The sequence below is a fragment of the Phycisphaerae bacterium genome (assembly GCA_035384605.1).
GTDB lineage: Bacteria > Planctomycetota > Phycisphaerae > UBA1845 > PWPN01 > JAUCQB01.
Genome location: DAOOIV010000019.1, coordinates 1 through 57,671 on the forward strand (window position 1 = coordinate 1; position 57,671 = coordinate 57,671).

At 61.4% G+C, this 57,671-nt stretch carries 45 protein-coding genes (1 of these 45 running past the window's edge); 22 read left to right on the plus strand and 23 right to left on the minus strand.

What is annotated here, in order from left to right; all coding sequences use genetic code 11:
• Nucleotides 1–128: 128 nt before the first annotated feature.
• The 4 genes from PLL20_06750 to rpsG form a co-directional block, all read right to left on the minus strand.
• The gene (locus PLL20_06750; GenBank protein ID HPD29675.1) at nt 129–1,139 is read right to left on the minus strand and encodes a metallophosphoesterase; all 1,011 of its coding nucleotides are present in this window, start codon (nt 1,137–1,139) and stop codon (nt 129–131) included.
• Nucleotides 1,140–1,180: 41 nt separating this feature from the next.
• Nucleotides 1,181–3,241 carry a metallophosphoesterase gene (locus PLL20_06755; protein HPD29676.1) on the minus strand — a complete coding sequence of 687 codons (2,061 nt, stop codon included), beginning with the start codon at nt 3,239–3,241 and terminating at the stop codon, nt 1,181–1,183.
• 221 nt (nt 3,242–3,462) lie between these two features.
• A complete protein-coding gene (locus PLL20_06760; protein ID HPD29677.1) occupies nt 3,463–6,288 on the minus strand; it encodes an FAD-linked oxidase C-terminal domain-containing protein in 2,826 nt (941 codons plus the stop codon).
• Nucleotides 6,289–6,399: 111 nt separating this feature from the next.
• A complete protein-coding gene (gene rpsG / locus PLL20_06765) occupies nt 6,400–6,876 on the minus strand; it encodes a 30S ribosomal protein S7 (GenBank protein ID HPD29678.1) in 477 nt (158 codons plus the stop codon).
• 699 nt (nt 6,877–7,575) lie between these two features.
• Here rpsG and aspS point away from each other — a divergent pair.
• On the plus strand, nt 7,576–9,390 hold the full coding sequence (gene aspS / locus PLL20_06770; GenBank protein ID HPD29679.1) for an aspartate--tRNA ligase: 1,815 nt from the start codon (nt 7,576–7,578) through the stop codon (nt 9,388–9,390).
• Between the two features lie 192 nt (nt 9,391–9,582).
• Nucleotides 9,583–10,413 carry an endonuclease/exonuclease/phosphatase family protein gene (locus PLL20_06775; protein HPD29680.1) on the plus strand — a complete coding sequence of 277 codons (831 nt, stop codon included), beginning with the start codon at nt 9,583–9,585 and terminating at the stop codon, nt 10,411–10,413.
• A gap of 28 nt (nt 10,414–10,441) precedes the next feature.
• On the opposite strand, the gene PLL20_06780 is transcribed toward PLL20_06775, so the two are convergent.
• Nucleotides 10,442–11,617 (minus strand): L-rhamnose/proton symporter RhaT, encoded by a 1,176-nt coding sequence (locus PLL20_06780; GenBank protein HPD29681.1) that lies wholly within the window; start codon nt 11,615–11,617, stop codon nt 10,442–10,444.
• Nucleotides 11,618–11,730: 113 nt separating this feature from the next.
• Nucleotides 11,731–12,993: an L-rhamnose isomerase gene (locus PLL20_06785; protein ID HPD29682.1), complete on the minus strand. Its 1,263-nt coding sequence runs from the start codon at nt 12,991–12,993 to the stop codon at nt 11,731–11,733.
• A 278-nt stretch (nt 12,994–13,271) separates the two neighbouring features.
• Here PLL20_06785 and PLL20_06790 point away from each other — a divergent pair, with 278 nt between their 5' ends.
• Nucleotides 13,272–13,562 (plus strand): hypothetical protein, encoded by a 291-nt coding sequence (locus PLL20_06790; protein HPD29683.1) that lies wholly within the window; start codon nt 13,272–13,274, stop codon nt 13,560–13,562.
• Here the strand turns inward: PLL20_06790 and PLL20_06795 are convergent.
• The 10 genes from PLL20_06795 to PLL20_06840 form a co-directional block, all read right to left on the minus strand.
• Nucleotides 13,529–14,374, minus strand: a complete 846-nt coding sequence (locus PLL20_06795) for an endonuclease/exonuclease/phosphatase family protein (protein HPD29684.1) — start codon at nt 14,372–14,374, stop codon at nt 13,529–13,531. The genes PLL20_06790 and PLL20_06795 overlap by 34 nt on opposite strands.
• Before the next feature lie 113 nt (nt 14,375–14,487).
• Nucleotides 14,488–14,679, minus strand: a complete 192-nt coding sequence (locus tag PLL20_06800; GenBank protein HPD29685.1) for a hypothetical protein — start codon at nt 14,677–14,679, stop codon at nt 14,488–14,490.
• On the minus strand, nt 14,672–15,151 hold the full coding sequence (locus PLL20_06805) for a type II toxin-antitoxin system VapC family toxin (GenBank protein HPD29686.1): 480 nt from the start codon (nt 15,149–15,151) through the stop codon (nt 14,672–14,674). The genes PLL20_06800 and PLL20_06805 overlap by 8 nt, the downstream gene beginning before the upstream one ends.
• Before the next feature lie 306 nt (nt 15,152–15,457).
• A complete protein-coding gene (locus PLL20_06810) occupies nt 15,458–17,188 on the minus strand; it encodes a hypothetical protein (GenBank protein HPD29687.1) in 1,731 nt (576 codons plus the stop codon).
• A gap of 256 nt (nt 17,189–17,444) precedes the next feature.
• Nucleotides 17,445–18,266, minus strand: coding sequence for a metal ABC transporter permease (locus tag PLL20_06815; GenBank protein ID HPD29688.1), 822 nt, complete (start codon nt 18,264–18,266; stop codon nt 17,445–17,447).
• Nucleotides 18,259–19,062, minus strand: coding sequence for an ABC transporter ATP-binding protein (locus PLL20_06820; GenBank protein ID HPD29689.1), 804 nt, complete (start codon nt 19,060–19,062; stop codon nt 18,259–18,261). Before PLL20_06820 ends, PLL20_06815 begins: the two co-directional genes overlap by 8 nt.
• Nucleotides 19,059–19,922, minus strand: a complete 864-nt coding sequence (locus tag PLL20_06825; protein ID HPD29690.1) for a zinc ABC transporter substrate-binding protein — start codon at nt 19,920–19,922, stop codon at nt 19,059–19,061. Before PLL20_06825 ends, PLL20_06820 begins: the two co-directional genes overlap by 4 nt.
• Nucleotides 19,919–20,458 carry a formylmethanofuran dehydrogenase subunit E family protein gene (locus PLL20_06830; GenBank protein HPD29691.1) on the minus strand — a complete coding sequence of 180 codons (540 nt, stop codon included), beginning with the start codon at nt 20,456–20,458 and terminating at the stop codon, nt 19,919–19,921. The genes PLL20_06825 and PLL20_06830 overlap by 4 nt, the downstream gene beginning before the upstream one ends.
• A gap of 124 nt (nt 20,459–20,582) precedes the next feature.
• Nucleotides 20,583–21,329 carry a prepilin-type N-terminal cleavage/methylation domain-containing protein gene (locus tag PLL20_06835; protein ID HPD29692.1) on the minus strand — a complete coding sequence of 249 codons (747 nt, stop codon included), beginning with the start codon at nt 21,327–21,329 and terminating at the stop codon, nt 20,583–20,585.
• 10 nt (nt 21,330–21,339) lie between these two features.
• The gene (locus tag PLL20_06840) at nt 21,340–22,485 is read right to left on the minus strand and encodes a hypothetical protein (GenBank protein ID HPD29693.1); all 1,146 of its coding nucleotides are present in this window, start codon (nt 22,483–22,485) and stop codon (nt 21,340–21,342) included.
• Between the two features lie 843 nt (nt 22,486–23,328).
• Between PLL20_06840 and PLL20_06845 the strand changes: the two genes are divergently transcribed.
• From PLL20_06845 to PLL20_06855, 3 genes are all read left to right on the plus strand, one after another.
• Nucleotides 23,329–24,144, plus strand: coding sequence for a type II secretion system protein (locus tag PLL20_06845; GenBank protein ID HPD29694.1), 816 nt, complete (start codon nt 23,329–23,331; stop codon nt 24,142–24,144).
• A gap of 59 nt (nt 24,145–24,203) precedes the next feature.
• The gene (locus PLL20_06850; protein ID HPD29695.1) at nt 24,204–24,929 is read left to right on the plus strand and encodes a hypothetical protein; all 726 of its coding nucleotides are present in this window, start codon (nt 24,204–24,206) and stop codon (nt 24,927–24,929) included.
• A 104-nt stretch (nt 24,930–25,033) separates the two neighbouring features.
• Entirely contained in the window at nt 25,034–25,984 is a 951-nt protein-coding gene (locus PLL20_06855) for a hypothetical protein (GenBank protein HPD29696.1), read from the plus strand.
• Between the two features lie 51 nt (nt 25,985–26,035).
• Here PLL20_06855 and PLL20_06860 read toward each other — a convergent pair whose 3' ends face one another.
• Nucleotides 26,036–27,250 carry a DUF362 domain-containing protein gene (locus PLL20_06860; GenBank protein HPD29697.1) on the minus strand — a complete coding sequence of 405 codons (1,215 nt, stop codon included), beginning with the start codon at nt 27,248–27,250 and terminating at the stop codon, nt 26,036–26,038.
• Between the two features lie 241 nt (nt 27,251–27,491).
• On the opposite strand from PLL20_06860, the gene tnpA reads away from it, so the two are divergent.
• From tnpA to PLL20_06895, 7 genes are all read left to right on the plus strand, one after another.
• Entirely contained in the window at nt 27,492–27,944 is a 453-nt protein-coding gene (gene tnpA, locus PLL20_06865; protein ID HPD29698.1) for an IS200/IS605 family transposase, read from the plus strand.
• Between the two features lie 740 nt (nt 27,945–28,684).
• The gene (locus PLL20_06870; GenBank protein ID HPD29699.1) at nt 28,685–29,269 is read left to right on the plus strand and encodes a hypothetical protein; all 585 of its coding nucleotides are present in this window, start codon (nt 28,685–28,687) and stop codon (nt 29,267–29,269) included.
• Nucleotides 29,253–30,272 (plus strand): 4Fe-4S dicluster domain-containing protein, encoded by a 1,020-nt coding sequence (locus PLL20_06875; protein HPD29700.1) that lies wholly within the window; start codon nt 29,253–29,255, stop codon nt 30,270–30,272. The genes PLL20_06870 and PLL20_06875 overlap by 17 nt, the downstream gene beginning before the upstream one ends.
• Nucleotides 30,269–31,519: a polysulfide reductase NrfD gene (gene nrfD / locus PLL20_06880; protein HPD29701.1), complete on the plus strand. Its 1,251-nt coding sequence runs from the start codon at nt 30,269–30,271 to the stop codon at nt 31,517–31,519. The genes PLL20_06875 and nrfD overlap by 4 nt, the downstream gene beginning before the upstream one ends.
• Nucleotides 31,520–31,536: 17 nt before the next feature.
• The gene (locus PLL20_06885) at nt 31,537–32,985 is read left to right on the plus strand and encodes a multiheme c-type cytochrome (protein ID HPD29702.1); all 1,449 of its coding nucleotides are present in this window, start codon (nt 31,537–31,539) and stop codon (nt 32,983–32,985) included.
• 16 nt (nt 32,986–33,001) lie between these two features.
• Nucleotides 33,002–34,054: an aldo/keto reductase gene (locus PLL20_06890; protein HPD29703.1), complete on the plus strand. Its 1,053-nt coding sequence runs from the start codon at nt 33,002–33,004 to the stop codon at nt 34,052–34,054.
• 203 nt (nt 34,055–34,257) lie between these two features.
• Nucleotides 34,258–34,926: a hypothetical protein gene (locus tag PLL20_06895; GenBank protein HPD29704.1), complete on the plus strand. Its 669-nt coding sequence runs from the start codon at nt 34,258–34,260 to the stop codon at nt 34,924–34,926.
• A gap of 499 nt (nt 34,927–35,425) precedes the next feature.
• Here the strand turns inward: PLL20_06895 and PLL20_06900 are convergent, their stop codons facing one another.
• The 3 genes from PLL20_06900 to PLL20_06910 form a co-directional block, all read right to left on the minus strand.
• Entirely contained in the window at nt 35,426–35,635 is a 210-nt protein-coding gene (locus PLL20_06900; protein HPD29705.1) for a hypothetical protein, read from the minus strand.
• 150 nt (nt 35,636–35,785) lie between these two features.
• On the minus strand, nt 35,786–36,367 hold the full coding sequence (locus PLL20_06905; protein HPD29706.1) for a DJ-1/PfpI family protein: 582 nt from the start codon (nt 36,365–36,367) through the stop codon (nt 35,786–35,788).
• 13 nt (nt 36,368–36,380) lie between these two features.
• Complete coding sequence (locus PLL20_06910; protein HPD29707.1) at nt 36,381–37,460, minus strand: trypsin-like peptidase domain-containing protein; 1,080 nt, start codon at nt 37,458–37,460, stop codon at nt 36,381–36,383.
• A 247-nt stretch (nt 37,461–37,707) separates the two neighbouring features.
• Between PLL20_06910 and PLL20_06915 the strand changes: the two genes are divergently transcribed.
• Nucleotides 37,708–39,720 (plus strand): hypothetical protein, encoded by a 2,013-nt coding sequence (locus PLL20_06915; protein ID HPD29708.1) that lies wholly within the window; start codon nt 37,708–37,710, stop codon nt 39,718–39,720.
• A complete protein-coding gene (locus PLL20_06920; protein ID HPD29709.1) occupies nt 39,717–40,676 on the plus strand; it encodes a carbohydrate kinase family protein in 960 nt (319 codons plus the stop codon). The genes PLL20_06915 and PLL20_06920 overlap by 4 nt, the downstream gene beginning before the upstream one ends.
• Nucleotides 40,677–40,738: 62 nt before the next feature.
• Here the strand turns inward: PLL20_06920 and PLL20_06925 are convergent, their stop codons facing one another.
• Complete coding sequence (locus tag PLL20_06925; GenBank protein HPD29710.1) at nt 40,739–44,473, minus strand: hypothetical protein; 3,735 nt, start codon at nt 44,471–44,473, stop codon at nt 40,739–40,741.
• Nucleotides 44,474–44,708: 235 nt separating this feature from the next.
• On the minus strand, nt 44,709–48,194 hold the full coding sequence (locus PLL20_06930) for an Ig-like domain-containing protein (GenBank protein HPD29711.1): 3,486 nt from the start codon (nt 48,192–48,194) through the stop codon (nt 44,709–44,711).
• Nucleotides 48,195–48,486: 292 nt separating this feature from the next.
• On the opposite strand from PLL20_06930, the gene PLL20_06935 reads away from it, so the two are divergent.
• Complete coding sequence (locus PLL20_06935) at nt 48,487–49,149, plus strand: alpha/beta hydrolase (protein ID HPD29712.1); 663 nt, start codon at nt 48,487–48,489, stop codon at nt 49,147–49,149.
• 37 nt (nt 49,150–49,186) lie between these two features.
• Here the strand turns inward: PLL20_06935 and PLL20_06940 are convergent, their stop codons facing one another.
• Entirely contained in the window at nt 49,187–50,497 is a 1,311-nt protein-coding gene (locus PLL20_06940; GenBank protein HPD29713.1) for a Gfo/Idh/MocA family oxidoreductase, read from the minus strand.
• A gap of 312 nt (nt 50,498–50,809) precedes the next feature.
• Here PLL20_06940 and PLL20_06945 point away from each other — a divergent pair, with 312 nt between their 5' ends.
• From PLL20_06945 to PLL20_06970, 6 genes are all read left to right on the plus strand, one after another.
• Nucleotides 50,810–52,402 (plus strand): sugar isomerase, encoded by a 1,593-nt coding sequence (locus PLL20_06945; protein HPD29714.1) that lies wholly within the window; start codon nt 50,810–50,812, stop codon nt 52,400–52,402.
• Between the two features lie 227 nt (nt 52,403–52,629).
• On the plus strand, nt 52,630–53,646 hold the full coding sequence (gene rtcA, locus PLL20_06950) for an RNA 3'-terminal phosphate cyclase (GenBank protein ID HPD29715.1): 1,017 nt from the start codon (nt 52,630–52,632) through the stop codon (nt 53,644–53,646).
• Nucleotides 53,647–53,955: 309 nt separating this feature from the next.
• Complete coding sequence (locus tag PLL20_06955) at nt 53,956–54,549, plus strand: hypothetical protein (GenBank protein HPD29716.1); 594 nt, start codon at nt 53,956–53,958, stop codon at nt 54,547–54,549.
• 427 nt (nt 54,550–54,976) lie between these two features.
• Nucleotides 54,977–56,026 (plus strand): Gfo/Idh/MocA family oxidoreductase, encoded by a 1,050-nt coding sequence (locus tag PLL20_06960; protein ID HPD29717.1) that lies wholly within the window; start codon nt 54,977–54,979, stop codon nt 56,024–56,026.
• Between the two features lie 130 nt (nt 56,027–56,156).
• Nucleotides 56,157–57,203: a uroporphyrinogen decarboxylase gene (hemE, locus tag PLL20_06965; protein HPD29718.1), complete on the plus strand. Its 1,047-nt coding sequence runs from the start codon at nt 56,157–56,159 to the stop codon at nt 57,201–57,203.
• 225 nt (nt 57,204–57,428) lie between these two features.
• A protein-coding gene (locus tag PLL20_06970) for a prepilin-type N-terminal cleavage/methylation domain-containing protein (protein ID HPD29719.1) crosses the window boundary here: on the plus strand, nt 57,429–57,671 show its 5' portion. The gene runs 651 nt beyond the window's last position; 243 of the gene's 894 nt are visible here — the first part of the coding sequence; its start codon is at nt 57,429–57,431; its stop codon lies beyond the right edge, outside the window.

A 57,671-nucleotide genomic window follows, 5' to 3' on the forward strand; every position in this document is an offset into this window, starting at 1 on the left:
CTGAACACGAACCAACAGCATACCTCTCGGAGGCTTGCTAGATGATTATCAGCTTCGAGCTTGGATGAGTCTTTGTCTGGCGAACCCTATGCCCTCACCCGTCCCTTTCACTGAACCCCGAACCCTTATCATCGCCTCAAATCTGTGAACCGTCCGGCGATCGGATAGTACTTCACCGGCCCGGTGCCCGGTTGGCCGGTAACCGAGTCGCGAGGTTCCAGCGTCAGGCCGTGGGCGGTGACCTCGGCCACGATGAACTCCACCGGCCGGGTCGCGGGGTGAACCGAGGCCTGAGTGGCGTAGACGTGCAGGTTGGGTTTCCACTTCGGAGCCAGGTTGGCGCCGCCGTGCCAGTGACCTCCGAACGCTGCCATGACAGTCTGTTCGTCGCGACACTCCTCGAGCACGCGGCCCAGCGGCCGAGAATCCATCCCACGATCGCCGGTCAGGTACTCGGGGTGATGGAGGAATACGAGGGTCGGCAGGCGCCGTGGATTGTTGACGTGTCGGCAGAAGTCGTCCTTCATCCATTGCAGATGGGCTTCCCATTGCGGCCGTTCTCGGGCCAGGCGCTCGGCGGGCCAGTCGGGTCTGGGCGGGGAGATGTTCGAGTCCACGACCGCGAAATGGATTCCGCCGCGATTGAATGAGTAGTTGTAGGGGCCGCGGGCCTGGAAGGCTTGATAAGCCGGCGTTTGGGCCGATTGGTTGAACAGGTGGTTGAGCGGCCGCGGCGTCTGGGCCAGGAACCAGTTAACTTTGATGTCCTGCACGCGATGGTGGACGTCGTGGTTGCCCATCACGGGATAGATTTCAATGCCGGCTGCTGTCATACGGTTGAAGGACTTGCGGATGGTCTCGATCTCCTCTTCGCTGACGCCCGGCACCTCGTCGTTGCCGATGTCGCCCAGCACCACCGCGAACGCCGGTCGAAGTCGGATCACGTGGTCGGTCATCGCCTCAAGCTGATCGAACGCGCCCGGGGCCGGGTGGAGGTCTGAGATAACGACGAACCGCGTCGCCGGCGTGTTGCAGCCGACGGTTACCGCCAAGACACATGCGATAACAAGTGCCAGTACGATCGGCCCGGCCGGATGCCGGTCAAGGCATGCTTTCAAAGATGCGGGAAATGATTTCATACGCATGTGCTCCAGCAGTTCGCTTGAAAACCCGGAACATCTCACCGCAGCTTGAACCTTGCCAGCGGCGAGCACAACGTGCGACATTCTCCGTTGATGACCGCCCGCGAGAGGGCGACGGCCTGCAGTTCCTCGGCTTCATCGGGTATCGTCAACGGACCGATTTCCATCCCATGGCACTTTTCCGACCGCTCGTAGGCGACCGGTGTCTCAAAGGGGAATTGGTCGACGCGGATTCTTTTCGGAGACCCGCCGTCCGGCAGATGATTGACAGCCTCAGAATCCAGAAACCGATACAGCACTTGCGATGCACCGCACGGCACGGGGGTGTCCCAGGTTAACTGGGCGGTGCCCAGTTTCCGCTGGATGGTAAGGATCATGTTCTTGATGCTTTGCTCGACGGGTATGTCGGCGTTCTCCGGCGCGAGCCGCCGGGTGGGCCATGGTATTTCCCTTAGCGCCACCGTATCCCAGTTCATCTCGTAGATGGGCTCGTTGGCCGTTCGCTGACGGGGGTCGCAATAGAGGATGGCGGTGACGACGTCGGACCTCGCCTCAGCCATGACCTCGAAGAAGCCCCACTTGTCGTAATCGTGGTAGTCGGACCAAACGGTGCTTTCGGGTATGTCCGGCCAGTCGGGACCGGCCGTCTTGGGATCGTCTCCGACGCACTCGTTATACGCCGGTGCGGGATGGCTGGTCACGTTGACACCGTACTGTTCTCGGAGCTTGCCGAGCGGGTCCAAGCCGATGCGTGCCTTGGGATCAGGATTCTCGACCGTTTTGGCGAACCAGCCATAGGCGGTGAGGCGATACCAGTGGCACGGCTCGACCCCGCGGACATTCTGGAGCACGCCGCCGCGCCAGGCATGCGCCCACATGTGAATGCGGACGTATTCCTTGCCTGAGTGTGGAATATCGTTGCCCACTGCGTGCTCGGGGGCATGTCCGCCGCAGGTGAACCACTGATACCAGCCGCTCGGCGACCAGCCCCGGTAGCGCTCGTACCAGATGTGGTTGTCGAAGTTGCCGTTGAACAGCAGGTTCGGGGCCAGTGTGGGCGTCGGCACCGCCGCCTCGCTGGCGGCTGGCGCGGGTTGGGAGGCGACAATCGCCACGGGGTACTCCGGCCGGCGATACTCCGAGAAACGGCCCTCGCATTCCCACACCGTTGTCGGGCCTTCGATCGCCGTGACCGGTTTGCCCTTGGGCAGCAAATACCGGTCGAGTTTGAGGCGATCCTTGTATACCCGCAGCGTGAACGCATCGGAGTCTCTATTCGCCCCTTCGGCCATGCCTGCAGAGGTGATGAAGGTCACGCCGTGGCGCTGCTCGTAGCAGTAGTTGTGGTGGTCGCCGGAAAGCATGAGCTTGACGTTATGCTTGCCGTCGAGGCCTTCCACGTATTTGGCCAACTGGTCCACCTCATGTTTGTGCTGAAGGATGATGGTGACCGAGCTGTCGTCCGGTTGCGTGATGAGGTCACGGACCCAATCTCGCTGCTCATCGGTGTAGTAGCAGTCGCAGACGATGAAGCGGATGCCGCCGCGTTTGAAGACGTAGCGATAAGGGGCTTGGGGGGCGTCCGGCTGCCAAGCCGGGTGAACGGCCACCTCCGGGTTCCAGATCGGCCACGACGGACCGGAGATCTCGGTCGTGAACCGGCTGTGGTAGTAGCCCTGTCCCTCGGCCGTCGCGCCGGTGTCCAGCAGATAGATTCCGCGCGTAGCAGCTCGTCGAAGATGATTCTTGAGGACCTCGTTGGTCAGATCGTGATTGCCGGGGGCGAGATGAAACTCGATGGGCGGCGAGGAGATGCGCAGCAGGTTGAGTACATCCTTCCATGCGCACTGGTTGGCCCACTCGAACCGAACGTCGCCGGTATGAATGACCATGCTCGGACGATCGGCCTTGACCTTCTCGCACAGAGCTGTGACCCACTCGCATGCCGGCGTCTGCGTGTCGCTGATCCAGGCGATGCTCCACAGCGGGGTTTCGTTGGCCGCCGTTGTCGGAGAAACCAGGATTCCCAGCAGCAGGCAGCCTGCGATCGTCAGGGACAGGCGATAGAGAGGGCAGCGCGACTCAGGCGAACGAAGCATCGGTGATCTCCTTCAACTCGGATGACTTGGTGGTATTGTTGCAGTGTGAAGACCCGGATGCAACGCCCAAAAACGCGTGCGAAGCAGGAGCACAATAAGTTTTATTAAACTAATCTGCGTGATCGAATCTCGGCCGACTCGGTATGGCCGCGTGATCGGCAGTGCGAACACGGGCAAAGCGCATGCTGTGGAGGGCGAGTACTCCTGCGTCAGCATGGAGGTCAGATGGCGCTTGCCAGCACCTCGGCCATGTGCAACGGGTGACGGTCGGTGAAGTGGTTGATCTGATGGCGGCAACTGGTGCCCGAGGCTACGAGCGTCGTGCCGGGTTCCGTGGCGTTGATCTTTTCCAGCAGGTCTTGGGCGACCTTGCGGGAGAGTTCCTGTTTGTTCTTGAGCATTCCGAAGGCCCCGGCCATGCCGCAGCAGCCGGTGTCGAGCAAGCGGGCGCTGGCGCCGGGGATTTTTTCCGCGAGCTTCGGCATGATGGTCACGTCGGTCAGGGCCTTGGCGTGGCAGTGACCGTGAATGGCGATCTTGAGCCCCGCGTCCTTGAACGGAATGGCGTCGGGCCGGCGTTGCAGCAGCTCGAACACGAACTGCTCGAAGAGCACGCAGCGTGCGGCCACTTGGTCGGCGCCGGGGATCCTCAACTGGCGGTACTCGTCGATCAACATGGTGTAGCACGAGGGTTCTAAAAAGATGATCGGTTCGGTGCCGCCGCGTGTCCTGAACAGATCGATGTTGTGGTGAGCCAGGTCCTTGACCATGTTGAGCACGCCCCGGCTGCACGCCGGGCGTCCGCAGCACTTGCGGCCGTCGGGCAAAACGACGTCGAACCCGGCCGTTTCGAGCACCTTGACGGCGGCCCGGCCGATGTTGGGTTCGTTATAGCGCACCCAGCAGTCGTCCCACAAGACGACCTTGCCTCGAACGCCCTTGCGCTTGTTGGGGCGTCGGGCGAACCACTTGTCGAACCGATGTCGCGTGTACGGCGGCATGGTGCGGTCGGCAGCGAAGCCGAGAGTCTTTTCCATCAGCCATCGGACGAGCCGCATTCGCAGGATCGTATTGGTAACCGGGGCAAGCAGCCCGGCGTTGATACGCCCCAGGAGTTCGGCGTTGGAGATCAGGCGATCGACCAGAGGAATGCCGTCTCGCTGCTGGCGGGCGTGATTCATCTCCGCCTTGAGCAGAGCAAGGTCCACGTTGGCCGGGCACTCGGTCTTGCAGGCCTTGCACGAGAGGCAATTGCTCAGTGCCGCCTCCAGCTCCGGCGAGTCCAGCGGATCGCGGTTTTGGGTGCGATGTTCGAGAGCCGCCCGGATGATATTTGCCCTGCCGCGGGTGACCATCAACTCGTCGCCGGTGGCCAGAAACGTCGGGCACATCGTCGGAGCATCCTTGCGACAGAGCCCGCAGCCGTTGCACTGTTCGAGGTTTCCGATGAAGGACTCATCCCGTTCGATGAAACCGAACGCCGTCTCAAACGGCAGTTCGATCCGATGTCCGGCCCCGTATCGCAGGTGCGTATCGATCCTGTGAAGGCCGTCCGGGATGATCTTGCCGGGGTTCAGGAGGTTTTGCGGGTCGAACAGTTTTTTGATGTCCTGCGTGGCCTGCATGAGGTCCGGCCCAAGCTGGTCGGGCATGAACTCGGCCCTGGCAAAGCCGACCCCGTGCTCGGCCGCCAGCGAGCCGCCAAACTCGCGAACCAGATCTGAGACCTCCTCGGCCATCTTTCGATACTTGGCGATATCCTCGGCCTTATGCAGGTCAATCCTGGCGCGAATGTGCAGCAGGCCGGATGCCGCATGGCCATAGAACGATCCGCGGAGGCCGAGTCCGTCGAAGATCTTTCGCATTCCCTGGACGTAATCCGGCAGCCTGGCCGGTACCACGCATGCGTCTTCGATTCCGGGGATCGTTTTGGCGGGGCCCTTGGAGGCGCTCAGCAGCGAGAGTCCCTGTTTGCGGATCGAAACGACCAGCTCCTGCTCAACCGCGTCCTTGCAGATCAGCGTGCGCCGGCCGAGCCTGCGTCTTTCCAGTTCGTAGAGCTTGTCGCCGTCCTCGCCGAAGAATTCGACGTATAGAATCGCCTCGCAGGGGTCTTCATCCAGCCGCATGAGTGCGCGGGCGGTCTTAAAGGCCAATTGCCCTTTGGTCTGGTCGAACAGGAGACGGTCGATGTGCTCGATGGCTGCCGGTTTCAGGTCGACCAGTTCCACTGTCGCGGCCAGGGCCTCTTCCACCGAGTCGAAGAAAACCAAGCCCATCCGCTTGCGGCCGGGGATCGGCACGACCTTGAGCACCGCGGAGGTGATCAGGGCGAGCGTGCCTTCGCTGGCACTGATCAGATGTGTCAGGTTGCCCTTGTCGCGCAGGTAGCGGTCGAGACCGTAGCCCGGCCATCGCTTGCACAACACCGGCGGGAAGCGTTCCTCGATTTGCCTGGCGCAGCGATTGATGATTTGATCGACTGCCTCGCGGTGCTCGGGGAGGCCGTCGCCGGCGACGCCGATTGTCGCCAGGGTTCCGTCGGCCAGGACGATTTCAAGACCGAGCACGTGATCGTCGGTCGTTCCATAGACCGGGGCGTGGGCGCCGGAGGAGTTGTTGGCGATCATCCCGCCGAGCGTCGCGCGAGCGCTGGTCGCGACGTCGGGTCCGAACCAGAGTCCGTGCGGCTTGAGGAACGCATTGAGTTGATCGAGTACCACGCCGGGTTGGACTCGGACGACGCACTTGTCGCGGTCGAATTCGGTAATGCGCCGGTTGTAGCGGGAGAAATCGATGATCAGCCCCTCGCCGACGGTTGCACCAGCCAAGCCCGTACCGGCTCCGCGAGGAATGACGGAGACGCCCGCGTCAGCGGCGGCCCGCATCAGACTCGCGGCCTGGGCCGCGGATTTGGGGAAGGCCACACCCAGGGGCATGATCTGATAAATCGAAGCATCAGTCGCATAAAGCAGACGGGCTAAATGGTCAAATCGAATTTCGCAATCCGTTGACCGGCTGAGTCTTTCTTGAACTGAATCAATCATGTTCGGCGTCTATTCTATGGGAAGTGCGAGCGCAAGAAAACGGCCGGGACCTTGTTGAAGTTTCCCGGCCGTCTTTAGTCTTGATCCGTGTTGACTGGATGCGTGTCCGCGTTACCAGGCAAAATGCGAGAAAGCCTTGTTCGCCTCGGCCATGCGATGCACGTTCTCGCGGGTCGTGATCGCCGTGCCCTCGCCCTTGAAGGCGTCGATCAGCTCGGCGGCCAGCCCCTCGCAGGTGGGCTTGCCCTTTCGGCCGCGGGTGGCCTCCAGCAGCCAGCGGATGGCCAGCGACTGCTGACGCTTGCGGTTGACGGGCCGGGGCACCTGGTAGTTCGAGCCGCCAACGCGCTTACTGCGAACTTCAATGCTGGGCTTCACGTTGTTGATGGCGGTCTCGAATACCTCCATCGGGCTGTGATCCTTCACCCGCTTGGCAACGATGTCCATGGCATCATAGAATACTCGGGTCGCCACGGCCTTCTTGCCATCGTACATCAGGCAGTTGATGAACTTGCTGACCAGCTTGCTGTTAAACCGAGGATCCGGCCGCAGTTGCCGGGCCGAAGCCGTCCACTTCTTGAACGCCATATCCAGTACTACCTCACCAGCTCGCCCAAACCGGGACCTTCGCCGGCACGGGCAAGGCCACCAACGGTAAGGGGTCATTCCTTGATTGTCGCGGACGGGGTGCCATCCCGCCCGGGATCCAAACCTTTTATTATGAGGCTTCTGCATGGGTAACGCAAGGCGGGTTCAGATCAGGGATCGGGAATTCAGTCTGTGGGCGACCGGTAACTGATTGTTCCCGAGATTTCGTCTGACAGGACTCACGATAAACTCATGAATAAACGGGACTTATGGCGATTATGAGGAGCAGGTTTTGACCGATGGGGTAAGAAGGCAATCCGTCCCTGTGCGTGGGGCGTTGCGGTAGTTCCGGACGCTCAGGACGTGCCGAGCGGCAATCCGTCCCTGTGCGTGGGGCGTTGCTCCGGCCTTGCGGTCTGTGATAGGATACCATTGTCATGGCATCGGATCTTTCACGCATACGGAGGATCATCGGCGACCGAATGGCCGCGCGTCTGGGCGGGGCTCTCGGTCGCCGCTTCAACCGTCCGTGACCCCGCCTGAAAAGCACCGGCCGGAAGGCCGGTCGCCGTCCCTTGCCGAGGCCCTGTGGCCCGGCGGCTCACGATTCCGTAGACTGCTTGCTTTCGGTTGGTTTTTTGCCGGTCGTCGGCGCGTGAAGTGCGGACGGTCCGGTTTGAATACAAGAGGAGATGTTCCGTGGCGATTGCGTACAACAAGCGTACTTGTGACTGCGGCACCTTGCGTGCTTCTGACGTAGGAAAATCCGTTATTCTTGCCGGTTGGGTCAACAACTACCGCGACCACGGTGACAACCTGGTGTTCATCGACCTGCGGGACCGCGGTGGTCTGACCCAATGCCGATTCAACGTGGACACTGACCCTGACGCCACCAAGCTGGCCCGCAGCTTGCGCAAGGAAGACGTGATCGTGGTCCGCGGCGAGGTCATCAGCCGCGGCCAGAATGTCAACCCCAAGCTGCCGACGGGCGAGATCGAGGTCAGCGTTCACGAGGTGCAAGTGCTGAACAAGTCGCTGACCCCGCCGTTCGAAGTTGCCGATCACGTGGAGGCCAACGAGGACCTGCGACTGAAGTACCGATTTCTGGACCTTCGTCGCGGCCCGATGCAAAAGGGCATCATTACCCGCCACAAGGTCCTGCAGGCCTTTCGGCAGTTCTATTACCATGAGGGATTCCTGGACATCGAGACCCCGATTCTGACCAAATCCACGCCCGAAGGGGCCCGGGATTACCTCGTGCCGTCTCGTGTCTGGCCGGGACAGTTCTACGCTCTGCCGCAATCGCCGCAGCTTTTCAAGCAGCTTCTGATGATCAGCGGCTTCGATCGTTACATGCAGATTGCCCGTTGTTTTCGCGACGAGGATCTTCGCGCCGACCGCCAGCCGGAATTCACGCAGGTTGACCTGGAGATGGCGTTTGTCGACGTGGACAACGTGCTCGACGTGGTGGAGCGATCGTTGTCATACGTCTGGAAACAGGTGATCGGCGTCGACGTGCCGACGCCGTTCCGGCGGATGCGTTACGACGATGCCATGCGTGACTACGGCAGCGACAAGCCGGATCTCCGTTACGATTTGAAGCTGATCGACGTTAGCGAGGTGGCCAGGAAGACCGAGTTCAAGGTGTTCACCGACGCGATTGCCAGAGGCGGGGTGGTCAAAACCATTTGCCTGCCCGGCGGGGCGGAGATGACCCGAAAGGAGACGGATGGTCTTACCGCCGAGATCCAGGGTATCGGAGCCGGCGGCCTGCCGTTGTGCAAGGTGGTGGCCGGGGCAAGCGGCAAACTCGAGCTACAGACGGGTGCGGCCAAGTTTTTCCCTGGCGAGTTGGGCGACGAGGTGATCCGGGCGACCGGGGCCGGTAACGGGGACATGATCTTCTTTGCGGCCGGCAGGTTTGCCGACGTGTGCAAGTATCTCAACTGGTTGCGGACCACGCTGGCCGAGCGACGAAAGATGATTCCCAAGGACCGCTGGGAATTTCTCTGGATTGTCGACATGCCCGCGTTTGAGTGGTCGGAAGATGAGAGGCGGTGGGTCTTCATGCACCACCCGTTCACCATGCCGCACGATGAGGATCTGCCGATCCTGGAGAGCAACCCCGGGGCGGTGCGAGCGAAGTGTTACGACATTGTGCTCAACGGCGTCGAGCTCGGCAGCGGTTCGATTCGTATCCACGACCGCGGGGTTCAGAGTCGCATCTTCCGCATGCTGGGCCTCAGCGATGAGGAAGCGATGACGAAGTTCACGCACCTGCTGACCGCCCTGCAGTATGGGGCCCCGCCCCACGGTGGTTTGGCCTTGGGTCTGGATCGCATAGCGATGCTTCTGGCCGGCGCAGCGAGCATCCGCGACGTGACGGCGTTCCCGAAAACGCAGAAGGCTTTCTGCCCGCTTACCGAGTGCCCGAGCGAGGTCGATCCCAAGCAGCTTGACGAGCTGGGCATCGACCTGAACGCGGCGACGAAGGCGAAGAAGAAGGGGAAGTGAAGCGATTAGCTGTTGGCTTTCAGCTCTCAGCTTGGGGTATGTCGGCAAGCACGGAGCATTAATCGGCGTCGGACCCGATTCCTGTGCCGACGTTGTATCGCAGAGTGACAGATGATCATCTTTGCGCTCATGGTACTGCTGACATCAGGCTTTGGAGCCGGATAGCGGGCTCCTGCCGCGACGACCACGACAATGCCCGCGTCGACACTGGCCAGTGGGTTTGCGGCGCCCGACGAGTGGCGGGTCACTGTCGCCACGCTCAATGTCTACTTCGAGAACCGGTCGCCCGAACCGGCCGTTAAGGCCATTCGCGAGTCGAAGGCGGATGCCGTGTTTCTTCAGGAGACCACGAGCAAGATCGAGCAGCTCTTGCGCAAGGAGTTGAAGGACCTCTATCCCTACACCGTTTTCAAGGGCGGCGGCGGTAGGATTCCCACGGATCGTTTCGGCGTCCTGGCCCGATCTCCGATCGAGAAGACCCGGTTCCTGCCCCCGCGGTCCGGGCTTTTCGGAACGCTTGTCGCTCAAACCGTAATGGACGGCCGGCGGCTGCAACTGGTCAATGTGCACCTCAAGCCGCTGCAGTTGCAGCCGAACGCCCGCCCGGCACAGCATCTCCAGGCTTTCAAGGCGCTCGACAAGGCCCACACGGCGGAACTGGGCTTCATCCTCAAGAGCATCGACCCGAAGCTGCCCACGATCATCGCCGGCGACTTCAACAGCATTCCGCCATCGTCCGGGCCGCGCCTGCTGGCGGAGAAGGGCTATGTTGACGCATTCAAGCTGCCATCCACCAATCCCGCGGAGAACGAGGAGGGCAGCGGAACGCCCACTTGGCAGATCGACACCGAACTGGGACCGATCCGATTGCGCATCGACTACATCTTCTGTTCAAAGGATCTGACGGCCGTGACCGGCAAGGTCATACCCGACACCGGCTCCGACCATCGTTTGGTCGTTGCGGAGATCGGCTTGCCGAAAGGCGATGCCTCGACCCAGCCGGCCACGACTGCGGGCCCTTGATCAGCAAAATGGTGCCAATGGCTGGATATCAGGCCGTCTTGAGGTAGCCGCTAATACCGGCGATGACCGATGAGACGATCAGCAAAGCCAGGCCTGCCGCCAGGCACGTGCGGGTCCGCTTGCTCGTCCCCCTCCATTCTCCCAGGAGAATGCCCAGCAGGGTACTGAAGAGAATCGCACTGGCCATGAGGACCGCCCAGCCGATGTATGCCCTCGGGCCCATTGCCGGCTCGCCGGTCTTAAAGCAGATGAACTGACAGCACCAGATCGCCCCGGCCAGACCGGCAAAGAACAGGTTGCCGACCAAGGGCGTGTCCTTCTTGGCGTAGTCACCCAAGGTCTTGTTCTTGAGATTCAGGTAGAGGCAATACAGGAAGTTGACTGCGAATCCGCCGGCCAGAACAACGACCAGGATCGGCATGCCGCGCCAGGTTTGGGAAGTGGTGGATTCGCCCTCAGGGGCACGGGGAGCGACCCAGGTTTTGGCATCCTTGTCGTAGAATATGCCTGCCGCGCCGACCAAATCCGCGGGAGGAACAACCGAGTCTTCCGATTTGACCAACTGCGTCTGTGAACCGAACCGGGCCTTGTACTCCGTGATCTGACCTCCCTGGAGGCCGAAGCTCATGCCCGAACTCGCGAGGCCTGAGAAGATCGCAATAATGATACCCTTCCTGAAGTTGTACTCGGCGACGGCCTTCTTCTTCTCTTCCTCCGGCAGTTCACTCTCCTTGGACATGCCCGCCATTCCGACGAGGATGATTCCAAGCAGGGATACGACCACCCCGATGAGCGAGACTACGGCGGATGTCGAGTCATACAGTTTCTGCGGATCGCCATGAATGATGGGTGGGATGAGCGTACCGGTCGCCGAGCACAGTCCGCAACCGATCGCCAGGCCAAGGCCCACGCCGAGGTAACGGATCATCAGCCCCCAGGTGAAGCCGCCGAGACCCCACAAGGCCCCGTAGCCGAAACAGGATGCCAGAACCGTTCCCGGAGACTGCCGCAACACGGCCACCACGTTCGGCGAGGTTGAAAGGGCCAGCACCCAGGGCACGACGATCAGGCCGGCGATCGCGTAGATCATCCAGTAGCTTTCCCACGCCCAGTTCCTGACCTTCTTGAAAGGCAGATAGAAGACCGCCCCGGCCAGACCGCCGAGGGCGAAGATCATCACGCCTAAGGCGGGGTTGGTTTCCATGCATCGCTCCTTACAGAAACCCAAATGGCGAGACTGAGTTGTCAGTTATCAGTTGTCAGTTGTCAGTCACAGGTCACTGATAACTGACAACTGACAACTGAGCACTTCTCTTCCTATCGCTTGCTGAGTACCTTGGTCTCGTAGTCCTTGACCTTGGCCAGCCACTCGGCCCCGACGGGCACGCCTGCCTGCAAGCAGTAGAAGTCCCAGACGGCTCCCAACGGCAGGGTCTTGTGCTCTTCGAGCAAGGCCAGGCGGGAGGTGAAGTCGCCGTCCCGCTCGTACTTGCGCAGTCGGTCGGTGGGCTCCAACAGGGCGGCCAGCAAGGCCTTGATCATGTTTCGTGCACCGATGACCCAGGCGGCCACGCGATTGATGCTCGCGTCGAAATAGTCGAGGCCGATGTGGATCCTGTTGGCGTAGTCGTTGCGGACGATCTCCTGAGCGATGGCGAACAACTCGTCATCGAGGATCACTACGTGATCGCTGTCCCATCGCACGGGCCGGCTGACGTGCAGGAGGAGTTCCTTGGTAAAGCACAGGACGGCTGACAGCTTGGCTGAGATTACCTCCGTTGGATGGAAGTGGCCCGCGTCGAGCGTGAGCAACACGCCGCGGGAAACGGCGTATGCCAGGTAGAACTCGTGAGAGCCGACGGTGTAGCTTTCCGCGCCGATGCCAAACAGCTTGCCCTCGACGGCGTCCAAGTGGTACTTCGGGTTGATCTTCTCGGCGAAGATGGCGTCGAGCGATTTGACCAGTCGCTCGCGCGGCGCCTTCTTGTCGACGGTGATATCCTTGTAGCCGTCGGGAATCCAAACGTTGGTCACGCAGGGCGTGCCGAGTTGCTTGCCGAAGGATTCGCCGATTTTCCGGCAGGCGATGCCGTGCCGGATCCAGAACTTGCGGATGTCGGCGTCCGGATGCGAGAGCGTGAAACCGTCAGCGGCCTTGGGGTGTGAGAAGTATGTCGGGTTGAAATCCAATCCGTGCAGCTTGCCCTTGGCCCAGGCCACCCAGTTGGCAAAGTGCTCGGGCCGGATCTCGTCGCGATCGACCTTCTTGCCGGCCTCGAGGTAGATCGCGTGGAGGTTAAGGCGGTGCTTGCCGGGGAGCATGCTGTAGACCACGTCGAGATCGGCTCGCAGTTCGTCGGCGGTGCGGGCCTTGCCGGGATAGTTGCCGGTGGCCTGAATGCCGCCGCCGGTCAGGCCGGCCGTGCTTTCGAAGCCGCCGACGTCGTCACCCTGCCAGCAGTGCAGCGAGATGGGGATCTTCTTCAACGCGGCAATCGCCCGATCGGTGTTCACTCCGATCTCGGCATAACGTTCCTTGGCAAGCTGGTAGGCTTTCTCGACAGATTTTGTTTTGCTCATGGCTTCTGGTTTTCTCCTCAGTCTTGGGCCCAGGAGGGGTACGACGTAATCACTACCCGTCTTTCGCTCGGCAAGTTACCGACTCTGTCATCAGTCATGTCCGGCCTCCTCCTCGCGACGAAGGGCAGCCAGGACCGGTTCAGCGGGCAGTACTCTGGTGAAGAGAATAGCGTCGGCCTGATCGGCGGTCAATTCATTCGGAGCGTTTGCCATGAGTGCGGGCGGACAGCCTGGCCGGCTTATTACGGGCCGTGGGAAAAGCCGGAGGCTCACGTACAATGGCGGTTATGAGCGATGAGGCGGCCATGGTTTGTCATCGTTGCGGTGCCGAGCTTCACCCCGGCCGTGGCGATTTCTACGTCGTGCGGATTGATGCCTTTGCCGACCCCAGTCCACCGGTGATCACGGAAAATGACCTCAAACGCGATCTGAGGGCGGAGATTGACCGGCTTGTCGAAAGTCTCGATGGGCTTTCCGAACAGGAAGCGATGGACCAGGTGCATCGGCGGCTGGTCATCCACCTCTGCGTACCCTGTTATCGTCGGTGGATTGAGGACCCGGTTCCCTGACTGACCGGGGCTGTGTCCGCCGGTTGGGAATACGGTCCTCGCACGGCCGTGAGTTCGACGATGACCGCGCGGTGATCGGAGGCGAGCGAATCGCGAACGACCCGAAGATCAGCGCGAAGACCGTCAGAGAGGTAGACATGGTCGATGGGGAGTCGCGGCCGGTCGCTGGGGAAAGTCGGCTGGGTCGTTGCGACGTGTTTGAGTCCGCCGGCCAAGACCACGTGTTCGGGCGAACCGGGGATGGCGTTGAAGTCGCCTGCAACCACCACATCCTCCGTCCATTTCTTGGGTCGGCCGGCCAGATCCGAGGCTTCCTTGAATCTCGCCCGACTAGTCTCGGCGGCGTGTCGCAGGTCGACGCGATACGTGCTGGTCAGATGGATTGATACGACACGCAAAGGCCTGCCGTTCCATCGGGTCACAGCGGCGACACCATAGATTCGTCCCGTGCCGGCGTCGAGCGGTCCGGTCTGCTCCAGCTCCCCGCGGGCGAGAATCGCCATGCGCTGCTCGCCTCCTCCCTCAGCAAATCGCGAACCGGCGGAGTAGTGCTTCATGCCCAACCGCTCTGCGATCAGGGCAGCCTGATCGGCACCCTCGGCGTGGGCCGTCCCCACTTCGGCTTCTTGCAGGCAGATGACGTCGGCGTCGATCGTTCGGAGTTCATCCACGATCCCATCGACACCGGCGGCGCATCCGTGGACGTTCCAGGTGACGACGCGCAGGCCCGGCTGTTGCGACGAGGGTCGACTTTGAGGCAAAGCCGCTTGAGACAAGAGCACGAGAGTCGCCAAGAGAAGGTAAGAAGTCATGATTCACTGGAGCAACGGCGCGAGACGAATCGGGCGGCGTCGCACCCGGCTTTCCTTGAGCCCACACCCGCGCTACCACGGCATCCGCGCGGCCCACACGCGACGATTCGGAGTCACTTGGGCTTGCCCACTTCTTGTCCATGACGAGGCGACTGAACCACAGTAATCTGGCTCACCAGCCGGTCACGAAATTGCTCCTGGTACTCACGCAAGTGTTCGACATAGCGGTCCAAATCGTGGTCGAACCGTGCACTGATCTCCATCGCTCGCCGCCGGACTTCCTGGACTATTGGGCTATCACTCATCACCGACCTCCCATCTTTGCAGCATGGCCGGGGTAACCAGTAGCGGCATGCTCAGATTCAATTCCCGGTTCAGCTTCTGCAATCGCGGTATCTTGTTTGCGTTGGCCAAGTGTCGGCAATTCCAGGTCAGCAAGTAATCGAGCCGGTAGTAGGCCGCCAACGATAGATGCAGTGCGTCTCGTACGGGCGGACTCGGCATCAGTTTCTGCTCCTGGTAAATGGCGGCTATCTGTGCAACCTCCCTGTTCACCTCAAGCAGTGGAATCGAGTCTATCAGACGCAGGCACTTGGATCGAGTAGCGTAGTTGCCGGCGGACAGCTCCTCGATAACAACGGGGGAGATAAAGCACTCATAGTCTCCTCTTTCCTTGTCCCACCACTCCTGGGTACGGGCGATGTCGCCCATCAATTCCGGGCGATCGTCGCAGTAGTAGGAAGGTATCGTCGTCTCGATGTATACCGTCGGTTTCATCACCATATTATACCACACGTCACTGCGATACTGTAGCTCGCGATACGAAATGACCGATGGGACCGTCCCGCGACAGACTCGGCGGGGAAACGCCACGGTTTCTTCAGGGGGCTCCTTCAGAACCGAGACGCTGGTACGCCGAGGCGGCCGTACGTGAGCGGTCCCTTGTGGCGCGGCCGCTTTCTGTTTCAGTACCTCGCTTACCCGGCTACGACACGCTTCGCGGTGGCGCGCTCGTGATTCTGAAGAAGCCGCCCACAACATCAGGAGCCCCGAGGGGCCAGGGACTGCCGGGACGCGCACAATTCAAGTCAGGCGAGCCTTCTCCCGCTGGACCATCCAGATGATGCCGCCGATGAAGTAGGCCACGGTGGCGACCATCAGGCCGGTCTTGTACGAGCCCATGTTCCGTTCATAGGCGGACGGATCTGAGCCACCGATGAATACCAGCATGGGCAGGATCAGGCAGGCCGCCAGGGCCATCACGGCCAGCGCTCCGCTGATCCACGCAATCGGCGGCAACGGTGCGGACGTCCGGACCGCTACCGGCCCGGTGATCATTGACCGGGCCTCAAGGCTGATTTCGGCCTGTTCATCGGGCTGTCGCCGCGCACCGGGCGTCAGACGACAAAGCAGGAGATAAACGCTCACCGTCAGAAACCACGCCGGGAGCCAGCGGAAGAACAGCCCGACGCCCATCAAATCCATCGGAGACCTGAGCCGCCCGGCCGTGAAATCCTCAATTGGGAAACAAAGGACCAGCACGGTCAGCCAGGCGATGAGGGCGGGCAGGTTGACGCTCAGACCTCGACGCTCGACCCAGCATTGCCGTAGACCCGTTCTGGGGAACAGCCAGTGCTCGGCGAAGATGACCGCGCCGATGGGCATCAGCACGAGACCGTAGATGGCCACGAAATTGAGTAGCTTCATGAAGATGGCCGGAAACAAGCCGACGAGTGTGGTTATTGCTCCTGTGGCCAAGGTTACCTTCCAGCGAGGCCAATTCGGTGTCACGATTTGAAGGGCCAGCCCCGCGCGGTAGATCGTGGGGTTGGCGGTGGTCCAGCCTGCCAACAATACGGCCAATACGCCCGGCAGCCCTGCCGCCAAGTGGGCCATCTCGCCGGGGTTCAGCCCCTCGCTGACGGCCGCACCCATGATGCCGGCACAAATCCAGGCCAGGTAGTGGCCCAGGTACATCCCGAAGGCCGAATAGAAGCCATACGTCCAGCGGCGAGCATAACGAAAGATGGCCATGTCGGACAGGCCTACATGCATCGCCAGATTGCAGAACCATGCGAAGAGGGTGATGTGCCAGAAGCCAAGTCGCTCGGTGCCGGCCTTGGGCGTCTCCAGCCAGATCCTCGTCTCGGCGATTCTCCAGAAGTCATCCAGGCTACGCACGTCGCCCAGACGAGGAAGGGTCGCTATCGCACCGGCGATAAAAATGAGAAACATCCACGGTGAGCAGACACCGGCGAACTGGCTGAGTCTCTTGAAGCCGGCGATCGCCAGGATCGTCGTCACCGAGCCGACGATCAAGACGACCACCAACCATCCAACGCTGTTGGGGCATACGTCGGTCAGTGCGGGATGCCTGACGTGCAGGCCCAATCGTGAGAGGCCAAGGATGACCGCGGAAGCCGACACGCCGATCATGGCCGCGGCCAGGCAGCAATAGAGGATGCCGCTGATGAAATTGTAGACCGCCGTCAGGCCCGGCCCGATGATCCGGCGGGCGTACCAGTAGAGCGTCAATCGGGTGCGGACCGCGATGGGGGCGCAGATGAAGGCCCAACTCAACACCGCAAGCAGATTTCCCAGCAGCAGCCCGAGGACCAGATTGCGGGCGCCGGCTCCCCACTGGACGAACAACGCCCCAATGACGAACTCGGTTGCGGCGACGTGTTCGCCGGCAAATAGACCGGCGAAGTATCTTCCGTCGTGCAACCTGTCCGGCGTGACCGGCGCTCGCTCGAATTCGTAGAGTTTATCCAGACGGCCGGCAATGCCTGACGACTCGTGGCTGGGACTCACGCGTGCCTCCTTTTCAACCGCCATCGGGCTCGCGAGTTGTTGTTTCCGAAGAACCCCGGGCACCGGCTAACATGCGACATCCTGTGCGCTGCGACGGTGCTCAGGGAAAACTCAAGCAGAGTAAGGGAGACTTGCGCGTCCGGTCAAACGATGCAGATCGCGGCTTCACCCGCTCCACACGGCGTGAACGTCCCGGCGATGATTGGCTTGCACTCGTCCATCGAGCGGAAGAGGCGATGTGCAGACGGTCGGCTGCCTATCGTGCTTCTCTGATTCGCCGCAGCAGTATTGCCCCTGCTACAAGCAGCGATGAAAGAATGACGATCACCGCCCCGGCAGGAAGGTCGGTCGCAGCGGCGATGAGGAATCCTCCCAGTCCGCTGACGCCCCCAAGCAGCGCCGCGACTACCGAAGCTTTTCGCATGCCTCGCACGAGTTGAAAGGCTGCCGCGGCCGGGTTGGTGATGAGGCTGTAGATCATCAGACCGCCGACGGTCTGGAAGTTGACGGTTATGAGTACGGCCGCGAGAACCAGGAAGCCGGTCCAGACCGCCGTCGCGTGAATCCCCGCGGCGAGCGCATCCTGTCGTGAGAAGACGATAGCCCGCATTTCCTTGCCGAAAAGCAAGACAAAAGCCAGCAGCGCAGCCGATACGACGGTCATCAGGACCACATCTGCCCATCGACAGTACGCCAAGCTTCCCCACAACAAACCGCGGACGTCGTCATCGCTTCGGCCAAAGACGGCAAAGAGCCCGAAACCCAGAAAGGCCAGCCCCATGGTGAGCGAGAAGAGCAGGCCGAGCACCACGTTTGTGTCCATGCGAACCTTTCGCGGGTCGGCCAGGCCCAGCACCACGGCGGTCACAATAGAGGCGGCCACCGCCGGCAAGAGCAGCAACTGTCCCTCCAAGCCGGCGAGCGCCCCGAACACCGCTCCTGCCAACGCGGCGTGAGCGACACAAATGCCCAGAAACGGAATGCGCGCGCCAACGATCAGGACGCTGAGCAGGCCGCTTGACGAGCCGGCCAGGAACCCGCTGACCAGCACCGGTGCCCAGAAGACAAAATCAAGCATTGAAAACCTCTGCCGGCACCGCCAGCAGTCGACCGCCACGCTTGAGAACCGTCAGCCCCGGACCGTAAAGCGTTTCCAGCCGCTGGTCAGTCAATACGTCGTCTGGTGAGCCGTCCGCCACCAGCCGGCCCCTCTCCAGGACGATCACCCGGCCGCAGGCCGGCGGCAGTACTTCCAGGTCGTGGCTCACCAGAATGACCGTCATGCCGGACGACGCATAGAGATCCTTGACAACGGTCACGATTCGCTCGCGCCAGCCGAGATCCAGATTGGCGGTCGGCTCGTCCAGCAGCAGCAGATCCGGCTGCTGGACCATAGCCCGGGCGATCAGAACCTTGCGCTGTTCGCCCCCTGAAATCTCACCGTAGCCGCGAAGAGTCAGGGAGGCGAGCCCAAGACGTTCGATCCATTGGTCGACGATTCGCCAATCCTTCTTTCGCAGCGGCCGGATCAGGCCGGCGATTCCGGTCCGCCCGATGGCAATCACCTCGCGCACGGTCAAGGGAATCTCCCCGGGCGAGGAAAGCAATTGCGGGACGTACCCGATCCGACGTCGCAGCAATCCGAGGCCCCGCATGCCCAGTTCGGCCAGCGGTTCGCCAAGCACGGTTACCCGTCCGCCGGCATGTCGTTGAAGACCCAGCAGACAGCGAAGGAACGTGCTCTTTCCCGCGCCGTTCGGGCCGAGTATTCCGACGAATTGCCCCTTGGGCAGTTGCAGATTCTCTATCGCCAGTATGTTCCTGCGTCCGGCCCGAACGATCAGATCGCGAATCGTGATTGCCGTATCATTCAAGGAGTAGCCGCCTTCACCAGCGAAGTAACATTGGTCGCGATCAACGCGTCGAAAGAAATCGTTCCGGCGTCGTCTTGCGGGAAGTTACCGAAAACCACGACTTTCGCTCCGAGTCGCTGCGCGAGTGCGTCCGCCAAACGCCGCCCCTCGGGCAAGTTGGCGATCACGATCCCGACGCGGGCATTCTCGCCTTCGCGGATGGCGGTCTCAATGTCGCCGATTGATGCTGAATCGGCGCCTGCAAACGTGGAGACCACGTTCAACCCCAGCCAGCGACAGAAGGCTTCCTGGTGAGGACTACATACAACAGGTTTTCCCTCCAGGCCGGCCTCACGCATCTGCCGACGACACCACTCCTCCCGCTCGCTCATTCGTTGCTCAATCTCTGCAATTCGGTGTCGCGACGCTTCGGCCGAGAGCATGTTCGCGGCCACGAGCGGCTCCGCCACCTGGCGACAGGCCGATAAGTAGCTCGAAGGTATGCACAATCCGCCCGACACGCGAATGGGCACGATCCGCAAGCCGTCGCGAGCAAGAGGGCTGAGCTTGTCGTCCAGAGCTCGCTGGAAATCAAACCGCACGAGCATGCGACATGTCCTCAACGCCGATACCTGGCTCGGGCGAACATCGAAATGGCCGGGGCAGGTGCCCGGTTCGGCCAGACGCAACGGCCGGGAGGCGTCGCCCATCAGATCGATCAATGCCGCTTCCAGATAGGAGTTGCCGGCCGCGACATGGGCAAGGGGGTTCGGCGCCGGCGGGCTTTGCGGCGGAGATGACCGGTTGCAGCCGGCCAGGGTTACAGCCAGACCAAAGACATGGAGCAACCCGACTGCTTGGATGGCGGTTCGCTGGGTCATGGTGTCGTCGCGCGCACCTGGCCGGCTGAGGAGCAGCCAACCCAGGCAAACTCTCTCTCGCCCATTGATGTAATGCGAAACATCTTCGTTACGTCCTCGCGAGCCAGCGCCCGCGAGTCCTCCTCCAGACGTTCGGGCTTGAGGTGTTCCATCCACCCATGCAGGGCGCAGGTGGCCGTATAGCTGAGCCCCTCCGCAGGCCGACCACCGTCGGGTAGCCTGACGACGTGGACCACAGGCCACCTGTTGGAGAGCACTTCAGCCGAATCCCTCAGCCAGAGATTCCGCTTGCCCATGGTTGCCCCGCAACCAGCCTGGAGCCCGTCGAGAATGCAGGTGAACGGCGTCCGATGCTTGTCGGCCGGCATCCAGCAGGTCACGTGGATCTTCCACTGCCCCGGAGTTTCCAGCCTGCGAATGGCATCCTGTCCGATCATCGCCCCAACGGTCAACCATGGTCCCAGGTGACCGTGAAAGAGTGCCGCCCGTGCAAGCCAATCAGGATCTTCCGCCTGTCTGTTCGTGTAGAAATCCACTTGTCCTCCGATCTCGCCAATCAAGCAGATGCCTGCGAGGCACCTTTCACATTATCGCGGTTTGCGTCTTGATGACCATCTCCATCATTCGCCCTTGTCATCATCCCGGGGGCAAAACGGCAGATCACGGGCTCATGTGAGTCACGCCTTTGCGGGTCCTGAAGTGGGTGATGAGGCCCGTCGGACGACCGTCGTTGAGCAGCCAGAACGACTTGGGCAAGGGGAGTTTGGCCTCGTCAATCGTGCCGTCGTCCCAGCGCGGAAACTTGGGTGAATGCGGATCCGGACCCACGCTCCAGACGGCATACGTCACGGGACTCTTGGGTTCGTTATTGCGATCAGCATAGTACCTGCCGTTGGGGCTTTCGCAATTTGGCACGTCATCAGGCACCCATATCTGTGCGCGGGGTCGCCAGGTACTATCCGGAAAATCCATGAGCACGCCATTCTGCCAAACCGGTCCTGGGGCCCGATAACGATACGTCTGACCGGGGTTGAACGCGTCCTCCAAATATGATCGCTTAATTGCGTCCGGACTTTTCGGCAGGTACTTCTTTGTAGCCAGCTCAAAGGGCAACTGATAAAGGATGCTCGTCCCGCAAGACTGCCGCGTCGGTGGCAGACGGTCCTTGTGTTCCAAGGCGTAGGCGTCCAGGGCGATGGTGACCTGCCGCAAGTCGGAGTGCACCAGCACGACCCTGGATCGAAGCTTTGCCCTGGCCAGAGCCGGGAGCAGCATGGCCGCCAGCAGAGCCAGGATCGCAACCACAACAAGGACCTCGACCAGACTGAAGGCTTCTACGACGCCGTTTCGCGCGCAACGGCCGCCGCCGGGTCGGGTCGATCGAACTTGCCTTCTGTCATGCGCCATCCGAACAACATTACCCATCACAGGCGGAGTCCGGCAGCTCAAGGCTTCCGGAGAAACACCTCTGCAGCACCCCGAAATCGCTCTGATCCACGTCGCCGTCTTCGTCAAAATCAGCATTGAGGCAGGATGGATCGGTCTGCCGGATTCCCGGTGCCGAGGCACAGGTCTCGAAGTGATCGAGATCGGTCTCATCCACGTCGCCATCTCGGTCGAAATCGGGCTTCACGTACCGATAGAGCACGAAATGGCTGCCGTCGTAGTCCATCACCCACAGTCGATAGCCGCCCTTCCATCCGTCGGTGGAGACCTTGTCTTCTTGATCGAAGATGCCCACGATATCAAAGGTTCCGGTCGGTGCGGGGTACTGCGTAAAACCGCCGCCGAATCCAAGCAGGACGGGCAGCGTTCGCCCGGTGTCGTCGGCGATGGTCATTGATTGATTGCAGCCCCAGGTGCCGGCGACGAACTGCACGTTCTCAAATCGAACGAAACTGCCCTGGTAATGCTCCGCGCCCGTGGCACGCGACTGATCAAAAATGAACTGATCGGCCGTATCCTTTACGTCCGCAAGGGTGATGGTTTGGGGCGCAGGCGAGACATAGTTCGCTTGCAGAAGAACCACGTCGAAATCCGCCAGTGGCGTTTTCTGGTGTTGCTCGTTGACGTTGGTCTTGCCGCGGAAGAACAGGCCCGGGGCCCGCGCTCGCACTTCGACCAGATCGCCCGACCGAAAAGCCCTGCCGGTGATCGGGTCGTGGTTCAGGCGGTGCAACTCGGCGAGCCACTCCGCGTCGCTGTAGCTGCCGGCCGGATGATTCCCGACGTTCTTGCCGATGTTCTGGCCCATGTACAACGCGGTGCCGCCGAAATCACCTTCATCAACGAATTGAACAAACTGTTGCCACTGCCCGCCCATGTAAGGATCGAACCCGGGTGTGGGGTTCAACATGTCGGACGGACGATTCAGGATCACGCCTTTGATCTTGACGGGTGAGGTGGTGGGGAAGGTGCCTTGGCCGTTGGCATCAACGGCTTGATAGTCCTGATGGAGCGTGTAACTCATCGATGCCCAATCCGGCTCCTGTGCGGTTGTCGCCGTCGTCCACGCACAGAACAACGCTGCAGTCGCAAGCCATCGCGCAATTCGGGAATTCATCCGTTTTCTCCTTGTTCCTTCCGCTCCAGGCTGCCGGAGTCAACGCGAGACCGGGGCCTGTAGTATTACGAATTATCAAAAGATAATACGTATGCGCGTGGCCGTCAAGATAATCGGCTTTCCGGCAGAGGAAAGCAAGATTGGGAGCGCGCGCCGACCGGAAGGTTCTCACCAGTTGCAAGGGACGGCCACCTCTGCCCCTGGAGACCTGCGCGAGTACCGTTGGCGGCCAGACCAAGTTCCATGCAACCAGTCATCGGCTGTTCAACAAAACCGTAAATCCTTTCACTGAAGATCTTTACGTCTTCCTGTCCCGGGCCGCGCCCAGGCAGCTTGAAACTTGCCCGGCCTCGCTTACAATGTAATACACGTATGCGGTTTCATCGATCTTTGATTTCAGGACTGCTCTTGGCGTGTCTGGCGCTTTCCTCGAGCGGTTCGGCCCTTTGGGTTCATTCTCGGCTTGAAGAGGGGCACCAGCATGACAGGGCCGGGTGCGCACTATGCCAGCAATCGATCCTGACGCCGGCGGTGATTCCGCCGGCGATTTCGGTTATCCCGCTGCTCGCCGATCGGAATGAGGAGCGGGTGGTTCTGAGCGACGCACATTTCGTCCCAACGACTCGTCCCGCGCCGAGTCTGCCGCGAGGCCCTCCCAGTTTTCTTTGATCCTTTGCCGGTAAACGGCGTTTCTGCCACCTGCGATTCCGACGGGGGAAACGGCGTATGGCCGGCGCTTGGTGCAACGTTCCGTGCCGTTTCGTCTCGCAGACGCGGCGGCTCAAACCACAACTACAGGTCCATGGTACACAGCGAGTGATGGACGCATATGCGAGGTGCGCTATGCGAGCATGCTCCAAGACGCGTCTGCGAGGCAGCGCGTTCACGCTGATAGAGGTGTTGGTTGTCGTCGCCATCATCGCCTTGCTCGTGGCGGTGTTGCTCCCGTCCTTGAGCCGGGCGCGGCAGGCGGCTCGGCGCACGATGTGTCTCAACAACATCAAGTGCCTGGAAACCGCCCACTGGCTGTACATGACGTCCAACGACGGATTCCTGATCCGCGTGGGTCTTATGCACGGCGTGGCGGATGACAAACCCCAGGTGGCCTGGTTCAACACGCTGCAGCGCTACTACAAGGATCGGCTGGTGGCCCGCTCTCCGGCGGATGATAGTCCCCACTGGCCCGTGGAACTCGGCGGGAAGGGGATACCCGTCGACGGCAAGCGAGGCTATCCGTTCCGGCGGAGCAGTTACGGGATCAACAACTTCCTCGACATCGAGAAGAATCCGGATCTGACCGGCAAGGGCGTCACTTGGCCCAAGATCGAGAAGATCCGCAACCCCTCGAGCATCGTGCATTTTGTCTACATGGTCGAGGAGTGCGATCCGGACAATCCCTATTACCGGTCGGGTGAATGCTTCGCCGCGTCCGATCATCCCCACGTTGAGGAATGGGCCGACGTGAGCCATTCGCCGACCAAGGCCGCGACGCAACTGGAAATCCAGGCCCACGGCGGCCCCAAGTGGTCGGCTCATTCGCTGTCGAACTATGGTTTTCTGGACGGACATGCGGAATCGCTCCAGTTCCAGCAAGTTTACAAGGATATGGAGCATAACAAGTTCGATCCGGGTTTGTTCATCAACTATCACCGTCGATGACCGGGCCCGAAAGGCGTCTCATTTAGATCTCCTGCGAAACAGGAGGGAAGGATTCAGAAATGAAGAACGTGTTTATCTCTTCAGTGCTTATCGTTGTGCTGCTCGGAAACGTCACCCTGGCCGCACATGTTGACGTTCGTGCCTACGTTCAAAACGGGGCGATCGCGGTCGGATCGTCCGAGCTGGTCGGCTCGACGGTGGTGCCTCTTTCAGACCGCGAACGCGTTTTTGGGGCCGAATTCGGCGAAGACGACCCCGCTCAGCCGTTCATGACCGAAGACCCTGGTTTCCTTTCGGAGGACGGGGCCTTTCCGGGCGGTTCAGGGCACTGGTTGGGGTTCAACGCCCTGTCGGGCCTGGCATTCTGGAACGGCTCCGGCTTTGCGGGCGTACCCGCGTTCGAGTCGCTGCAGATCACCGTCGGTTCGCAGAGTGTGAATGTCGCGAACGACCCGGCCGGCGGCTTCAACTTCGCACAGATCGGAGCCGGCGGCGGGTTGCATCAGCACATGACGTTCGAGCTGCTGGGATCGGACGGCAACCCGATTCCCGGCGACGGCGTCGAGCCAAGCCCTGGGATTTACCTGCTGGAGCTGGAACTGACCACAACGATGAGTGACGTCGTATCGTCCGCCCCGATATGGATCGTCTTCAACAACGGTGACAGCGAGGCAAACCACGAAGCGGCGGCTGCGTGGGTCGAGAACAATCTCGTGCCCGAACCGCTGAGCGCCCTGTTGCTTGTGGCGGGTGCGCTGCCGTGTCGGCGACGGCGAGGCCGTTGATTCACATTGAGGATACGAGGTGAACCGCCGTGCCGGGGAGATCATGCTGCCCGGCACGGCGGGCACGCCGCCTTGGGGTTCGAGACGATGGAGGAGGTGCAAACATGAATCGAACGAGCGGTCTCGCAATGATGATGGCAGCCTTGATAATGGTATGTGGGCAGCCGGATCCTGCCTGCGGCTGCTGCGACGCGTGCGATCCTACCGGGCATCTGGGGGTGGCGATGGTGGTCGAGGATAACAAGATTCACACCGGCGTGTACGCGTATGATCCCTCCAATCCGGTGACGGTGGACATCGGCGTGCATGTCTGGGGCGGAGGCCACTTTCAAGAGAACCCGCTGGACCCGTTCTGGACGGACGATCCGTGCTATGGCAGTACAACCGACAGCGGTTTGCCTCCGGGAAGCCAGGTCGGCTTCAACATTCTGTCGGACCTGCTCTACTGGGATGGCAATGGATCGGTCAGTTTCGGGCCGGTGCCGGCCGGCGAGCGGCTCAGGATCAAATACGGTTTCATGACCCGCCATGCGGGCGGGGGGACCGGCTTCGTTGAAGGGTTCAACTTCCAGACGGTGCCGAGCGACGGGTCCTTTCACCGGCACCTGAGCTACTTCCTGCTGGGCCCCGATGGCAACTCGATCCCAGCCGACCAGGATGGCGTTCAGGCCGCCGACGGTGTCTATCTGCTCGAGATCGAGCTGACCAACACCGCAGGCATCGCCAGCTCGGACCCAATCTGGCTGGTGTTCCGCAACTTCTCGCCGTCCGACCCGCTGGCCGAGGTCAAGCACTGTATGGCCCTGCTGCACGTCGCACACGACATCGCCCACGATCGGCCGCGGGCTGACCTCGATTTTGACCGGGATGTGGACGTCGACGATCTGGAACGTTTCGAGGCTTGCGCCACGGGGCCGGGAATACCTTATGTGCGGGAGTGCTGCCGCGCGGCGGACCTCGATCGCGACGGTGATGTGGATCAGGCGGATTTCGGGCGGCTCCAGCGTTGCTTCAGCGGCCCGGAGGCGCACCCGGACCCCCGCTGCGCGGATTGAGTGTGCATCCTGAACTGCCGGCAGCGAACCGCGGTCATTGCCCTTCTGCGCTCAATCCTGTCGTGGTTGCCTTTTCCGGCGGTGCAGTCTGGAAGAGATCATGGACAGCGTGAAGTACACGATCCTGAGAATCGCCGCAACAGATGGTCTCAATCTGCGGATCGTGATCGCCTTTGCAGGACAAAGCTCCTGGCAGCAGAAGCATCGGATACAACCCTTGAGATCGACGCATGGCTTGCCGGTCTCCATCGCGATCACGTGGGCCGGGCAGCTCCTGGCACATAGACTGCAGCCCGTGCAGGCCACATGATCGAAGACGGGGCGAGGCTTGGTCCACTGCGCCAGCCGCCCCAGCAGCCGTCCTTGCGACCAGGTGATCGTAAGCATTTGGCTCAGCGCGGGCATGTCGAATCGTTTGACGCGAACGTCTTCGACGGACCGGCCCATGATGGTGACGTCGTCAAGGCTTGCCGGACACAGGCCACGTTCGGTGCCGGCCTTCATGATTGGTATCCGAATGGGATTGGCGCCAAGGACTTGCAGAGCGACATAGTCCAGAGCAAAGGCATCTTCGCCGGCCAGGATAAGGCCCAGGTGCCGAGGATCTCCGGCAGAAGGACCCGCGCCTTCCATGCCGACCACGGCGTCCATCAGATTCAAACCAGGCTTGGCAGCCAGGCAGATGTCGATCAGTGCATCGGCGAATGCCTGGTAGTCCGCCATCCGCAGGTGGAAGTCGATCTTACCCGTGCCCGGGATCGCGCCGAACAGGTTCTTCACTGCGCCGGTATAGACCATCTGTCCGTGGGTCTTGAGCTTCGGCAGGTTGATGACCAGATCCGCCTCGGCGACGGCCCGGATGATGTCCACGTGCTTGAGCAGCTTGCCCGAAGGGTTGGCGACTTGCCTGGCGGCCAGGTCGTGATTTAGTGCCAAGCCGGTTTCCCGTGCCACCTGCTCCATCCCCGTCTTGGCATAGACGGTTTTCAGATAACTCGCCACGAAAGGGCCACCCGGACTGTCGGCCACAGTCACGATGCCGCCGGCCTCCTGCACGAGTCGGGCGACGGCCGCCACGACGGCCGGGTGGGTCGTGGTCGCTTCAGATGGTGACCGCGGGGCCAGCAGATTGGGCTTGAGCAGAACGCGCATGCCGGGCCGAACGAATCGGGACATGCCGCCCAGGTAATCGAGCGACTGCCGAACGGCGGCGTCGACCACAGAGGCCTCATAGCTCGCACACCCAACGATAGACACGGTACGCATGGCCAAGATTATGAGGGGTTTTGGCCTGCGGTCCAGGCCCGGATCTGAATCTGAGATCCGTCAATCCCAAGTCCGAGGCTTAGCAGTTTGTCCGATTGAATCCTGCAGGGAGTGGCCTACACGCACTTTACCCATCCTGCCCCGAAGACGCGCAGGTGTGTAGCCAGGGGCGCAAGGGCCTGGTACAAATACCGTTTTTACCAACGAGCCCCAAAATGGGCGACAAAAAGGAGACACGACAATGGGACAGACGCTTACGTGTCTTCATTACCATCTTGTCTTCAGCACGAAAAACCGCTTGCCTCAGATCGCCGCCGATTTCCGCGAGCGCCTTTACGATTACATGGGCGGAATCATCAAGGGCGAGCACGGCCATCTGTTCGCCGCAGGCGGAACCGAAGACCATGTTCATCTTCTGGCTTCCTTCCCCGCGCATCCTTCGGTGGCAGACGTTCTTCGGGTGATCAAGACCAACTCCTCAAAATGGATACACGAAACGTTTGCCGAGCACCGCGCGTTCGCATGGCAAAGCGGGTATGGCGCATTCTCTGTGAGCCGATCGAACGATGACAGTGTTCGACGGTATATTTCGACTCAGCAGAAGCACCACCAGCAAATGACCTTCCAAGAGGAATTCCTCGAGTTCCTCCGGCGACACGAGATACCCTACGACGAGCGGTACATCTGGGAATGAGGGAACTGTCGCCCCTCTGGGGCTGGTTGGCCGGCGCGTCACGGCTCCCAGGGGCTTGCGCCCCTGGCTACAAACCTGTGCCCCTCTGGGGCATCGGGCAATCTCGGGTTTGCGACGGCTCCGTAGCACGGCGGCAATCAGGAAAACGATTAGCGGCACAAGCGCCCCGACGATCGGCCCGGCCCATACCACCAGGAGAGGGTGGGGATTGGGCGACACATCGGTGCGTGACAGGGCCAATGGGTGCAGGGCCACCTTGGTCACCGTGCCGCCGGTTGCGCTTGCGCCGAGCACATGCCCAAGTTCATGGACGGCCTGCATGGCAAGCCATGAGAAAGCAACGAAGCTGGCAATGAGCAGGATTTGATCGAAACGCTTCATTGTTGGTGCTTCCGATACGATCTGTCGGACCCTTCAGAGTCTCTCACGGGCTTCGAGTGAGAGCGTCGATCGGCCGTAAGGGAATGATACACGGGCACATTCTTGCTGTCTCTTTTTCGTGCGCGGCGGCGCCTGCATTCTGAAGACGGTCGCCTGTATTCCGTTGTTTGACATGAGTCGGGAGCGGTCGGTATAAGGGGACTCGCCCGTCGGGTTGTCTCGGGAGTTGGCAGGTGGTCGAAGGCGAATCAACGCGGCGTGGACGGTCTGGTCCCGCACGAAGCCGGGCGTTTTGGTTTGTACCGGCCGTGTTGGTTGTCATGGCGGGCTTGTTGTTGGCAGACCCGTGGCAAGAGGCCGTGCCCATCCCACCTAAAACGGATGTACCCGTATGGGCCACCGATACGACGCCCGTACGGCATCCTACTCTCAAGCCTGAAACCGTCATCGCCGGCATGACCTTCCGCTGCAGCGAGTGTCACGATCTGTTCCCTTCGCCTCCTGAGACGGATCGAGCGTTGACGCAGCATCGCCACATTGTGCTGGACCACGGCATTAACGCCCGCTGTTTCAACTGTCACAACCGTCAGGACCGCAATGCGTTCGCCGACGACCGGGGAGACCCCATTCCTTTCGATCAGCCGCCGGTGCTGTGCGCCAAATGCCATGGCCCGGTCTATCGCGATTGGACCCATGACGTCCACGGGCGGACCGACGGCTACTGGAATGACTCGCTCGGATCGAGGCGGCGCCTGAAATGCGTCGAGTGTCACGATCCGCATGCTCCGGCATTCCAGGCCATGCGGCCGGCCCGGGGACCCAATACGCTGCGGATGGGCGATCAAACGCATCATCCTGCGGGCACCGAGAAGACCAAGAACCCGTTGTTGATCTATCGCCAGACACCGTCAGGCAGAGACGTCACGCATGAACGGCCCGAATGACAGGCAGGACGAACCGCAGGCCGCAGCGCCCGGCTCTCCGGGAATGACCCGCCGTGGTTTCATCCGCAAGAGCGCCGTTGCCGCTGCCGGCGCGGCGGCAGTGGCGGCCGCGCTCTCGCCTTTGCGGAACATCTCACCGGACCACATACCGACTCTCGAACAACTGTTGCAGAAGCATTACAAGGAGATGACCCCCGAGGAAATGAAGGCAGTCCTCGAGCGGATCTCTCGCGAGGTTGAGAAACGGTACGCCGTCCGCCCGCAGGTAGCCGACATCAAACCGATGACCGGCGTGGAATTCGTGTACGCCCTCAATATCAGCCGTTGCATCGGGTGCCGTCGTTGCGTGCATGCCTGCGTCAAAGAGAACAACCAATCCCGTTCGCCCGAGATCCAGTACATCCGCGTGCTCAAGATGGAAAAGGGCAGCATCGACGTGGAGACCTCGGACCATCACTACGATCCGCCGACGGTACCCGAGCACGAGAGTTACTACATGCCGGTGCAGTGTCACCAGTGCGCCAATCCGCCGTGCGTCAAGGTGTGCCCGGTCGAAGCCACCTGGCAGGAGCCGGACGGCATCACGGTTATCGACTACGACTGGTGCATCGGGTGCCGGTATTGCGAGGCGGCCTGCCCATACTGGGCCAGGAGATTCAACTTCGCCGAGCCGGGGCTGACCGCGGAAGAGTTGAACCCCAACATGGCTTACCTGTCCAACCGCCCGCGAGCCGTGGGCGTCATGGAGAAGTGTACCTATTGTCTGCACCGCACCCGTGTCGGCCGCATGCCGGCCTGCGTCGAGGCCTGCCCAACCGGGTCCCGCAAATTCGGAAACGTTCTCGACCCCAAGAGCGAGATCGCTTATATCCTCAGGCACAAGCGAGTGTTTGTTCTCAAGCAGGAAGTCGGGACACTCCCGAGGTTCTTCTACTACTTCGACGAGCGCGGCAGCCGATATCACGAGCCGTTGGATCCGGCCGTCTCGGGAGGTGACGCATGAGGCGTTATTTCACCTTCCTCTGGCAGTGCCTGCGTATGAGTTTCGTCGGCGACTGGCGTTACTACGCATGGATGAGCGTTCTGACGGTGTTCGCGCTGCTGGGGCTTCACGCTTGGTGCAGGCAACTGGTCGGCGGTTTGGCGACCACGGGCATGACCGATCAGGTGTCCTGGGGCGTCTATATCGCGAATTTCACCTACCTGGTGGGCTTAGCGGCCGCGGCGGCCATGTTGGTGATTCCGGTCTACATCTATCGCAACATGCATCTGCACGACGTGGTCATTTTCGGCGAACTATTGGCCGTGGCGGTCATCATCATGTGCCTGTTGTTCGTCACGGTGGATCTCGGCCGTCCCGATCGCTCGCTGCATCTCATTCAGCGGTTCAACTTCCCAGGTTCCATGTTGACCTGGGACGTGATCGCACTCAACGGCTACCTGCTGTTGAACCTGCACATCTGCGGCTACCTGATCTACTGCGCCTACTGCGAGCGCAAGCCGTCCAGGGCTTTTTACGTGCCGTTCGTCTTCATCGCGATCGTCTGGGCGGTCAGCATCCACACGGTGACGGCATTTCTTTACGTCGGCCTGGGCGGACGGCCGTTCTGGAACTCGGCGATCATTGCCCCGCGTTTTCTGGCCAGTGCATTCGCCGCCGGGCCGGCGTTCATCATCCTGACGCTGCAGATCGTCCGGCGATACACCTCGTATCGCGTCGGTGACGAGGCTCTGCTCACCCTCCGGCGGATCGTCCAGGTCGCCGCCCTCATCAATCTGTTCCTGCTGGGCTGCGAACTGTTCACCGAGTTCTACTCAGATTCCGCCCACACCGCTTCCTCACGTTACTTGTATCTCGGTCTGCACGGACGGAACGCGCTGGTCCCATGGATCTGGACGGCCATCGCGTTCAACACGGTGGCGACCCTTCTGTTGGTGCTGCCTTCCTCTCGGGGTCTCAAGGTATTGAACGTGGCGTGCGTCCTGGCCATCGTGGGGATCTGGATCGAGAAGGGGATGGGCCTGATCGTTCCGGCGTTTATTCCCACGCCGCTGGGGGAAATCGTCGAGTACGTGCCCACGATCAACGAGGTGTTGGTCAGCCTCGGCATCTGGGCATTCGGTCTTTTGCTTTACACGGTGTTTGTGCGCATGTCGGTGCCGGTTCTGTCCGGCGAGCTGACCTATCGCAGGCTGTACGGTCCATCGCGTCAGGATAACAATCGGTCGCAAGCCGAGACCGCTGCTTGAAAAGGAGTGATGATCACATGAGTATCGCAAAGACACTTGCCGGAGCCGCCGTGGCAGCCATTCTGGCCGTCACGACTACCGTCTCGGCCGCCCCCTGGGGCCTGCCCGAACTGTCCGCCAAGACCAAGGCGTGCATTGAATGCCACCGGACGGAGAACACCCCGATATATCAGCAATGGGGTTCGAGCAAGCACTATCGTGCGAACGTCGGTTGTTACGAGTGTCATGCAGCGCAGGAGGGCGAGTCGGACGCCTTCAAACACGAGGGGGAGTTGATTGCCACCATCGTGTCGCCCAAGGATTGCGCCCGCTGCCACGAGAAGGAAACCAAGGAGTTCGCCGAGTCTCACCACTCAAAGGGCGGCCGTATTCTCGGCTCGCTGGACAACACTCTGGCCGAGATCGTCGAGGGCAACAACGCGATGAAGACACCGGCCTTTCCGGACGGGGTCAGCGCCGCCGTGGTCAACGGCTGCTGGCAGTGCCACGGCGCGGAGATCAAGGTGCTTCCCGGCGGCAAGCTCGATGCCGCCACCTGGCCCAACACGGGCATCGGCCGCATCAACCCGGACGGCTCGGAGGGCTCTTGTGCGGCCTGTCACAGCCGGCACAGCTTCTCCGCCTGGCAGGCCCGCCACCCCGACGCCTGCGGCAAGTGCCACATGGGACCGGATCACCCGCAGAAGGAAATCTATGAGGAGTCCAAGCACGGCATCGCTTTCAAGGCATTCCGAGAGAAGCTCAATATGGACTCCCCCAAGTGGATCCTCGGCGAGGATTACAGCGCCGCGCCGACCTGCGCCACCTGCCACATGAGCGCCACCAAGACGCAACCCCTGAACCACGATATCGGCCTGCGGATCAGTTGGAACAATCGGCCGGCCATTTCGATCCGACCCGAGGTCAGCGACAAGAAGATGGGGCTGCCCGGGGCCGACATCGACTGGAAGACCCGCCGCGCCAACATGCAAAACGTCTGCCTCAACTGCCACGAGAAGCAGTGGGTGGACAACTTCTACGTTCAGTATGACAGCCTGGTCGAGCTGTATCATGACAAGTTCGCCAAGCCCGGCCTCGAACTGTACGAACTAGCCAAGCCGTTGCTGGTGCCGGTTGAATTCGCCAACAAGATCGACTTCGTCTGGTACGAGATCTGGCACCATGAAGGGCGGCGGGCCCGGCACGGGGCCTCCATGATGGGGCCGGATTACACCCACTGGCACGGCACATACGAGGTGGCCAAGCATTTCTACAGCGAGTACGTCCCCGAGTTGCGGGAATTAGCCCACGCGAACGCGAACTCCAGCGATGCTGCCAAGGCCGAAGCCGCCAAGAAGCTCCAAGCCAGGCTGGATGAGGTGTTGAGTTCCCCCAACCACAGTTGGTACATTGACAAGCTGGATCCGGCCGAGACGCAGCGGCGAGCCAAGGCCGCCGAGGAATTCCGCAAGCGCTACGGCAAGTGAGCCAGGAGAACAGGGCATGAGTCAGAGCAAACCGACCCGGCGTGAGTTCCTGAAGACCACTTCGGTGGCGATGGCCTCGGTGACCCTGGCGGGCCAGGCGTCCGCCGTCCAGACTCGACCGGCCGATACGTCGAAGATTCTCAACTACAACCCGAAGATGGGATATCGGCGATTGGGCAAGACCGGCCTCATGATTTCAGAGATCAGTCTCGGCGGTCATGGAGGCAAGACGGTTGAGGATCGCGTGCCGGTTCTTGAGCGAGCCATCGAGTTGGGCATGAATTACGTCGACAACAACATTGTCGAGGAGTGTGCCCTCTACGGCAAGGCGATGAAAGGCAAACGCGACCGCTGGTACATCGGTTTTGCCTCCTGGCCGGAGAAGCTCACCAGCGAATACGAGAAGGAATTGTCCAAGGAAGGCATGGCCAAGGCAATCGATGACCGTCTCAAGGCCTACGATACCGACATGCTCGACATTTGGCGGCCGGTGGGGGCCACATGGGGCGAGGGGCAGACTAAACAAGAGACAATGCTTGAAATCAGCCCCCGCGTGCTCGACATGGTGGTCGAGGTATTCGAGAAAGCCCGCACACAGGGCAAGGTCCGCTTCCTGGGCGTCTCGGCCCACAAGCCGGAGGTCTTCCGCCGGGTATTGAACGACTATCCACAGTTCTCGGTGATCCTGTTCCCGTACATGTTCCTGACCACGGCTTTCAAGGGTGACAGCCTGCTCGATCTGGCCCAGAAGAAGGACGTCGGCGTGATCGCCATCAAGCCTTTCGCGGCTGGAGCAACTTTTGTCGGCGGCACGCCCACCAAGCTGGAGGGCAAGGTGGACACGCGGGCCAGCAGCCTGCTCAAGGCCATGCTGGCCGAAAAACGCATCTCGGCCGTCATTCCGGGTGTGACCGCCGCCGAGCAGCTTGATGAGAACGTGAAGGCCTCCTACGAGCGCGACAAGCCGCTGACCGACAAGGACAAGCAGGCCCTGCGCGAGTGCACCGAGAGCTTCCACGCCCACCTGCCGGCCCGCTACCAGTGGCTGCATGAGTGGAAGACGGTGTGAGGGTTCCCGCCTTCGCCGAGGCTTCGGCGTGGCGAGCAGGGTTCGGGGTTCAGGGTTCAGTGAGGTGGGGCGGACTTCAGCAGCCTTGACGAGCCACGGGGTTTATCCACGTGGTCTTAAGGACAGCGACCCAACCGGCAGAAAGGGGCGGTCTCCGATGCGACCGCTTTCCTGTAATGACCGGAACATTCAAGGAGGATGACATGAGCTCAACTCGCCTGACAATCGTTGTCTTGCTGCTCGCTTCCTGTGGTCTCTATGGCTGCGCCCCCAGCCGCAGGCCAAGCCCAGCCCAGGTGGATGATTTCATCAACCGAAGGGCCTTTGTGATCTCGGCCATCAACGACATCAAGGATCCGATGCCCGGAACCTCATACTCAGGTATTTCGGAAAACTATGCATCCGACAGCGAGAAACGGATTAAGCGAGAGCTTGAGGACTCAGCCTTTCTGATGGAAGGAATCCGGCAGGAAATCGACCAGCGAGGTTCTTACGTTGTGGAGCCCGGACTGGGGATCGAGTTCGACGTCGATCTGAGCGAGCAGTTGACCGAGAAGACAGACCGTGAGGCCATAGCCAGGCAGTTGAATCACTATTATGTCCGGAAGCTCGAGAAAGCCGGCTGGTACGTCGGCGCGTGCCGCAAGGGCGGAGTGAGCCCCGGTGCGGTGACGGTCACCTACATCTGGACCGATCGGGGCAAGGGTTCGCACACGTACAGCAAGGATTACTCCAGCATGAGCCTGCAGAGCACGTTTCGCGACCCCGAGGACTACCGCCGCGGTTTCTTCCACGTCCTGATCGCCGTCCGCGTCGACACGGACGTCAACCGAGCCCACGTCGCCATCAACTACTGGGGCAGAATCGGCTGACGAGGCCGGGCGATCTACGGGAGTAGCCTCGGACCTGATCCCAGCAAGTTGTCAGACAGTTCTGATCGGCGCCGGCCCTCAACCGTGGGCCTCCTGGCCGGCTTACTTGAGCAGGGCTACAAACCCCGCCTGCTCGAATGGTGATCACCGGTCAGGGCTTCCGAGATCCCGCGTTCCCGCATAACGACGAACGAGATGCAGTCTGTCAGGGACCATCTCTTGTCCGGGCGTGCCTCGTAAAGATCAACTCCGCGATCAAAAAGCTCGTCGGTTGTACTGACCACAAGTGCGCGCGGATCAGATCGCAGGTTGTCCAGGAATCTCCCAAACAGCGGTCGGTTGGGTGTGTCGGCCATCGCATCACCTACCTCAGTGAGCACTCAGGCTGTGGTCACAAGCGGACGTCGCAACGATACAGCCCACTCCGCTGCTTTCTTGTGGGCCTCGTCGTCGGGGTTTAGAATGGCGAGGAAGTAGAAGCTGTCGGCAAAGCAAGGGGTCATCGCTTGGGCGCCCCATGCAGATAGTGATCGTGGTTCCGGGCCAGGTCCTTCGGCAATCCGGTGGCCTTGCCCAAGACGTCCTTGAATACCTCAGCCCAACTGGGCAGGTCCTCCACCGGCTCGACGACCACCTCGGCGCCTTCCGGCAAAGCCGCCCCTCCCTCCAGCACCACCACACCGCCTTGCACTTTGCCTTTGTAGGTCATGCTTCACCTCGCAGAGTATTATACCACAGGAGCCAGGGGCTCATCCATCGCGGCAGAAGCGGATATGCGGTGCCGTGATGATTCGGTCTGACGCCCCAGGAAGCCTGCTCGTTCGACGTTCACTTGTTGAAGGTGGCAGTGGCCGCCTGCTCACGGCTCGATTTTCGTCCCCAGCACTTCCAGGAACTTGGCCAGCCATGCCGGGTGCGCCGGCCAGGCGGGGGCGGTGACCAGGTTGCCGCAGACGTGGGCCTGATCGATGCCGATCTCGACGTAGGTGCCGCCGGCGCCGGCGATATCCGGCCCGACGGCCGGGTAGGCACTGCACGTTTTACCCTGCAGAGCCCCGGCGGCGGCCAGCAGTTGGGCCCCGTGGCAGATGGCTGCGATGGGTTTTTTTGTCCTGACGAAATGCTGGACGATCTTGATGACCTGTTCATTGAGCCGCAGGTATTCCGGAGCCCTGCCGCCGGGAATGACCAACGCGTGGTAATCATCCGGTGACAGCCCGGCGAACGTCGCGTTCAGCGTGAAGTTGTGCCCGGGCTTTTCGCTGTAGGTCTGGTCGCCCTCGAAATCGTGGATGGCCGTCCGGACTTTCTCGCCGGCCTTCTTGCCCGGGCAGACGGCGTGTACCGTGTGCCCGACCATTTGCAGGGCCTGAAAGGGGACCATTACTTCGTAGTCCTCGACGAAATCCCCGACGATCATCAGGATCTTCTTGGCACTCATAGTTGGTGTCTCCTTATTGCAGCACCACGTCCACTGTCTGCGTCTTGCCGTCTCTGAGGAACGTTACTCTCACCGTGTCGCCGGCCTTGTGTTTCTCAATGACATTCAGTAGTCCGTCGATCGAATCGATGTTGCGGTCATCGACTTTCTGAATAACGTCTCCCGGCAGAATGTCACCTTCGGGAGTCTGGCGAACTCCTCGCAGCCCGGCGGCTGCGGCCCCGGAGCCTTCCTCGACGTCGGCGATCATGACACCCTTGACGCCGAGGCCGGCAAGCAGTTGGGCATTGAGCCGCTCGCTCAGGAGGCGGACGCCCATGCGTGGTCGAACGGTTTGCCCGTGAGCGATGAGCTGCGGAACGACTCGATTGACGGTATCGACCGGCACGGCGAAGCCAATGCCGGCGCTGGAGCCGGACGGGCTGTAAATCGCGGTATTCACTCCGATCAATCGGCCGGCGCTATCGAGCAAGGGGCCGCCCGAGTTGCCCGGATTAATCGCGGCGTCGGTCTGGATCACGTCGTCGATCGTCCGCTGGGTCATCGACTGGATTGTCCGGCCAAGAGCACTGACGACGCCGGTCGTGAGGGTATGATCGAGGCCAAAGGGGTTGCCGATGGCGAACACGGCCTGGCCGACCTGAAGATCGTGAGACGTTCCGAGGGGGATGGCCGCAAGCTTGCCGGGCGGGGCGTTGATCTTCAAGACTGCGAGGTCCTTGTCCGGCTCGGCGCCGACCACGGTCGCGTTGTAGCGGGACTGGTCGCTGAGCGTGACCCTGAGGGCGTTGGCGCCGTGGATGACGTGGTAGTTGGTAACGACATGACCGCTGCCGTCCCAGATGAATCCGGAACCGGCCCCTTGGGGAATCTCCATTACGTTCAGCCGCCAGCGGTCGCGCCGGAGGGCCACATTGGTGATGTTGACGACCGAGGGTGCGGCCTTCTCGAACAGCTCGATCGTCGTTTTCTCGGTCTCCATCAGATCACCGCGCGGGGTGATCGCCCGAGGCTCAGGTGGGGGACCGAAGTAGCCAAGAAATCGCAATAACACGACCCCGCAAAGGACTCCGAGCAACACGGCGATGACCATGCGTCCCAGGGACCTTTGTGGGCGGGAGGAGTAGGTCTGCAGCGGCGGGATGGTTTCATACATGGGTGATTTTCCTCGGTAGCCGGAAACCCTGCTATTGGGGCTGCCGGTGGGAGATTGTACCCACAGTTGGCGGCCGACCCAACGAAGCCTCCGGCCTTGCGATGCGGCCCGGCCAAGCTACCTTATCGGCGTGTCAAAGGAGCTCGAGACAAGACCAGAAGGCTCGTGGGAGCCGTCCTCGGCGTTGTGCGCCTCCTCGACCGGTTTGATCCTGATCGTCGGGGTAGCGCTTGTGGCGGCTATTATTGCCACCGAATCGATGGCCGCCCTCGCCATCGCAGCGCTTGACGGCGGCGGGACGGTCCTCGTTCTTGCAGCAGCCTCGCTAGCCGGCGGCTGGCTGGTCCATCTGGTCGGTCTGGGCCGGGCTCCTTGGCATGAAAGACTGATCATCGGGGCCGGGTTGGGCACAGGCGGCTTGTCGCTGATGGTGCTTGGGCTGGGATCGGCCGGATGGTTGAACCGGCCGGCGGCGTTGGCCCTGGCAGGCATACTGGCTGCGATCGGCATCGCGCGGCTGGCTCTGGACGTGCGAACGCTGCAGCAGGCAGGGCCGCAGCCGCGCGGGCAGGAATCCGGCCGGCTCAATTGGCTTTGGCTCATGGCGTGTCCCTTCCTGGCGATTGCGATTCTGGCCGCCTGCCTGCCGCCCGGCGTGCTTTGGGGAAGGCCCGGCACAGAGGAGGCTTACGGCTACGACGTGCTTGAATACCATCTGGCCGTTCCCAAGGCATTCTTTGAGCAGGGCCGTATCGGGTTTCTCGCGAACAACACATACAGCAACTTCCCGCTGAACAGCGAGATGCTGTCGCTTCTCATGATGGTTCTTCGGGGCGATGCCGTCGAGGCCGCATTCATGGCTCAGATGGTCAATGTCTTCTTTGCAGGTCTCTTTGCGGCTGCAGCGTGGCTGGTTGGAAAGGCCTTTTCCGACCGCTCGGGGCTTGTGACCGGAATTGCAGCTCTGACCGCTCCGTGGACGGCCTATCTGGCGGGAATCGCCTATGTGGAAGTCGGCATGCTGGCCATGGGCATGTGCGCCTTTGCCGTGGTCTTGCGTGCCGACGTTCGAGCCGAAGGGGCAAGCCGCCGAGGCCTGGCAGCGGGCCTTCTGGCAGGTTTGTCCGCCGGTTTCAAGTACACTGCCATACCGATGATCGCTGTTCCTGCTGCCATGCTGATCGTTTTTTGTCGCCGGTCACCGCAGAAACGTTTGCTTGGCATGGCGACCTTTGCGGCCGGTTTCCTCATAGCGTTTTCGCCTTGGATGTTGCGGAACCTGATGAATACCGGTAATCCGGTGTTTCCCATGGCTTATTCGGTCTTTGGGGCCAAGCCGGGGTTATGGGACACGGAGCTTGAGGCTCGTTGGCAGAAGGCCCATGGTTGGCAGGGCATTGCCGAAGCCGACAAGCCTCTGTTTGTGCGGCTTGTCGGTCGGACGATCGGGGATTACCGGATGGGCGGCATGGTGGTCGTTCTTGCGGTCGTGGGGGCGGTGGTGGCTCGCGATCGTTGGACGGTTGCTTTGTTGGTCATTCTGGTGTTGCAGGCCGTGTTCTGGACGTTCGCGACCCACCAGTACGCTCGCTTTGCCGTGGTCATGCTCCTGCCGCTGGCGACTCTTGCCGGCCGGGCATTTGGAGGCAGGGCCGGTGGCCGAGGATGGCTCCTGGGTCTTCTGATCGTCGGTACTGCCTGGAACCTTTACCGTCTCGCGGGGGTTTACTATGATCACACCCGCGTCCGGACGATGACCGGGGACGTCGGGCTTGATGCCTATGGTCACACGAATTGGTTCATGAGCGGGCAGTGGCCCGGCACCCGGACGCTGAAGCCGGTGAATGCCAGACCGCCCGGAACGGTGGTCATGCTGGTCGGCGAGGCCCGTTCGTACTACGTGGTGTCTCCGTGCGATTATGCGACGGTATTCAACCGCCACCCGTTGGCTGATGCCGTTCGCGATCGGCGTGATCCTCAGGAGATCATCCACTGGCTCAGAAATCGGGGCATCCGGTACATCCTGGCGGACTGGACGGAAATGGAGCGTCTGCGGAATACGTACGGATTTGATCCGGAGATTGATGCGGCATTGTTTGAGAAGCTGGAACCGGCGGGTCTCGAGCCGATCGAAGAGTTTCTGCTGCCCGAGACGGAGCGGGTCCATGCGACCTTGTATGAGGTGCCACTGCGATGAGTGACATCGTTAATGTTGGAATCTGCTGCGTGGATGCGATCGGCCAGACGATTGATGATTATCCCCCTCCGGGCGGCCTTCGCTTGTTTGACAGGCTGACCCTGACCACGGGTGGAAACGCCGTCAACTGCTCGATCGCCTTGGCCAAAATGGGTGTCGCCTGCGACGCGATCGTGAAGGTCGGCAACGACGCTCTGGGCGAGTTCGTCGTGGCCGAGTTGAAGAAGTACGGCGTGGGAACGAAGGGTGTCATCCATACCAGCGGTATCCACACACCGTTCACTTTCGCCTCCGTCTTCACAGGTGGGCAACGGAGTTTCTTCCACACCATGGGGGCGAACGGCACGCTGGCGTATGAGGACATCGATCTCGAGATTATTCGCGGAGCGAAGTTCTGCTTTGTCACCGGCACGATGGTGATGGCGACGTTCGACGGCGAGCAGACGGCGCGTCTGCTCAGGGACGCACAGGGATTCGGGGCCAAGACACTATTGGACACCGTCTATCTCGACAGCGCCCCCCGCGAGCAGTGGCACCGGAACATCTATCCGTCCCTCCCGGTACTCGACTACTTCATTCCCTCCCAGCCGGAAGCAAAGGCCATTACCGGTCTGAGCGACCCATCCGACATCGCCAAGGCTTTCCAGGATCGCGGCTGCAGGAACGTCGTTGTGAAGATGGATGAGAAAGGGGCATTCTGCCGCGACGCTTCCGGTGCCGAAGACCTCGTGCCGGCCTACAAAGTGGATAGGGTTGTTGACACCACGGGCGCGGGCGACAGTTGGTGTGCCGGTTTCATCTGCGGTTTGCACGAGAGCCTGAGTATGCCGGAGGCCGCCCTGCTGGGAAACGCCACCGCTGCTCACTGCATCCAGGCCCCCGGCGCGTCGACCGGCATTGTGGCGCTGGATCGGATCCGCGAGTTCCAGAGAGCCACGCCACTTAGAAAACCCTGATCAACGAGAAAGGCCCCGTGACCGGTCGTCACGGGGCCTTTGGTTTTGTCGATCAAGGTGCCTCAGAGCCGCAGATCCACTTCCACGATCGTCAGTCCATTGACGTCCTGGACACCCGCGATCCGCAGGAACATTCCGGTCTGAGGTATCAGATCAAACTGCACGTAAGCCGTCATGCCGTCATTGTCGAGCGAAACCGCATAGGGAAGGTAGAAGGGAGCCTGCGGATCGTTGGGATCAACGAGCAACATGTAGTTGAGAGGCGATTCCGTGCTGGTCTCGTCCATCGCTTCGCTGAATGTGACCTTGATCTGCCCAAGTTGCGCGCCCGGGCCTGCGTGCAAGGCCTCGGGCGGCGTGGTATCCTCAGGGTTCGGGTTGATCGCCAGTTGAGTTATCTGCGGCATACTGTTGCCGCTCATATCGGTGATCGAGCCGCCCACACTGACTTCGATCGTCGTATCGATGCTCATCGGCTTCTTGGTGAAGGTCAGGAACATGGTTCGGCCCGCGTATATCCCTCGCGGCAAATCATCGACGCCTGAGAGTCTCGCGCTTGTCGGGTTGACAAAGGTCCTCGAAATCATGTAATTGCGGGTCTCTTCAGCCGAGCGAGCATCGAGAACCTCTCCGGCAAAGGTGACGGTCAGACGATAACCGCCCTGGTCGAAGTTGGCGGCCCACGTTGCGACGGGGTTCGGCAACTCGATGGCGGCGACATCCTGCGGGTTTGCCCCGACGATCATCGAGGTACGCGACAACCATCCGTGCATGTCCGTCACACCGCCCATGGACTGGACGACGTTGAGTTGTGCCGTCCTGTTCAAGGGGCTGGGAGGCAACTGCCCCGGCACCGGGTTGCCAAAATCGGCGAACACCGTTTCCACGGTTATTCCACCCGGCATCAGCACGGCGCTGGTCGCTTTGAACCGATTGAAACCCGCAGCAGCCTCGTAATAGTCGGGGTTTCCTGCGGTGCCGGCGTTGAGGGCCTCGGTGAACGTTGCCAAGATGCGATAGTCGAGCGAGTCGACCGCCCAAACGGCCGATGCCAGTCGCGCCGCTTGCCGGTCAGTTTCGGGTCGTGCGCTCGGCGCCGCCGGCAAGGACACATCACCGTGGGAGCCGTCGTAGGCGTTGCCGTTGAGATCTTTCACCTCGCCGACGATGCTCAACTCAAGCAACGGAGTCAGTAACGAGTTGCCGAAGACCAGAACGATGGTCTTTCCGTCGGGCTGCATGATCGCCGCCGTCGGATTCAACCCATCAATCGTGTAAGCGGCCACATTGGTTGCGGACTCGGCATCCATGATTTCGTCAAAGGTGACGGCCACTTCATAGGGGCCCTTGTTGATTCCCCAGAACATGTCGCTGACGCCCGGAGGCATCATGTCATCGGGCGAGGGCTGGATCGGAAGCGACACCACGCTTGAGGTACGCCGCCCGTTGATGTCTCGGACGTTGCCCAGGATCTTCAGTTTTTCAGCCGACGTCAGGCCGCCGGGGATGTTCGCGAACGTCAGGATCACCTCGCGACCCCTCGGGCCGAGTACGACCGACGTCGGATGGACGCCGACCAGATAATAGTTGGTCGCGTCCATTGTCGAGGTTGCGTCCATGGTTTCAGAGAATACGACCGACACGACGTAGGTATCTCCGCGATATCCGTCGGGCGAAAGGATGTCACCCCACACCGGTCTGGCCGGCAGGCCGCTGTAGGGGGCCGCCACGAAGGGAGAGACGGTGTCCCCGGGATGAGCCCCGATCGCGCAGGTGACCTGGGCGAGTCTCTGCCCGGTGATGTCGGTGATCGAGTCGCCGACGGAGACATCAACCCTGGTCGTGCGGCTCATAGTGGTGCGGCTGTCGCCAAAATCGCCGAATGTCACCTTGGCGGTGCGCCCGGCGATTTCGTCGCCGACGGTTTGCGTGCTGAGGACAACCGATGTCGGACGAATGTTCGTGCCGCTGATCCGCCAGTTGTTCTTGTTTTCCACCGTCGTCTTATTCATTGATTCGTTGAACCGCGCCAGGAACTGATAACCGGTCGACTCGTCGCCCTTGAGCCATGTCAGGACAGGGACGCTTGGAATCGCGCCGGTGCTGGAAGCGGGCAGGATCGCCAAGTTGGACCGGGCGGCAAGATACCGGCCGTTGATGTCCTTGACCCTGTTGCCCAGGATCGAGAGCTTGCTGGTCGGCGCATAGGAGTTGTTCGCGCATTTGAGAGTGACGTGGCGGCCATTGTCGCCCAACTTCGCCGCCGAGGCGGCCAGGCCGTCGATAAGGTACGCCGTCGGATCCTCGACCGAGACGCGGTCCATTGCCTCGTTCAGATCGAGCACCACCTGATATCCGCCTGCCGAATAATCGACCACGAACTGGATCGAGTTGTCGACCACGACCGGTGGGTCAAGGTCGTTGCTGTTCGCCGAGATCGCCTGTTGATCGACAGGCTGCAATCTCTGTCCGTTGATGTCGCGGATGGTCAATAAGCCGACGCTGAGTTTGGCGGCCTGCGACAATGGTATTCCATAGAACACCAAGTTAACCGTCTTGCCGTCCAGGCCCATCTGAGCGTCGAAGGCGACGGCGGCGACACCGTTGTCATGGATCTCATAGCTCCGGGCGTTTTCGAGCGTCGACTGATCCATCGCCTCGTTGAAGATCAACTCGACCCCGTAACTGCCGTTGTAGTTCACGGCCCAGCGGATCAATGCGACCTTCGGCGCGGTTGTGTCTTCCGTGTTCGGCGCGGGCACGAGGCCTTTGACCTGCGGAATGCGGGTGCCGTTGCTGTCGAGGACACCGCTTCCGACACTGATATCGAACTCGGCCTTGGCTGTGAGTTTCACGTCCGCGAAAACCAGAACGACGGTGCGCATGTCCGAAGACAACACGGCGCTGACCGGGTGGGTTTCCGTCCCGCTGACGCAATAGTTCGTAAGTCGCTCTGCGGATGCCTTATCGACCGCTTTCGAGAACTCGGCCAGAAGCTGATAGCTCTCGCCCGCGAAGTTCGCCCCCCACCTCAGGCTGCTCAACGAGGTCATCGCGGAGACCGATACGACCATGGAGTCGCTTTCGCTGGCCCCGGTGCCGTCAGTAACGGTCAATGTGAACGTGAAATTCCCGGCCGACGTCGGCGTGAATGTCGGGGTCAACGTATTCGGTCCGATCAGGGAACCAGCGGGTGACCAGGAAATGGTGAAGGGCCCGGTGCCCCCGGTGAAAGACCCTTGGAGCAGCATTGACGCGCCGACCGTTCCCGTACGATCCGGGCCGGCGTCTACCACGAGGGGCTGCGGTTGCGAAGAGCCATCGGTGCCCGAGTCGCCGCCATCACCGCCGTCACCGCCGATGCCGTGGCCGGAATCTCCATCGCCGGCGCTGACGGTCACAATCAAGGCATCGCTGATCGAGCAGCCAGCCGCGTCGGTGACGGTCAGGGTAAACGGGAACTGCCCCGCCGTTGTCGCGGTGAAGGTTGGCCTGAGCGCGCTGGGATCGCTCAGACCGGTAGTCGGCGACCAGGCAAAGATGTAGGGGACGGTTCCCCCCGTGACCGAGGCCCCGAACTGTACGTTACCGCCTGCCGCGACGGCCAAGTCGTCTCCCGCATCGACGGTCAGCGGGTTGATCAGCGTCGGGCACCTGGGTTCCGCCATCTGGCCCGCGCCAAGCAATCCGAGCAACCACAGACCTTCACAACATCCCTGGCCCATAAGCAGGGGCGTGCCCAGGCAAAGAGCCCAGAAAACCAGAACGACTCGCTTCCCCACATGTTTTCTTGCCATGGAAATCATATCCTTCGATGCAATACGGAATGCCAACAACCCCTCCGACGACGGCCCAGCGCGTGCCGCTCAACACCACTGCTGATTATATCCTCCGGCATTCTACGAGGAGCCGGTTGTCTCGACAAACAAGCATCCTTTGCCCCCGATAACCGATCACGGACCCGCCCGGCGAACGTTCGGGCGGAGTTATCGGTGCCTCGCTCCCACGATCGGCCCGGGTCAAGCCCGGCTGTTACAGCGGACCCACGTCGGTTGCGCTGAGACGATTGCCGTTGACGTCCGCGATCGTATCCTGGGCACTGACGCGGAGATTCTTCCCGCTCACCGACTGGTCGAAGCTCAGGGTCACGGTCCGGCCATCGGTTTTGAGCAACGCCGTCGTCGGATACACATTGCCCGTCAGCACGTAGTTGTCCAGCATCTCGGCCGAGACGCGGTCCAAAGCCTCGCTGAACAGGATCTCGACCCCGGTTCCGCCCACGGCCGTCGCCGCCACCACCGTCGGGGAGGTTGTGTCGGCGCTGTTGCGCGTAATGTCCACAGTGGCTTGCCAGCCGAATACCCCGTTCACATCGAGGATCGAGTTACCGGTGCTGGCGTCCAGGGTATCGGTCGCTGCCAGGCTCCGGTACAAAACGGTCGGTGGGAAGGTCAAGACGACCGTCCGCCCGTCGGTTGGACTAAGTGCTGCCTCCGTCGGCTTCGAGAATGTTCCGGTGATCTGGTAGTTGGCACCGACCTGCGCTGTAAGAGCGTCAAGGACTTCCGAGAATACGACAATAACCTGATAACCTTGCTCCGCGGGGGCGTCGCCGTAATCTGCCGCCCACATGGCCCGCAGCGGTGTCGGCCCGAGAGTATCCAGCGGGTTGGCGGCGACGTTCCGCACCATGGTTGTGGACACGTTGCCGCTCATGTCCTGCAAGCCCGAAATGGCGATTCGCGAGTCACGGTTGAAAACCGCCGGCGTTGCCGGGTCGGGGAACAACGCGACAACCAGGGTCCCGCCATCGGTGATCATGGTCCACGCCGGGCCGATTCCGTCCAGGGTGAATGTTCCTGCATGATCGGCGTCGATGGCTTCACTGAACTCCACCAGCACCAGGTATCCCAAGTTGGAATCTACCATCCACGTGGCCGAAAGAAGTCGCGCGGCCGAAACGTCGTTTGCGTCGTCGGCGGGCGCAGCCGGCAGGACGATTCCGCCACCTGACCCGTCATAAGCGTTCCCATTGATGTCATGGATTTCGCCGTCCAGCGACAATACCGAGTCGGTCGCGAAAACCCCGTTTTCGAAGGTGAGAACGAGCGTTGTGGGCTCTGAGGGATTCAGCACGGCCTGCGTGGGTTTCCGATCGATGCCGCCGTAGTCGAGGAGAAGCCATTTGTCGACAACTTCCACCGAATCCCGGTCCATGACTTCGCTGAACTTGACCACGACCCGGTAGGGCCGACTGTCGGCCAGCCAGTATAGCGACTCGATCGTCGGGGGCGTCGTTTCACTGGCGGGCAAGATGGTCATCGGGGTCACGCTGGTGTTGGCGCGCCCGTTGATGTCCCTCAGGGTGCTGTACAGTCGCAGTTGGTCCGACTTGCCCAGCGGCGTCGTGAGTTTTGCGAAGGTCAGCACGACGGTCCGGCCGTCGAGATCCAATTGAATCGCCGTGGGTCGAACGCCGCCGAGCACATAGTTCTCGGAATTCAGCACGGAGAGGCTGTCCATGGTTTCGCTGAAAGCCAGAGACACGCTGTAGTGAGTCTTGCCGTACTCGCTCTTCAGGACGTCGCCCCAGATCGGCTTGGCTTCGGTCTGCCCCGGCAGAGGTACCAAGCGCGGACCCGTGACGTCATTCTCGTTGGCGACGACGGGGATGCTCACCTGCCCGATCGCCGTTCCGCTGATGTCCCGTATGGATGCTCCCACTGAGACGTCCAATTGCGTGCGTCGATTCAAGAGCCGCGCGCGTCTTGTTCGCTCCGTCTGGTCGGTCAGGCCGGGATCCCAGAAGGTGATCTTGGCGGTTTGCCCGGCAATGGTGCCGGCGGCCGCGTTTGTGGTCGAGTGCAAAACCACCGACTTCGGATTGAGGTCGGTACCCGTGATGCGCCAGTTCCTGACGTCTTCCACCGTTGCCCGGTCCATGATCAGGGGGAACTCGGCCCAGATTTCATAACCCGTGGTCTTATCGCCGGGCAGCCAGGTCAGCGTCGGGACGCCCCTTGGGGTCATGGGGTCGTCGGCGGAGAGGATGCTGAGATTGTTCTGAGCCGCGAGGGAGACGCCGTTAATGTCCTTCACTTTGTTTGCCGGAATGCTCAGTTTGCTGTTAGTGGTCGCGGCGAGACCTTCAAATGTCAGCACCACGCGGCGGCCGTCACTGCCCAATTCCGCCGTCGAGGCCGCGTGGCCGTCCAGCAGGTAGTTCGCGGCGGTCTCGCATGTCTTCCGATCCATGGGCTCGTCGAACGTGATCTCCACACGATAGCCCTCGCCGCTGCTGCTCAGGAATCGCACCGATTCCGCGACGATCTTGGGCGCGACCTTGTCGTCGGCGTTGGCAGCAACAGACTTGCTCGCATCGAGGACCAAGTCGAGCCCGTTCATGTCGCGCAAACGGGTCAACCCCACGTCGAGCTTGCTTTCCTGGGACAACGGCCCATCGGTGAAGATGAGCGTGGCAGTTCGACCGTCGTTGGCGAGTTCCACGATCGCCGGAGCGTATCGGTTGGTCCCTTCCTGGATGCGATAAGCGGCCGGATTCACGGCCGGCACGGGATCCATCGTCTCGCTGAAAACCACTTGCAGGATGTAGCTGTAAGAGACCTCGGTATGGACGCCGCTGTTTTCCCAGATCTTGTCTTCCGCGGCGGTCTCCGCGTCGCTTACGCTCGTGCCGGTGACCCATCGGCGACTGACGACGGTCGGGGCTTTCGTGTCGGCACTGTCGGCGGCAGCCGGCAGGCCCTTGATTTCCGATACCGCCACCCCGTCAGCCCCGAGAATGCCGTTGCTGACACTGATGTCGAAACGCGTGTTTCTGGCCAGCGTGGTGCTGTCGAACAGCAACGTCACCACCAAGCCATCGGAAGACAGGGTCGCACTGGTCGGCTTCACACTCACCTTGGCGACAATCTCACGGGGCGAGGCCGCGCGCGTATCATCCGCCTTGGGGGTCGTGCGGTAGTTGTTGACGTTCTCAGCGGTGGGTTTGTCCAACGGCTTGGTGAACGCAGCGATCAACTGGTAACCGCCATCGCTGAAGTTGGGGGCCCATTTGAGGCTTGCCAGAGTGGCATGATCCAGGGCGTTGACCTTCACGGTGCGGCTGCCGCCAAGCCCTTTGCGATCCGCGACCGTCAGAGTGAATTCGTATTCGCCCTCGGCCGGGGGGACGAATGTTGGTGAGAGGGTGTTGGCGTCGCTCAATGCCGAGGCCGGCGACCAGGAGGCGAGATAAGGTTCTTCTCCGCCTTCGACCGTGGCAGACAGGGTGATGGGGGAACCGACCGTGGCCTCACGATCTGGACCGGCGTAGATCTGCAAGGTAGCCGGTGTGCTGCTGCCCGAAGAGTCGTCCGGCGGCTGCAAGGCTTCGGGATCATTGTTCAGCGGTATCATCTCGAGATTGGGACAGCCCGGCCCCATCAGCATCGGGCACAACAGACTGATTACCGTCACAGCCAGGACCGTGCGGCTGAGCAAGCGTTGCATGAACATCTCAGGTGTCCTCAGGCAAAATGTGGACTATTTCGCGAAACCACCCCTCGCCGGTCAGACCATGCCATGGCCGACCTTGCCTCCTATACTGGTCATCCTACAAAGACCACAGTGTCTGAGCAACCGGAAGTTGTTGCCAGTGTTGGCATTGGCGATTTTGCCGGCATCCCGCAAGCGCTTATAGGACCAAATCTTAGGACTTGGTCTGGCGATTTGCCTGCCGCTGGTGCTTGTTGGCCTATCAAGAGCAAGCGGGTTACCAGGGAAGGGGTATGCCGCTCCAATAGTTGTGATGGCGTTGCAAAGGCTGATTCTGTTTCCGGGTATGGCTTGTGACGAACGTCTTTTCTCCCCCCAGAGCAGCTTTGGTGTCCGCTTCGAGTGTCCAAGGCTGCCCGTCCCGCGAGATGGCGAGGATCTGCCGTCTTACGCGGCCCGGGTGGTGTCCGATTTGGGGCTTGGGCGGACTCCCTGCGTTCTGGGCGGGGTTTCTTTCGGGGGCATGCTGGCTTGCGAGGTGGCTGCCCGGTGCAACTGCAAGCGTGTCATCCTCATTGCCAGTTGCCGCAGTTCGGCTGCTATTCCAAAGCGGAATTGGCTGATCTTTCACCCCGCCAAGCTGGTACCCGATACGGTCATCCGTGGCATCTCCGGACCGGTAAGCCGAGTGGTTGCCCGAATGGAAGGGATTGGCCACGAACACCATCGGCTGCTTCTGGACATGTGCCGGGACGTGCCGATTGTCCAACTCCGACGGCAGGCTGCCATGATCTTGGGTTGGAGGAACCCCTCCCGGCTCGACTGCCCGGTGCATCAGATTCACGGCCGACGCGACCACATGATCCCGCTTGGCGGTGTGCAGGCCGAGCAGTCGATTGCCGACGGAGGGCATTTCATCAATTTGACGCACCCCGCCGCAGTCGCTCGCTTCATCGCACAGCATTCAGCACAATGAAGCCTTTACTACGAATAGATCATGAAAACAATATTAATCATGTGAATTCCTTCGGCAGTTCATATCCCTTGCGCCTCGGGCGTGAGAGTTCCCTGTTGGCCTCATCGTCGCCGACGAACCTCTCGGCGTTCGGATCCCACTTGAGCTTGCGGTTCATGTCCCGGCAGATGTTCACCAGATAGCACAGAGTGGTGGCCCGCTGAGCGGCCTCGACGTGGGCGGCCGGCTGCTTGCGGCTTCGGCAGCAGTCGAAGAAGTCCTTGATATGCCAGACCACCTCGCCGTTAGTGGCCGCCGGGTAACCCGGCGGGGCATCCTTGATCAGTTCGGGATGATCGCAGACCAGGCTTCCGCGGCGGATCTCCAGTGTGGCCTTCTCGCCGACGAAGATCGCCCCGAGGTCGTGGTACACGTTGTTGCCCTTATCGTCCTTCAACCGCAGCGGATTGTGGCATTTCAAGAGTGTGCCATTGGCGTATTTCATCGTGACCTTGACGTTGCCCGCCGCGTCGGCGCCCTCCGGCCAGATTTCGATCGGACCGGTGTCGTCGGCGCCCATTCCGCATTGGGCTTGGTCGAAGGCGTGGGTGCCCCAGCCGGTGACGCCCCAGGACTTGCCGCCGCCGTCGTAGTCCCACCACTTGGCCCAGCCGTAATGCAGCTCCTTGTGGTAGGGCCGCAACTCGGTCTGGTTGCACCACAGGTCCCAGTCAAGGCCTTGCGGGATCTCCTCGGCGGGTAGTGGTTTCCAGCGATCCGGCCCAATGAAGTTGGGGGCTTGCACCTCCTTGAGCTTGCCGATTCCGCCGTCGCGAATCAGTTTGCTGGCCCAGGCGTTGATCGGAATGGTTCGCTGTTGCGTGCCGACCTGGAGTACTTTTTTGTACTTCTTGACCGCCTTGACCAGCGAGCGGCCCTCGGCGATCGTCAGGGCAAAAGGTTTCTCCGCGTAGACGTCGCACCCGGCCTCCATTGCGGTGATGCAGGCCAGCACCCGCGCATGTGTGGTGGTGGGGACAAAAACCGCATCGAGCTTTTCCTTCTCGAGCATCTTGCGGTAGTCCTGGTATCTGACCCACTTATCAGCGTCGGGGGTGGCCTTGGCCCGCTCGTCGATGCGGGTCAGGAAACAGTCGGCGACGGCCACGATGTCGGCATGGTCGGAGAGCCGTTCCGTATTCATGAGAGCGTGGGCCCGGCCGCCGCAGCCGATGAAGCCGACCTTGAATCGGTCGTTTGCACCCGGCCTGCCGGGTGCCGCCAGAACGTGCCTGGGCACGAAATACGGAAACGAGACGCCGGCCGCCGCAGCGGCCGCAGACTTGCGGAGGAAATCACGACGCTTCATGGGTGTTCCTTTCTATGAGGATGCCTGCAAGGTCATGTTCTATGGCATGTCTGGGCTTCGAGCTTGTCAGACCGAGCCAAGACCGGCAGGTCTCCGCCACCTTCGGTGGCTCCGACCATGCCCTACCGTTTTCACGCACATTCTTAGCGTATCGGAAAGGCCTCCAGGCGTCCAACCGTGTCAGTCGGCCGATCCGAAATGCCGGCTGGTGTGTCAACAATCGATCTGGGGTAAGATGGACCCCGGCGCGGCATGACGCAACGCTGTGGCATTTCGAAGTGACGGTTCGCGATCAATTAGGAGGCACCCGCAATGCAATTCGATTCACACGACATCAATCGTGATTCAGGCAGTAAGGGCGGCGCTTGCTGCGGTCATCCGGATGAGCGCGCGGCCGGGATCAGTCGTCGGAGTCTGCTGGGCGGCATCGGCGGGGCGGCGGCGGTGGGCGGGCTGGCGATGCTTGCTGCCTCGCGAGCCCAGGCGGCCGAGGCAGGCCAATCGGCCGGCTCCGGCTTGCCGATGGGGGCTCCGCTCAAGGTCAAGCCTGCGTTGATGTACAGCATCCCGCAGCGGCGCGAGAAGACCAGTTGGCGGCCGTACGGCGGCATCCTCACCGAAGAGGATCTGGCCGCGGAGGTTGCCCGCGTCGAGCAGGATCTCGCAAAGTTGTCGTCACAAGCGGAGTTCAGGCTGGAGATGCAGCCGCCGGCGATGGTTGCCGGCCCTGACCAAGCCAAGAGCGTTGCGAGCAGTGATGCCGACGCGATCGTTCTCTTCGCCGCAGGCGGCGACCAGGCATGGCTGGAGACGATTGCCGCCTCAGGCAAACCGGTCGTCATGTTCGTGCGGCACAAATCCGGCCCCGTTTACCTGTATTACGAGATCGTTCATTGGCGATGGCTCCGCAAGAATGAGGATCTGATCAAAGAGACGCGAATCGGGGTCGATGACATCGTGGTTGATGACGCGGGCGAGATCCTGTGGCGGTTGCGGGCCTTGCACGGCCTAAAGAACGCCAAAGGCACCAGGTGCGTGGCCATTGGAGGCCTGCGGGCGTACAGCGTCCCGGGCCAACAGAAAGGACCGGACCATGTCAAGCAGGTCTGGGGCTACGAGCTGATCACCGTGCCGGACGAGGACGTTGCCGAGCAGCTTGCCAAAGCCCGCAAGGACGAGTCGGCGATGAAGGAAATCCGACGACAAGCGGACGAGTTCCTGGCACAGCCCAATGTGGATTCGAGTATCGAAAAGCGATTCGTCGAGAACTCATTCCTTGCCTTGCGCATCTTCAAGGAGATCATGAAGGCCAACGGCGCCGCCAACCTCGGTGTTGCTCACTGCATGGGATCGCTGATCGGCCTGCTCGACACCGCGCCGTGTCTGGTGCTAAGTATGCTGAATGATGAGGGATTCACCGCCTTCTGCCACACCGATTACACGCACACGGCTCCGGGGGTGCTGATGCGCTGGATCTCGGGCAAGCCGTCGTTCGTCTGTAATACGCATTTTCCGCACGACGGCGTCATTACCCTGGCCCACTGCGCCGCCCCGCGGCGAATGAACGGCCGGGACTACGCCCCGACGAAGATCATGACCCATTTTGAGTCGGACTACGGCACCGCCACCAAGGTGGAATACGATAAGGGCCAGGTCGTCACCGTCATCATTCCGAATCTGAACTGCACCAAGTGGTTCGGCTTCCGCGGCAGGATCGTCGACAGCCCGCACTACGACATGTGCCGCTCGCAGATGGACGTAGCCATCGACGGCGACTGGCGGCGTATGGCCCGGGAGATGCAGGGCTTCCACGCCGTCGTCACCTACGGCGACTACCTGCGCGAGGTCGGCTACGTTCTCGGCAAGGTCGGGATCGAGTGGCAGGACTTCAGCGAGAAGGCCTGATTGCCCTTGACGAGGGGTGGGGCTCGTCCCCACGGTCTTCATCATCCGCTCGGCCCGGAATTCGTTCCGGGCCGCGGGTCTTGGCAGAATCCGTTCCGCATTCGACGATAATGATGATAGGAATCCTCAACCCGCAACGCGCCAGAAGACATTGTGTTGTTAGTGAGTACCCGGAAGAGCTCAACGTTTGTTTGATGAGCAGGTGTGCGGACAAGGCGGATGATTGAATGTTGACCATTGACGGTTCATTCGGTGAAGGCGGCGGGCAGATACTGCGGTCGTCGCTGGCGTTGGCTATGGTAACGGGGCGGGCGTTTCGGATCGAAAAGATCCGGGCGGGGCGCAAGAAGCCGGGGCTGATGCGCCAGCACCTGACCGCGGTGCAGGCGGCGGCACAGATTTCGCAAGCCGACGTGCGTGGGGCGGATATCGGCTCGAAGGTCGTCGAGTTTCATCCCAAGCAGGTTCAACCGGGCGAATACTCCTTCAGCATCGGTACGGCCGGCAGTACGACGCTGGTTCTGCAAACGGTCCTGCCCGCCCTGCTCACGGCCTCCGGCCCGTCGCGGCTGACTTTCGAGGGTGGCACGCACAACCCGTTTGCCCCGCCGTTCGATTTCCTGGCCAAGGCGTTCATCCCGCTGGTCAACCGGATGGGACCGACGGTATCGGCGGAGCTGGAGCGTCCCGGCTTCTACCCGGCCGGCGGCGGGAAGTTCACGATCTCCATCGAACCTGCCAGGGAGCTGAAGGGCTTTGAGCTTACGGAACGCGGCGAGATCATCCGCCGGTGTGGCCGTGCCGTCGTGTCCAACCTGCCCGGCCACATAGCTGAGCGCGAGATCAACGTCTTACGTAAGGGGACGAATTGGGGCGAGTCGTGCTATAGCGTCGAGAACGTTGCACACCCCCGTGGCCCCGGCAACGTCGTCATCATCGAGGTTGAGGCCGAGAACGTGGCCGAGGTGTTTACCGGCTTTGGAGCACTGGGACGGGCAGCCGAAGCCGTCGCCACGCATGCGCTGCAGGCATATCAGCGTTGGCTGAAGGCAGATGTCCCGGTAGGCGAATACCTGGCCGACCAGATCATGCTCCCGTTGGCCATCGCCGGCCGTGGCCGCTACCGAACCACGCCGTTGACCCTCCATTCGACGACACACATGGACCTCATTCAAAAGTTCCTCGATATCGAGGTGGCTGTCGATCATCTCGATCGCAACCGCTGCGAAGTGCGGATCGGATGAGCGTATTCGACCCTTGCCTGCTTGGCGACGCGCGGCGGCAGAGCGGCCTTCTGCAACCCGGCGGCCGCGGTCGAGTATTCCCGGACTCTTCTTGAAGACCGAATGAGGCATCAGAACATGCGATCGGTATTGCGTCCGCCTTGGAACCTTACGGCCAGAGATCTGTGCGGCTTGCGCGCATGTTTCCGGATCGCGGTGCGCTTGGGTTACGGCCCGCAAAAAGGCGATCCGCCTTGGACCTGTTGCTTGACCACCGCTCTCGTTCCGCGTACCTTGGTCTTGGGGCACGCTGACCGGGGAGATACGACCATGAGACTGCCCGAACTTGAATCGCCGGAGAAGTACCGGGGGCTGTACGTGTTTGATTTTGGCGATCAGGTGGCCGTCGGATACACGGCCGATGAGATCGCCGTCCTACTGGAGTCGCAGCGGTATGCCGACGGCAAGGTATACCGCATTCACCGGGCCATGCCGGACGGCACGATGGAACTGCAGGGCGTGTCGCGGGAGACGTTTCTGAAGGAAGACGGTTTGTTCTTCTATCGTGACGAGCCGGGCCTGGCCGAGGAGGACTTCCAGACCCTGGTTCGTGAGGCGGCCGGCACTCCGCCGCCGTGCCGGATGAAGGTTCATTTAGCCAGGATTTCCGGTTCCAGATACGAGCTGTGCACGGTCGCGATTTTTCCGGCCGAGTACACGCACGACGTGTCCGATTGGCTGAATCGGATCGGTTACGAAGGCGGCGACCTGGTCGAGGGCGGCCCGAGCCAGGTGAGCGACTATTACGCGGCCGGAGCAACGGTCATCAAGCGGCAGCAGTTGTGGCCGATGCCGAGCCAATCGCGCTCAGCCGACGAAGTGCTGGCGACGACGCACCTGGCCGTGCAACGGAAGATGGCTTGAAGAAGCTATTAGCTCTTAGCCGTCAGCCCTGACGGCCCGTCGCTCTAGCGGCGGGGCTGCGAATTGTTGACAAGAACGCAGCCTCCAGGGCGATGGGCTACGTGGGAGATCATGTTTGGGGACCACCCCTACAGAGCAGCGACAATGAACGCGGCGGGGCGAAAGTGGTATTCGTTCGTGGCAGACCTGGCGATCCGGCTCCACGTATGGCGTCCGGGGTCCGAGGAGATCAGTGAACGATCGCGGCGGCTGTCCTTCGAAACGAACGTGTCCCGGTTTCCGTTGCGACTCACGGAGTTCCTGAGGGATCGGCTGCGGTTGAGGTGGCTGAGGGTGAAGAAGTAGTTGTCAGTTCTCAGTCGTCGGTTTTCAGTGGCGTGGGCCTTGCCTGCCGTTTTTGGGCGAGCAAAGACGAGGTTTGATGGTAATGGGCAAGACATACGGATTCGGTGTGGTTGGGGCCGGCATGATCGGCAAGTTTCACGCCGAGGCGATTAAGGGTCTGCCGAACGCGAGACTGCTGGCTATTTGTGATCAGGTTGCGTCGGCGGCCGAGACCTTGGCCGGCAAGTTTGGGTGTGGGGCCGAGACCAGCTTGGAGAAGCTGCTGTCCCGCGATGACATCGACGTGATCACGGTGGCGACGCCGAGCGGGCTGCACGGTGAGGTGGCCATCGCGGCTGCCAGGCACGGCAAGCACTGCGTGGTCGAAAAGCCCATCGAGATCACACTGGAAAAGATCGACCGGATCCTGGAGGCCCACGACAAAGCCGGCACCACCGTCGGGGGCATCTTCAACATGCGTCATGAGGAGACGGCCAAGTTGTTCAAGAAGGCCGTCGATGCCGGTCGCTTCGGACGGATGACCTTCGGCATGGCCTATGGTCCCTGGTGGCGCGAGCAATCTTACTACGACAACGGCGGGTGGCGCGGTACTTGGGCACTTGACGGCGGCGGGGCCTTGATGAATCAGGGCATTCACACCATCGACACGCTTCAATGGCTGATGGGGCCGGTCAAGGCGGTGACCGCTTTTTGCCGGACGCTGGCCCACGAGCGGATCGAGGTTGAGGATACCGGCGTGGCGGCGATCGAGTTCGCCAACGGGGCGATTGGTACCATCGCCTGCGCGACCAGCATGTGGCCGGGGCACTTCCGAATCATCGAGGTAGCCGGCGATCGCGGAACCGCGGCCATGGCCGACAACAAGTTTTTCTTCTGGCAATTCGCCCAGGAGACGCCCGAGGACGCGCGGATCCGCGAGAAGTATCTTCAGTTCCCAGGCGTTTCGGTCGGGGCGGCCAATCCGTCTGCAGGGATGACCGCGGACAATCACCGCGCCAACTTCGCCGAGTTCCTCGCTGCCCTCGATGCGGGCAAGGAGCCGCCGATTTCCGGCCGCGAGGCTCGCAAAGCGGTGGAGATCATCCTGGCGATCTACGAGTCGTCCCGGAGCGGCAGAACGGTCTCGCTTTGATCCGGCCGACGGTTGCCGCCGGCAGCCTGGCCGCCGGTGATTGGGTTGTCCAGCCTGAGTATCGCCCGACAGTTTATCCGCCGCACCTCGTTCCAGATATGTCTGGTCAGGCAGAGACGAAGCAGACGCCATGGATTGCGAAGTCCTTCACAACAGCCCGTTTCTCCGTGCCTGTCGCCGCGAGAAGGCGGATTACACTCCGATCTGGCTGATGCGTCAGGCAGGGCGATACCAGCGTCAGTACCGCGAGATTCGCGAGAAGGTCTCGTTTCTGGAGTTGTGCAAGACGCCGGGACTGGCCGCCCAGGTTACCGTGATGGCCGTCGAGCAGCTCGGTGTTGATGCGGCGATCATCTTTGCCGACATCCTGCTGATCGTCGAGCCGATGGGCGTGGGGCTGTCGTTCAACAAGGGCGAAGGGCCCTCGATCGCCAGGCCGGTGCGAAGCGGCGTCGACGTGAATCAGCTTAGAGAGGTCGATGTCGACGATTCGCTTTCCTTTGTTTTCGAGGCCATTCGGATTGCCCGCCGCGAGCTGGCGCCCGGCATTCCGCTCATCGGCTTCTGCGGCGCACCGTTCACCGTGGCCAGCTACATGATCGAGGGCGGGGCCAGTCGCGAGTTTACCCGGACGCGGTCGCTGATGCACGACGACCCGGGTGCGTGGAATGCACTGCTCGAGCGGATCGTCCGGGCGTCGGCCGATTATGTGAACGGTCAGATCGCGGCCGGCGCACAGGCCGTGCAGGTTTTCGACAGTTGGGTCGGCTGCCTCGACGAGCAGGAGTATCGCCGCTTCGTGCTGCCGCACACGCAGTCGCTAATCCGGGCCGTCAGTGCGGGCACGCCCGTGATTCACTTCGGCGTCAATACCGGTTCCATGCTCAAGGCGATCCGTGAGGCCGGCGGCGACGTGATCGGTCTGGACTGGCGGGTGAACCTGGCCGAGGCCTGGAAAACGATCGGGTACGACGTCGGCGTCCAGGGCAATCTGAATCCGAACGTGTTATTAACCTCTGCTGACGAGATACGCCGCCAGGCCAAGATCATCCTGGATCAGGCCGCCGGGCGGCCGGGACATATCTTCAATCTCGGCCACGGCGTGTTGCCGAACACCCCTGTGGAAAACGCCAGAGCCCTGGTAGATGCGGTTCATGAGTACTCCAGGGGTTTCTGACGGATCTGCCGGGCGCCTTGTTTACCCCATGGCCGGCCGGCATCTGGGGAAAGGGCCGACGGACACGACGAGTAAACCCGGTTGTTCTGATAACGTTTCTCGGGTACGATATGGGCATCAGTTCGAAGCGAGACAGATGCGTTGCCGGCATCTCGGTGCGGCTCGCCGAGCGGGAGATTCAATTCGTGGCGATCCCGCGCCCGACGAGGCAGGAGCGAGGCAGGTATGGCTGATCTTGTTCAACGCAGGACGGGGGCACGAGGTAGGCAAGCCAGTTGGGGTCGATCCGCCTTCACGCTGATTGAAGTCCTAGTGGTGGTGGCGATCATCGCGCTGCTGGTGGCGATCCTCTTGCCATCGCTATCAAAGGCCCGCGAGCAATCGCGACGAGCGGTGTGCGCCGCTCAACAGCGGGAGTTCGCCAAGGGAACTTTGATGTATCTGCTTGACAGCAGGGATGTGCTGCCC

What these genes read in the sequence shown, in the direction of transcription:
- PLL20_06760 (HPD29677.1), bottom strand. Translation starts at nt 6,288, where the DNA reads ATGATTGATTCAGTTCAAGAAAGACTCAGCCGGTCAACGGATTGCGAA.
- PLL20_06935 (HPD29712.1), top strand. Translation starts at nt 48,487, where the DNA reads ATGGCGTTGCAAAGGCTGATTCTGTTTCCGGGTATGGCTTGTGACGAA.
- PLL20_06875 (HPD29700.1), top strand. Translation starts at nt 29,253, where the DNA reads ATGAACGGCCCGAATGACAGGCAGGACGAACCGCAGGCCGCAGCGCCC.
- PLL20_06790 (HPD29683.1), top strand. Translation starts at nt 13,272, where the DNA reads ATGGCGGTTATGAGCGATGAGGCGGCCATGGTTTGTCATCGTTGCGGT.
- PLL20_06800 (HPD29685.1), bottom strand. Translation starts at nt 14,679, where the DNA reads ATGAGTGATAGCCCAATAGTCCAGGAAGTCCGGCGGCGAGCGATGGAG.
- hemE (HPD29718.1), top strand. Translation starts at nt 56,157, where the DNA reads ATGGATTGCGAAGTCCTTCACAACAGCCCGTTTCTCCGTGCCTGTCGC.
- PLL20_06795 (HPD29684.1), bottom strand. Translation starts at nt 14,374, where the DNA reads ATGACTTCTTACCTTCTCTTGGCGACTCTCGTGCTCTTGTCTCAAGCG.
- PLL20_06945 (HPD29714.1), top strand. Translation starts at nt 50,810, where the DNA reads ATGCAATTCGATTCACACGACATCAATCGTGATTCAGGCAGTAAGGGC.
- PLL20_06920 (HPD29709.1), top strand. Translation starts at nt 39,717, where the DNA reads ATGAGTGACATCGTTAATGTTGGAATCTGCTGCGTGGATGCGATCGGC.
- PLL20_06890 (HPD29703.1), top strand. Translation starts at nt 33,002, where the DNA reads ATGAGTCAGAGCAAACCGACCCGGCGTGAGTTCCTGAAGACCACTTCG.
- PLL20_06895 (HPD29704.1), top strand. Translation starts at nt 34,258, where the DNA reads ATGAGCTCAACTCGCCTGACAATCGTTGTCTTGCTGCTCGCTTCCTGT.
- PLL20_06780 (HPD29681.1), bottom strand. Translation starts at nt 11,617, where the DNA reads ATGGAAACCAACCCCGCCTTAGGCGTGATGATCTTCGCCCTCGGCGGT.
- PLL20_06940 (HPD29713.1), bottom strand. Translation starts at nt 50,497, where the DNA reads ATGAAGCGTCGTGATTTCCTCCGCAAGTCTGCGGCCGCTGCGGCGGCC.
- PLL20_06840 (HPD29693.1), bottom strand. Translation starts at nt 22,485, where the DNA reads ATGAATTCCCGAATTGCGCGATGGCTTGCGACTGCAGCGTTGTTCTGT.
- PLL20_06900 (HPD29705.1), bottom strand. Translation starts at nt 35,635, where the DNA reads ATGACCTACAAAGGCAAAGTGCAAGGCGGTGTGGTGGTGCTGGAGGGA.
- PLL20_06775 (HPD29680.1), top strand. Translation starts at nt 9,583, where the DNA reads ATGCCCGCGTCGACACTGGCCAGTGGGTTTGCGGCGCCCGACGAGTGG.
- PLL20_06860 (HPD29697.1), bottom strand. Translation starts at nt 27,250, where the DNA reads ATGCGTACCGTGTCTATCGTTGGGTGTGCGAGCTATGAGGCCTCTGTG.
- PLL20_06825 (HPD29690.1), bottom strand. Translation starts at nt 19,922, where the DNA reads ATGACCCAGCGAACCGCCATCCAAGCAGTCGGGTTGCTCCATGTCTTT.
- PLL20_06955 (HPD29716.1), top strand. Translation starts at nt 53,956, where the DNA reads ATGAGACTGCCCGAACTTGAATCGCCGGAGAAGTACCGGGGGCTGTAC.
- PLL20_06910 (HPD29707.1), bottom strand. Translation starts at nt 37,460, where the DNA reads ATGGTCATCGCCGTGTTGCTCGGAGTCCTTTGCGGGGTCGTGTTATTG.
- PLL20_06905 (HPD29706.1), bottom strand. Translation starts at nt 36,367, where the DNA reads ATGAGTGCCAAGAAGATCCTGATGATCGTCGGGGATTTCGTCGAGGAC.
- rtcA (HPD29715.1), top strand. Translation starts at nt 52,630, where the DNA reads ATGTTGACCATTGACGGTTCATTCGGTGAAGGCGGCGGGCAGATACTG.
- PLL20_06785 (HPD29682.1), bottom strand. Translation starts at nt 12,993, where the DNA reads ATGAGCAAAACAAAATCTGTCGAGAAAGCCTACCAGCTTGCCAAGGAA.
- PLL20_06925 (HPD29710.1), bottom strand. Translation starts at nt 44,473, where the DNA reads ATGGCAAGAAAACATGTGGGGAAGCGAGTCGTTCTGGTTTTCTGGGCT.
- PLL20_06750 (HPD29675.1), bottom strand. Translation starts at nt 1,139, where the DNA reads ATGAAATCATTTCCCGCATCTTTGAAAGCATGCCTTGACCGGCATCCG.
- PLL20_06855 (HPD29696.1), top strand. Translation starts at nt 25,034, where the DNA reads ATGAATCGAACGAGCGGTCTCGCAATGATGATGGCAGCCTTGATAATG.
- PLL20_06930 (HPD29711.1), bottom strand. Translation starts at nt 48,194, where the DNA reads ATGTTCATGCAACGCTTGCTCAGCCGCACGGTCCTGGCTGTGACGGTA.
- PLL20_06835 (HPD29692.1), bottom strand. Translation starts at nt 21,329, where the DNA reads ATGGCGCATGACAGAAGGCAAGTTCGATCGACCCGACCCGGCGGCGGC.
- tnpA (HPD29698.1), top strand. Translation starts at nt 27,492, where the DNA reads ATGGGACAGACGCTTACGTGTCTTCATTACCATCTTGTCTTCAGCACG.
- PLL20_06850 (HPD29695.1), top strand. Translation starts at nt 24,204, where the DNA reads ATGAAGAACGTGTTTATCTCTTCAGTGCTTATCGTTGTGCTGCTCGGA.
- PLL20_06805 (HPD29686.1), bottom strand. Translation starts at nt 15,151, where the DNA reads ATGAAACCGACGGTATACATCGAGACGACGATACCTTCCTACTACTGC.
- nrfD (HPD29701.1), top strand. Translation starts at nt 30,269, where the DNA reads ATGAGGCGTTATTTCACCTTCCTCTGGCAGTGCCTGCGTATGAGTTTC.
- PLL20_06815 (HPD29688.1), bottom strand. Translation starts at nt 18,266, where the DNA reads ATGCTTGATTTTGTCTTCTGGGCACCGGTGCTGGTCAGCGGGTTCCTG.
- PLL20_06885 (HPD29702.1), top strand. Translation starts at nt 31,537, where the DNA reads ATGAGTATCGCAAAGACACTTGCCGGAGCCGCCGTGGCAGCCATTCTG.
- PLL20_06845 (HPD29694.1), top strand. Translation starts at nt 23,329, where the DNA reads ATGCGAGCATGCTCCAAGACGCGTCTGCGAGGCAGCGCGTTCACGCTG.
- PLL20_06960 (HPD29717.1), top strand. Translation starts at nt 54,977, where the DNA reads ATGGGCAAGACATACGGATTCGGTGTGGTTGGGGCCGGCATGATCGGC.
- rpsG (HPD29678.1), bottom strand. Translation starts at nt 6,876, where the DNA reads ATGGCGTTCAAGAAGTGGACGGCTTCGGCCCGGCAACTGCGGCCGGAT.
- PLL20_06755 (HPD29676.1), bottom strand. Translation starts at nt 3,241, where the DNA reads ATGCTTCGTTCGCCTGAGTCGCGCTGCCCTCTCTATCGCCTGTCCCTG.